Origin of the sequence: Pectobacterium aroidearum (genome assembly GCF_041228105.1) — a bacterium.
GTDB lineage: Bacteria > Pseudomonadota > Gammaproteobacteria > Enterobacterales > Enterobacteriaceae > Pectobacterium > Pectobacterium aroidearum.
Genome location: NZ_CP166097.1, coordinates 4,553,869 through 4,611,539, shown reverse-complemented (window position 1 = coordinate 4,611,539; position 57,671 = coordinate 4,553,869). Strand labels below are relative to the sequence as shown.

The following is a 57,671-nucleotide window of genomic DNA, read 5'->3' as shown; positions in this document are numbered from 1 at the left end:
TTATCGGATTTGAATCCACGGCGATCTACGGTGAAGAGTGCCGTAACCCGGAAAAAACGATTCCTCGTGCGACGCTGGCTGCGGTTATCTTGATTATGCTGTTCTTTGCTTTCACCAGTTGGATGATGGTGCAAGCCTATGGGGTGGGTCAGGTACAGCAGCAGGCGATCAACGATCCTGGACGCTTTATCTTAAACGTATCGACCGCACTGGTTGGGAAATGGTCCGAACAGATGATATCGCTGTTGTTGATCACCAGTTTGTTTGCTGCGGCTCAGGCGTTTCACAATAACATCTCTCGCTATCTGTTTAGCATCGGGCGTGACGGCGTGTTGTCTACCAAATTGGCTCAGGTGAGTGAAAATAAAGGGACGCCTTACGTGGCGAGTATCGTTCAAACGATCGTTGTGTTGACCGTGCTGTGCGCGATGGTGGTAGCGGATCTCGATCCGATGATGCAGATCTTTGCGTTGGGATCGGCGATCGCGACGATGGCGATTCTGCTGCTTCAGGTCGGTGTATCGCTGGCGGTTATTCGTTTCTTCCAGCGTGAAACCCAGCATCCAGTTTCAGCATGGAGCCGCCTGTGGGCACCGATTATCTCGACGGTAGCGATGCTCTCGGCATTAATTATGGTCGTTAGAAACGTAGATGTTCTGAGCGGCTCATCATCCCAGATTGTTTCGCTGTTACCCTGGGGCGTGTTTGGCATCGCCATCATGGGCTACCTGTCCGCCAGCCGCGTACGCATCCCGTCGCCGCAGGAAAATATGCCGTAAGTTCACGATGACCAACCGGGCTTATGAGGGGATATGAGCCCGGTTTGTTGGTGAGTGCTTTTTTAAATTATTGACAGAAGTTAAAGCGGATATAAAAACTCCATAGATAATAAAATAACATGATGATGTAAGTGATTATCCTATCCATGCTTTTTTTTACAAAAAAGAAAGGGATAGATAACGGGATAATAATAAACGCAAAGAATCCATCGGAATCACCTTCAGGTATCTTACAGAGGTTTCTTATTTCTACCCCATCAACCATCCCTTCATAATCTCTTATTGATGTGATCAGAATGATCAGTGCGCAGAGAATTGAATAAATATAAAAACAGAGGCTAAAGAGTAATGTATTTACGTTTCTCATCGTGTTTTATCTGTGCGGGCAGAGGCTAACTCGCGTATAGAAACGGTATGAATGATATATAAGGATAGCAAGATAGGTGACGATTCTGGGAGGCGTCCTTTTCACCAGAAGAAAAGGGATAGATAAAGGAACAATGATAAAAATGAGAAAACCATCGGCATCTGCTCTTGGCACTTCACAGAAGCTGTCAAGCGAACCGTCATCCAGCATCCATTCATATTCGATGGTAGAAAAAGCGTTGATTAAAAAAAGGCATAAGGCAGAATAAGCATAAAAATAGACGTTATAGATATAGTTTTTTTGAAACATGCTTTAAAATTCCTTTTTTAATCTTGATAGCAAATAAATAAAACTCACTGTTTAGTAAATGAGACATGAATTGTTTTCTTTACATAATCGGACACATGCTGATCCTCGTATAAAAGCTGTCTGAATGATATATGAGAATGATGAGATAGGTAATAATCTTGGGGATGCTTCGTTTAACCAAAAGGAAAGGAATGGATAAGGGAACGATAATGAAAATAAGGAAACCATCAGCTTCGCCTCTCGGTGTTTCGCAGAACCGTGCAATTGAGCCATCATATCCGATTGTGGAAAATGTATTGATCAAAAAAAAGCATAAAGCGGAATAAGCATAAAAATAAACATGATAGATGGATTCTTTTGCTCGTGACATTGATATTGCTCCTGGCTTCATGTTTATCCTACGGTCTTTGGATAACAGTTGTACTGTTATAGAGTAGTTTTGTGACTTTTTCACGATGATTTAGCATCGAGCTACCGTACGATATCCAGTCCCTTTCTGTCTTAGCCGTTTTGTCTGCATTTATCGATCGAATAAAATCACTGTGGCTGCGTTCAATACCTCTGTTGTAGCGTGAACCGGCAAGAATGAACTGCTCGTCGGTTAGGTTCAAAGTGTCAGTACCGGGGTAATCATAAGTTATTAACTCGTAAAGGTGGCGTGCGACCATCGTAAGATTGAAATTATCTTTATTTAGACAAATGGAGATGTATGTTGCTTCAGCATTTTTTAATTCACTGGGATTCTTGTTAAAAATCTCGGCAACCACCCTAATTTGCATAGCAACAATGCCTATTGATGTCTTTTCTGGAGGTGTTGTAGGTGTCTCTTGGTTTGCCCAGTCACTATAGATATGCTTAGACTGTCTATAGAATAAAACTGGATATTTAAGATAATCAATCATTCCTCCTGCTTCGGAATAAGCAATCAAAGCAAGGAGAGTTGCTGGTATTTTATGTTTACTGGCAATTTCTTTTATTTTTTCTTTGTGGAAAACAATATAACTATCCTTATATTTATTTAAATAATCATTACCGCCAAAAGTTTTCCACCAAATAAAATCAATAGGCGACCAGCGTGGGTAGTTCTTTCCCCAGTCGGAAAATCTGAGGTCACATTCAGCAGCGATTGCATTGAATTTTCTCATGGCTTATCAGTACATATTTTCAGTTAATATGCTATATCCCGATGTACCTGCGATATTGTGCTGGCAGGTAATACTCTCATAACGCAGGCTGAGGGTTTCAAATGGCTGCATATCGTTATGGGTCAATGAATTGGGGTTTTGATTTGAGAGGTTAACAATAGACGCATCTCTCAATGTTATTGTCATATAGTTCTCTTGGGTTCCGCTGGCAGACGTGCGGTAATACCTTAACTCGCACTCCAATAGCTCATTATTGGCGATGCTGGTGAGTAGAAGAGGTGTCGATTTATCAACGACTTTAGTCACGGAAAAGGGGTGATGGTTAACGTGTCGATCTCTTGATAGGTCGTAGTTTGTCGCATAAACAAAAATTTCATCTTCGTGACCAGAGATATGTTTATTTCCTACCGAGTCGATACTTAAACATCCTTCAGAGATCAATCCCTGAATTTTTCCCGTTATCTTCATAAAAATAGAATTAGCCATTCGTATAACTCCCTGTTAAAAACTCCTTGTTGAGAGCGTTATAGCGTAAATCTTTATTGAATAAAAGAAGAAATAGAATGTTCAATAAGAAACATGACCCCTGACAGAAAGTGATTTTTGTAATATTTATTATAATTATTTTTTTATATGGGGAATGCTAAATTCATTGTATTTAATTATTATGCTAATTATATTATTGGAATGAAATGATTAACCTGGAAATATGGGTTAAATAAAACTGCACGATTAAATAAGTTACGCGTTTAATTAAAGAAAATGTGTTATTGATAACTCGCCGCTTACGCGGCGAGAGATATTATCCATTTCAGTTTTCTTATTGCTCCTGGCTAAGCCAGTCTGGCAGATCGTGTAATCCCATGGCCTGACGGACCAGCGTCGGTTTAATGCCGGGGAGTTTATCCGCCAGTACCAGACCGACATCACGCAGCAGTTTTTTCGCCGGATTGTCGCCGTCAAACAGTTCACGGAATCCCTGCATGCTGGCGAGCATTACGGCGGCACTGTGTTTGCGGCGGCGCTCATAGCGTCGTAGGTAAAGGTGTTGGCCGATATCTTTGCCCTGCGTCTGTAAGCGCTTCAGTTCCGCAATCAGTTCAGCGACATCCATGAAGCCCAGGTTGACGCCTTGTCCTGCCAGCGGATGAATAGTGTGCGCCGCGTCGCCGACCAGCACCAGCCGGTGTGCTGCGAAACTGCGAGCGTAGCGTCCGGTCAGCGGGAAAGTCTGACGCTCGCTTTCCAGCTCACACAGCCCCAGACGCATATCAAACGCCATGGCGACCTGACGATTGAATTCCTCTACAGGCAGCTTCTGCATTGCCTGAGCCTGCTCCGGTGAAAGCGACCAGACGATCGAACAGAGGTGTGGATCGTCCAGCGGCAGGAACGCCAGAATACCGTCGCCGTGAAATGCCTGACGCGCGACGGATTGGTGAGGTTGTTCGGTACGAATGTTGGCGACCAGCGCGTGATGGCCGTAGTCCCAAAAGGTCAGTGGAATATCCGCATGCTGACGCAGCCATGAATGTGCGCCGTCCGCACCAACCACCAGCCGGGCGGTCAGCATGCTGTCATCCTGTAACGTAATAAAGGCTTCGTTCTCTCCCCAGGCGACCTGTTTTAACGACGTGGGAGAGAGCAGGGTGATGTCGCTTAACTGAGAGGCGCGTTGCCACAGTACCTGCTGAATCACCGGGTTTTCAATGATGTGCCCAAGATGGGAAAAGCCGAATTCTTCGCCGCTAAAGCTGATTTTACCGAAGCTGTCTTTATCCCAGACCTGCATATCGTTGTAAGGGCTGACGCGTTGTGCCACGAGATTTTCCCAGACACCGATGTGGCGCAGGAGACATTCACTGGCGGCGTTGATGGCGGAGACGCGCAGGGCATGGTTTTTCCCGAGCGGCTGAGGTTCGGCCGCCTGTTTCTCCAGCACGGCGATACGCAGGCCGCTACCCTGTAAGCCGCAGGCCAGCGCCAGACCGACCATACCGCCACCGGCAATAACCACGTCGAATGATTGCATTTCCGTATTTTCCTGTTGGCGAGCTTAATTAACGTTCTACCCAGCCCAGCGTGCGACGAGCAAAGGCGTCGCGCATCAGCGGCAGGTTATTCATGGCGATGAGGCCCAGATTGCGGCTGACGGCCAGCGCGGCATAGCGGTTAGCGAACAGCCTGACCAGCCCGTCGGTGATCGCGACTGTGGTGTGTTGATCGGGTTCGCGGCGTTGTTGATAGCGGCTGAGCACACTGTACTGGCCGATATCCTGCTGGTTTTTTGCTGCCTCGACGAGGGTTTCCGCCAGCGACATCACATCGCGAATCCCCAGATTAAAGCCTTGTCCGGCAATCGGGTGCAGTGTTTGTGCCGCGTTACCCACCAGCGCGAGTCGGTGGCTGATATGCTGGCTGGCAGTGAGCAAGCGCAGCGGGTAGCTGTGGCGTTCGCCGATGTGAGTGAAGCGCCCCAGACGCCAGCCAAAAGCTTGCTGTAGCTGACGGCAAAACTCGGCCTCGCTCCATCCATCGACCTCATGTTGACGGTGTTTATCATGGCACCAGACGAGTGAGCAGCGGCCGTTACTCATCGGCAGAAGCGCCAGCGGGCCGTGTGGGGTAAACCGTTCAAACGCGCGGCCACGATGGGGTTCAGCCGTTGTTACATTGGCGATCACTGCGACCTGATCATAATCATGCTGCTGCCATTGAATCCCACAGGATTGCGACAGCACGGAGCGAGATCCGTCTGCGGCGACCAGCAATTGACCGGTTAGCTCTGTACCGTCGTCCAACGTGAGCGTCGCATTATCCTGCGTCCGCGTAACGGCAACGACTTTAGCTGGGCAGTGCAGGCGTACGCCCGGCGCTTGTTGCAGCAGGGAGAACAGACGCTGTCCGACATCGTGCAATTCAACCACATGGCCTAATGCCTTAACGTGATAGTCCGAGGCTTTCAGGTTCACCACGCTGGCGTGCCCGCGTTCGCTGACGTGAATGTCGGTTATCGCCGTGGCATTGCCCGATAGCGCTTGCCAGATCCCCAGCGCCGCGAGCTGCTGGCGTGTACCGTCAGACAGTGCGAGGGCGCGTGCGTCAAAACCCGGATGTTCCTTGTCGAGCGGCGAATGCGCCTCGATAAGGTCAACCGGAATTGTGCCCTGTGAAAGCCGCGAGATCGCCAGCGCCAGCGTCGCGCCCGCCATCCCGCCACCAACAATCATGACCGCCATGTTGTTGTCCTTTGCAATAATGTCGTTGCCCTTTGAAAATGCGGCTTAGTGTTGCTTGTCATGCCATTGCGCCATCAGCGCTTCAATGTCATCGGCATCTTTAACTACACCAGCCGTCAGGTTTTCGTTGCCGTTTTCGGTGATCACGATGTTATCTTCGATACGTACGCCAATTCCCCGGTACTGCTGCGGCACTTTGGCATCAGGCGCAATGTAGAGACCGGGCTCAATGGTCAGTACCATACCCGGCTCAAGCGGGCGACCCCGATCGGTTGTGCCGTAATCCCCCACGTCATGCACGTCCAGACCCAGCCAGTGGCTGAGGCCATGCATGAAGAACTGGCGATGTGCCTGTTCGGCAATCAGCTCTTCCACTTCGCCTTTCATCACGCCGAGTTTGATGAGGCCGCTGACCATCATGCGCACCACTTCTTCGTTCACTTCGCGGATGCTGCGACCTGGGCCAAACAGCTCCAGTGCGCGCAGCTGCGAACGCAGCACGATGTCGTAAATGGCACGCTGCGGTGCGGTAAATTTGCCGTTGACGGGGAAGGTACGGGTGATATCGCCAGCATAACTTTTGTATTCACAGCCCGCATCAATCAGCACCAAATCGCCGTCACGCATTTGCGTCTCGTTTTCGGTGTAATGCAGGATGCAGGCGTTCTCGCCGCTGCCGACTATCGTGTTGTAAGAAGGATAGCGGGCACCGTGGCGGGTAAATTCGTGGTGAATTTCGCCTTCAAGCTGATATTCATACATGCCGGGACGGCATTTTTGCATGGCGCGCGTGTGGGCCAGCGCCGTAATTTCACAGGCGCGGCGCATGACGCTGATTTCTTCAGGCGATTTAAACAGGCGCATTTCATGTACCCACGGACGCCAGTCGGTCAGCGTGGCGGGGGCAGCAAACCCCTGACGGGTACCATTGCGCAAGGTATCCAGCGCGGCGAAGACCAGCTTGTCGGCATAATCGTATTGCCCCTGCGCGTGATACACCACGTCCAGACCGTTCAATAATAGATGCAGCTGCGTGCTGATTTCGTCAAACGGCAGGGCGCGATCAACGCCGAGTTTGGCTGGCGCAGCTTCCTGACCGAGACGGCGACCAAACCAGATTTCGGCCGTCAGATCGCGTACGCGGTTGAAGATTACGCTGTGATGATGTTTGGCATCGCTTTTTACCAGCAGCAGAACAGCTTCTGGTTCATTGAAACCGGTGAAATACCAAAAATCGCTATTTTGACGATAAGGATAGTCGCTGTCGGCATTGCGCTGCGCTTCCGGCGCAGCAAAAATAATCGCCGCGCTGCCCGGTGCCATTTTTTCCAACAGCCCCTGACGACGACGAAGAAATTCTTGTGGATTCATCACCTGCTCCTGAAAGTAGTCCGTGCGGTTACCTTTCCCTTCCGCTCTTAATAAGGCATGTTCTGCATTAAGGTTGTCTGGCATAAGCCATCAATGCAGCGTCGGTTTTTGTTGTTCGGGTGCAGTCGCGACGCGTTGGCTGGTAAATTCGTTATGGCACAAAATGGCAGAAACGCGAACATACTCAATCACTTCTTCCAGCGATTGCTCCAGTTCTTCCTGATCTTCATCTTCGTCGTAGCCAAGCTGGGCGATGTTGCGTAAATCTTCGATGGCTTCTTTCAGTTCGCCTTTGGCCTTGTTCAACTGTGGCTGAACCACGCCCAGCCCAAGCAGGAAGTGGTTGACCCAGCCTGCCAGCGCGTCGGCGCGATCGAAGACGCTCACTTCATCTTGTGAGTCGTCAGGCAGGAAAAGCTGGAACAGAAAGCCATCATCTTCCAGAGCTTCACGTGTGGCCTGATACAGGTCCTGAAGCGGTTGCGACAGCGTTTGGGTAAACGCCATGCCTTCATTCGTCAGTTCAAAAACCAGCGTTCTCCAACTGTCGTCATGGTTTCCACCACACAGCATCCCACTGATCAAACCGTGCATTTCTGCCGCGGTCAGCGCGACTTGCTGTTGGTGAAGCAGTTGGTCAAGGCCTTCATAGGCGGGAAACGTATTCTCTATAGACATGCGGATTCGTCATCGTTGGCTGGATTGGTTCGTGCTATGCTACCACCAAGCTCCCTTTCGATACCAGAAAGGGCTTGTATCTTAGATCTCGGCTATATATAGTGGCGCCCGCTTTAACGAACCCGGTATAACGGGTAATGCTCATGCTATGCGGCTCGCGGGCGCAAGAACGACAAAAGGCAGGAAGGTGGTATGTCTGCACAACCAGTAGATATTCAAATTTTTGGCCGTTCGTTAAGAGTGAATTGTCCGCCAGAACAACAGGATGCGTTGAATCAGGCTGCAGAGGATCTTAACCAGCGGTTGCAAGATCTTAAGGTTCGCACTAGAGTCACGAACACTGAGCAACTGGTGTTTATTGCCGCGCTGAATGTGTGCCATGAACTGGCGCAGGAGCGGGGTAAAACTCGTGACTATGCGTCAAATATGGAACAGCGCATTCGTATGTTACAGCAGACCATCGAACAGGCCTTGCTGGAACAAGGGCGAATCACAGAACGCCAGGGTGCGCAATTTGAATAACGTCGTATTTTGACAAAAGTACGGTGTTTTTACGCGATAAGACGTGCTAAGGTTTATCGCGAGTAACGAATAAAATTTCTCTGAGATGTTTGTCAGCGGGCCAGTCCCCTGAGCCGATATTTCATACCAACAGAATGTAATGCTCTGCGGTTGGTGAGCACGCTCGGTTCGTCCGAGAAGCCTTAAGACTGCGACGTTATGTTCACCTTGAACCAAGGGTTCAAGGGTTACAGCCTGCGGCGGCATCTCGGAGATTCCCTTTCTTTTATTATTCTTGACCCGTGGCGAATGCAGCCCATGTCATCTTCTGATTCATCAATATCTCCCGATACATCACTCTCTTCTACGACAGCGTCACGTCAGCAGATTCGTCAGGCTGTGCGACAACATCGGCGTTTACTAACGCCAGAGCAGCAGGCGTTATTTGCACAACAAGCGTGTGAGCGCGTCATGGCACACCCGAAAATCATACGGGCAGAGAGCGTCGCGGTATTCCTGTCCTTTGATGGCGAGTTGGATACCTCCCCGTTGATTCAACAGCTGTGGCAACAGGGAAAGCGTGTTTATTTGCCGGTTCTGCATCCGTTTCGTGCCGGGCATCTACTGTTCCTGCGCTATGCGCCGGACACCGAGTTGGTACGCAATCGTCTGAAAATTATGGAACCGTGTCTGGACGTGCGTCAGGTGCTGCCGTTACCGCAACTGGATATCCTGCTGACACCGCTGGTGGCGTTTGATCATCAAGGACAGCGGCTTGGAATGGGCGGCGGTTTTTACGATCGTACGTTGCAGTACCGCAACCAGATGTCTCGCGGGCCTTACCCGATTGGCCTGGCCCACGATTGTCAGCAGGTTGACGCGCTGCCAGTGGAAAGCTGGGATATTCCGCTGCCGGAAATTATCACCCCCTCTCGCCACTGGCAGTGGAGCACGCGCTAGCTTTTGCTCTGTTCGGGCGAGCGATCGTGGCCCAGCATCTGCTGTACCAGTTCCACACAGTGCAGGAAGCGCGAATCGTAGTCTGACTCTTTGATGTAAACGTACTGGATATTATTGTCAGCCAGCATCGTTTTCAGCAGGTTCTGGAACTCCGAGCGGGCGGTAGTACTGCCTAAACTGCGTAACCCGTCGGCCACCCACGGCGTGTTATTTTCCAGCAAAATCACCAGATCGAAACGGTATTCGTCGATCAGCGCCTGAACGAACGGGTGTTCACGACCTTCATATTTTTTGCAGAATGCCTGCGTGGTGACGAAATCGGTGTCGATGAAGGCCACTTTATTGGCGTATTTGACTGCAAAATCAATGTACTGTGCCTGACCCAGCGCGATCTTGTCGTAGTCGGAATATTGCAGCGCCATCTCGTCGCCGCCCAGATGAGAGAACACATAATCGCGGCCATATTCCCAGGCACTGGTGGTATTGAAGATATTGGCCAATTTATTCACCAGCGTGGATTTACCGCTGGATTCGCCGCCAAGAATAGCCACGGTACGCACAAAGAACGGCTTCACCTCGGTCGGGATATAGTCCCAGTAACGGAAAGGATCGTGGCGAATCTGTGAACCGCTGATGTTCATGAAGGAGCGCTGCGGGTCGATCAGAACCGCCTCAATGCCCAGATGCTCACGGTATTGAGGGGCATCCTGTTCTTCGCTGGTGTAGACGAAATTGGGCGTAATGCTTTTTTCCTGCATGAACGCCTGAATCCCTTTACTCCACACATCCCAGCCGTGTGGGTAAGGCTCCATCCCTTGCTCATTAAAAGCATGAATGTGAATATTTTTCTGATACTTAAAGGTCTGCAATAGCCAGCGCAGGCGGTCGCTGACGGTGGGCTGCTGCGACATCGAGCTGTTTTCAAACAGCAGTCGGTCACGCGGTTCGTCGTAACCTAAAATCACATGCAGTTCATCGACCTGGCTGCAGGCGCGCTGAATCAGATAAATATGGCCGGTGTGTAGCGGATAGAACTTGCCGAAGACGACGCCAATACTCTTTTCGTAGCGTGGGAATTCCAGTTCAAGAAAGCGATGTAGCGCTTCCAGCTTCTGCGCGCTAGGGCTTTTGATTTTGGCATTAAGTAATTGACTGAGATAGCCTTTGGTCATATCGGTCGCGTCGGCAACCTGCTGTAGGGTGCAACCCTTCTGCCGAATGGCGGATTTCAGGTAATCAAATGATGACATGATGCAGCACTCTTGTTTAGCTTACTAAACAAAATACCACAAGATAAGGCAATATCTGCTTTTTTTCAGGATGCTCGCTGGTTTCACTCATCGGCTGAGCGGCCATTTGGCCTGCCGGCCTCCAAACTCTCTACCATCTCTGCCGTTAACCAGTTGCGAAACTGCGCGATAAGCTGGTGTTTCTTGCTGTTCGGATTCTCAACGAAATAGTAGCAACCTCCGTCAAGTGCAGTAGCAAACGGCGCGTAAAGCACACGGCTACGCAATGCATTCTGTAAGATCAGACTACTGGCTATCGCTGCACCTTGTCCGGCGATAGCCGCTTCAATGGCGTGCGTTTCATCGTTAAAGTGTGACCCGTGCGTAATGTCTAGCGCTGATGGTCCGTGTAGCTCTCTCCAGAGGCTCCAGTCAGGCGTTAATGATGGAATGCGTCTGCCATCAACGTGAATGAGTGGGATTATTAGCAAATCTTCTGGATGAGTTACCACAAATTTTGGGCTCACTACAAGGATAAATTTATCCTCCCAAAGATGAGGTGACGCAACTGTTCCATCAGGCACGTTACCATAGCGGATAGCGATATCAATCGCGGCCGTTTGCATGTCGACGATGCGATCGTCAGCATGCAAACGTAGATCGAGATTCGGATAAGCGTGGCGTAATTGTGCCAGACGAGGCATAAGCCAATGAGAAATAAACGCTGTCGTGGCGGTCAGGGTTAATATGTTGTCTACGGGGGGCTCCATAACCTTTTCCACCGTATCCTGAAGCAACATAAACGCCTGATGAGTCCCTGCATAGAGTAATTCGCCTTTATCCGTGAGCGCCACATGGCGAGGCGTCCGATCCAGCATGCGTTGGCCGAGGTGTTCTTCGAGCAGACGAATCTGGTGACTGATGGCTGTAGCAGAAACGCCGAGTGCGTCGGCGGCGCGTTTGAAGCTGCGCAGCTCCGCAACTTTGTCAAAGGCCCGAAGTGACCCAAGGGGAGGCAGTCTTTTTCTCATGCTGATTTTTATTCATCTTATACTGAAAAGGATGACGTTGAGTGTGTCATTCTAACGGGGATATTCTGTTTCCGTCAGTGAATGATGTGAAAATTAACTCATCAATTAGGAGCGGTTTATGTCTAAACAGAAAGTGAAAGAACTCAGACTGGTGGTCACGACAGAGGACTTCGATAACGCCCTGGCATTTTATCGCGATAAGCTGGGGTTGCGGCAGCAGGATGCAGTACCGCCGGACAGCGGTCGTGTCGCTATTCTGGAAGCGGGTAGGGCAACGCTGGAATTGGTCGAGCCAGAAACGGCAGCGTTTATCGACCGTGTTGAAGTGGGTGAACGGGTATCCGGCTGGATTCGTGTGGCGTTTGAAGTTGAGGACGTGGTGCAGACCACGGATACGCTGACCGCTTCGGGTGCTGCACTGCTGGGAGCGCCGAAACCGACGCCTTTCCGATCTATAAATAGCCGGTTAGATGCCCCGGCAGGCTTGCAGCTAACACTGTTTCAGCGACAGCAATAAAATAAAAACGGCCTGTTTGTCGGCATAAGGCTATCCACTTAAGCCCGTTTAGAGATCGTCTAAGATCGCCAGCGCGTCGGCCAGCTTTTTCACGCCGAATACCTGCATACTGGCAGGCGTTTTCTTCGGCATATTGGCATGAGGAACGATGGCGCGTTTGAAGCCGTGCTTGGCGGCTTCGGTAATCCGCTCTTGTCCGCTGGGAACCGGGCGGATTTCGCCCGCCAGACCGACCTCACCGAAGATGACGAGATCCTGTGGTAGCGGGCGGTCGCGGAAGCTGGAGACCAGTGACAACAGCAGCGCCAGATCAGCGCTGGTTTCGGTGACTTTGACGCCGCCGACGACATTCACGAACACATCCTGATCTGACATCTGCAAGCCGCCGTGGCGATGCAGCACCGCTAGCAGTATGGCTAACCGGTTTTGCTCCAGCCCGACCGCCACACGGCGTGGGTTCGACATCATCGATTGATCCACCAGCGCCTGAATCTCGACCAGCAGCGGGCGCGTGCCTTCCCACACCACCATAACGGAACTGCCGGACGTCACTTCGTCCCCGCGGCTAAGGAAAATCGCCGACGGATTGCTGACCTCGCGTAGTCCTTGCTCCGTCATCGCGAACACGCCCAGCTCGTTAACGGCACCGAAACGGTTTTTATGGCTGCGCAGGGTGCGGAATCGGGAGTCGGCATCGCCATCCAGCAACACGGAGCAGTCGATGCAGTGTTCTAATACTTTCGGTCCGGCGAGCGAGCCGTCTTTGGTGACGTGGCCGACCATGACGATGGCGACGCCGCGCGTTTTGGCGAAGCGCGTCAGGTAGGCTGCGGTTTCGCGCACCTGCGCTACGCTGCCGGGGGACGATTGAATATCGGCGAGATGCATGACCTGAATGGAGTCGATCACCATCAGCTTCGGCTGTTCCTGCTCGGCAATCAGGCAAATTTGTTCGATGCTGGTTTCCGACAGCATATTGAGATTCTGTGTCGGTAAATTGAGGCGGTGTGCCCGCATCGCCACCTGCTGCAAGGATTCTTCCCCGGTGACGTACAGGGTTTTCATATTCTCTGACAGCTTGCAGAGCGTTTGCAGCAGCAGGGTACTTTTACCCGCGCCGGGGTTACCGCCGATCAGAATCGCGCTGCCGGGAACGACGCCGCCGCCCAGAACGCGGTCAAACTCCTGAAAACCGGTAGAAAAACGGGGCAGGGCTTCAAGGCTGATTTCCGAAAGTTTTTGTACCCGGCTGATGCCAGCACTCTCACCCGCATAGCCGGTGAGGCGGTCGGAACGTGATACTGACGCCGATGCCAGACGCACTTCGGTAATGGTGTTCCAGGCATGGCAGGCGCTGCACTGCCCTTGCCAGCGCGGGTAATCAGCCCCGCATTCATTACATACAAACGCCCGTTTGACGGCTTTTGCCACGTATCACCTCCAACTGATTAACGCTTTTCGTGTCTCATACTACCACTGAGAATGCACAGCACGCCTGTCAGGTCGGCATGGCGAATGGTCACCGCAGATTGTTCATTGACCTTCGGTTTGGCGTGATAGGCAATGCCTAAGCTGGCAGCCTTGATCATCGGCAGATCGTTCGCGCCGTCGCCGATGGCAACGGTCTGATGCATCGGAATTTCCAGTTTTTCCGCCAGCTGTTGCAGCGTGGTCGCTTTATATTTCGCATCGACAATCTGACCTATAACTTCGCCGGTCAGTTTGCCGTCTTGCATGCCTAATTCGTTGGCAACGGCGGCGACCAGACCTAGCTCATCACGCAAATAATCGGCAAAGTAGGTAAACCCGCCTGATGCAATGGCTACGTGCCAGCCTGCTTCCTGAAGCTGGCTAACCATATTACGCAGGCCCGGCATCAGCGGCAGCGTTTTACGTACCGTTTTTAAAATAGTAGCGTCGGCACCTTTTAATGTTCCTACGCGCTGACGCAGGCTAGCCGCAAAATCCAACTCACCGCGCATCGCACGTTCAGTGACTTCTGCAACCAGTTCGCCCGTGCCCGCCAGCTTGGCGATCTCATCGATGCATTCGATCTGAATCGCGGTGGAATCCATGTCCATTACCAGTAATCCCGGTGAACGCAGCGTTGGCGCGTTACGCATGGGCGCGACATCAATGCCCAGTTCATGAGCCAGCTTGGTGGCGCGTGGCGTCAGCGTGCCTGCTAAACGCACGACCTGATAATCGCCCACGTTCCAGGCGCTCACGATAACCATCGCGCTGCCCAGTTTACGCTGGTAGCGAGAAATCAGGTTCTTATCGAGGACGTCGCTATAAATAAGCCAGCCGGTATCGCCAGCGCGGTAGTCAAGCGGCATCACTTCGTCACCGCTCAGTGATAATGGCAGTCCCGGCCAACAGTTGATCTCATCAGGGAGATCACGATAGGTCAGACTATTCGACATGGAGAACATCCTCTGCTGGCAGTAGTGCGATAAAGTCGTGCGATAAAGAGGGATGTGGCGTCGACCAAACATATCCCTCCAAAAACTGGGCAACAAGCTATCCTATCGTCGGCGCTTCTGGCAACATGAAAGTATCCAAATCGTGTAAGGATTATCATGGTTCGCGCCCGGGTGAAATTTCGTCTACACCGCACGGCAATTGTGCTGATTTGCCTCGCTCTGTTAGTGGTATTAATGCAAGGGGCGTCCTATTTCAGTTTGAGTCACCAGATGGCACGATCTGAACAGGTTGAAGATCTGGCGCGCACGCTGTCCAGACAGGTGGCTTACAGCCTTTCTCCGCTGATGGGCAGCGTGGATGATAATAGTCAAAAGATTAATACCATCCTCAAACAGCTTACCGATCACAGCCGTATTCTGGATGCCGGCGTGTACCAGCAGGACGGTTCGCTGGTGGCGCATGTCGGTGAGCAGGTGCAACTGCGAGATCGGCTGGCGCTGGATGGCAATCGGGTCGGTAGCTACTTTAACCATCAACTGGTGCAGCCGATTGAAGGGAAAGAAGGTCCTATCGGCTTCCTGCGTATCACCTTAGATACCCATGTGCTGGCGACCGAAGCCAGACAGGTAGACAACACCACCAATATTCTGCGCCTGATGATTTTGCTGTCGTTGGCTATCGGCATCATTCTGACCCGAACGCTGTTGCAGAATCGTCGTACCCGTTGGCAACAATCGCCTTATCTTCTCACTGCGAGTACACCCGTGAAAGAAGAAGAGGATGAGGCGGGGAGCGACACGCGGACGAGCGATAGCGCGACAGTGAAAAAGGACGAAGAAGAAAAAAACCTCTGATGTGCCTGACGGCCACCCCGAACAAACGCCGTGTTTGTACGGAGGGCGGCGTGGCTATTTCAACGCGAGTTGAAAGCCTAACCAGTGATTATAGAATTCACTGACGATGGAATTGTATTCGCTCTTGGTATAGCGATCGAAGTCAGAGGCAGCAATATAGTCGCGAAAGCTACCGAACCAGGCAGAAACATCGGTTGAGGCTGCACGCGAGAAGATTTGCTGGCGCTGAAGTTGGGTTGTTGACGTGCCTTCCGCGTTTTTTTGTAGTTCCAGAAACGTAGCATTCGCCTTATCGGTATCTCCCGCGTCGACGCTGCGCTGATATTCATCTTGCAGAATATTTTTTTCCAGATTACTCAGGGCATTAGATTTATATTCTATAAAGTCCTGAATATCCAGATCTGCTCTCTTCTGGTAATCGCTGTCAACGTAGCGATTTTTCAATGTTTCTAACTTATTGGCGGTTATCGCGATCTCCATACTATCGGTGGTGTAGCTCCACAGACTGACTTCGGGTGGCGAAGATAACGCCTTTTTAACGAGCCCGAGAAACGCTTCTTTACTGATGCCACTGTCGGCTTTGAGATGACCAGACCAATTTTCTATAGCCATTTCGTTCGTGCCAATTTCATCAATATAGACCGTCATAAACTCATTGCTGACATACGGCTTACTGGTATCTGTCTGCCTTAGTAAGTCACGGTCTGCATAGATGTCTCTCGGTATTTTCGATGGTTCGTCTTTTTTGGGGTCTGATGGTGGAGCCTTGGCTACTGTCTCTTTCCAACGCGCCAGCGCTTCCGCAGAAATTTTTATATTGTTGGGGAAGGTGACCGTCTTTCCGGTAATCGGATCGGTGATTTGTATGCTATCACTGCTTGTTGTTGTCGTTGACTGTGCTGTAGTCGAAGATGTCGCGGTGCTTTGGGCCTGAGAATTGCTATAACCCGTATTATTTACAGACAAGCTCATACTCTCTCCTTAAGTGCGATCAAGTGGTTAAATATTGACCCAAATATTATCGGCAGCGGTAATCCGATTCTTTACAAATGTTTCAATATGTTATTGTTACTATTCGGAACTGGATAAATGGAAGGGAGTGCAGGCCATCGTGCTCCGCCTGCTGTTTATGTCATCACCGATTGTGTCTGCACGTTAAATCAGGGAAAATGCCCGGCTATAGTTTAGTTTATTTCCGCTTTGCCTGACGATCTGACATCGGAGTGTTGTTGACTTGATGCTGACGCCGGGTGGCTAACAAAAGAAACCTGAAAATCATGTCTCCAAGTGAATACGCCCGCGAAGTCTCTAAAAGAAGAACGTTCGCTATCATTTCTCACCCCGATGCCGGTAAAACCACGATTACCGAAAAGGTCCTGCTGTTCGGACAGGCGATTCAGACTGCCGGTACGGTAAAAGGGCGTGGTTCAAACCAGCATGCAAAATCCGACTGGATGGAGATGGAAAAGCAGCGTGGTATCTCCATCACCACGTCCGTGATGCAGTTCCCCTATCGTGAATGTCTGGTTAACCTGCTGGATACCCCGGGGCACGAAGACTTCTCCGAAGATACCTACCGTACGTTGACGGCGGTGGACTGCTGCCTGATGGTGATCGACGCTGCAAAAGGGGTCGAAGATCGTACGCGTAAGCTGATGGAAGTCACGCGTCTGCGTGACACGCCGATTCTGACGTTTATGAACAAACTTGACCGTGACATCCGCGATCCGATGGAAGTGCTGGATGAAGTCGAGAGCGAGCTGAAGATTGCCTGTGCGCCGATTACCTGGCCGATTGGCTGCGGTAAATTGTTCAAAGGCGTGTACCACCTTTATAAAGATGAAACCTATCTGTATCAGACCGGTAAAGGCCATACGATTCAGGAAGTACGCATCGTTAAAGGGCTGGACAACCCGGATCTGGATACCGCTGTTGGCGAAGAGCTGGCTGCACAGCTGCGTGAAGAGCTGGAGCTGGTGAAAGGGGCATCGCACGAATTTGAGCTGGACGCGTTTCTGGCAGGCGAACTGACACCGGTCTTCTTTGGTACGGCGCTGGGTAACTTTGGCGTTGACCATATGCTGGACGGGTTAGTTGCCTGGGCGCCTGCGCCGATGCCGCGTAAAACAGATACCCGCGAAGTGACGGCAGCGGAAGAGAAATTCACCGGCTTTGTATTCAAGATTCAGGCCAACATGGACCCGAAACACCGTGACCGCGTGGCGTTTATGCGCGTGGTATCCGGGAGATATGAAAAGAGCATGAAGCTGCGTCAGGTTCGTTCGGGCAAAGACGTGGTGATTTCAGATGCGTTGACCTTCATGGCGGGTGACCGTTCCCATATTGAAGAAGCCTACCCGGGCGATATCATCGGGTTACACAACCACGGCACTATCCAGATTGGCGATACGTTTACGCAAGGTGAAGACATGAAATTCACCGGTATCCCTAACTTTGCGCCGGAATTGTTCCGTCGCATCCGCCTGCGCGATCCGCTCAAGCAGAAACAGCTGCTGAAGGGGTTGGTACAGCTGTCTGAGGAAGGCGCGGTACAGGTATTCCGTCCATTGACCAACAACGATCTTATCGTGGGGGCGGTCGGCGTACTACAGTTTGATGTGGTGGTTGCCCGTTTGAAAACCGAATATAACGTTGAGGCGATTTACGAGTCGGTAAACGTTTCTACCGCGCGTTGGGTTGAGTGCAGCGATGTGAAGAAATTCGAAGAGTTTAAGCGTAAGAACGAGCTGCATCTGGCGCTGGATGGCGGGGATAACCTGGCTTATGTGGCACCAACGATGGTGAACCTGAACCTGACGCGGGAACGCTATCCAGAAGTGACGTTCCACCAAACGCGTGAGCATTAATGTTGTTCGATACGCCACGGTTTCACGAAAATAAACGTGGCTGTGGTGTTTACATCGTGACCACATTGTTAAAATAATCATCACCCGGTTATGTTTGGTTTTAGGCCAATAATGCCGGGTGTTTTTATTTTTAAAACATCTAAAAATCAATATCTTATATTTTTATTTTTCCCTGCGCGATCTCCTGCCTCGGTGCAACAGACAAATCTGAATTGCTGTACATATTCCTTTGTTCCCCTGTGATTTTCCATTCTGTGGGCTATAGTTAACAACGTGTTAACTGAGTTAGCTTGTTCAACTGTTAACACAATGCAAGTTGGTTCATTGTTTTGATTTGTTTCGCTTTTGCAATTCAATGCTCTGATTTTTTTATGCAAGAAGAGGGAATTATCGGAGCATTGGTCACGTCATTATCACCTTGATTTGCTGATGACGGTGCAGGCGTTAATGTGACTCGAATAGATTGTTTCGGGTTTAGAGAAAAGCATAAGAAGGAAGACATCGATGAAAAAGACCACATTGACAAAATCGCTGATCGTAGTTGCTCTGAGTTCGATTCTGGCTGGCGGTGCCATGGCGGAAGAAACATTAGGGCAGAAAGTAGAACGTATCGCGGATACAACTGGTGCAAAAATCGATAGCTCCGCCAATAAAGCCTCTGGCTACATGAGTGACAGCGCTATCACAGCAAAAGTGAAGAGTGCGTTGCTGGAAGATAAATCCATTACCAGCAGCGACATTTCCGTTGAAACGTCAAAGGGTGTCGTCACACTCAGCGGCTTTGTCGGTAGTCAGGCACTGAGCACCCGGGCGGTGGAAATTGCCACTCAGGTTGAGGGCGTCCAATCCGTCAGCGACAAACTGCAGGTTAAAGATAATCAATCACAGTCGGTTGGCGCTTATGCCGATGATGCGGTGGTGACCAGCACGATTAAGGCGAAACTGCTGGCGGATGACATTGTTCCGTCTCGCAAAGTGAAAGTCGAAACGCAGGAAGGTGTTGTGCTGTTGAGCGGTGAAGTCGACAACAAAGCGCAGTCCGATCGTGCAGAAAGTATTGCGAAGGCCGTTGACGGCGTGAAAAGCGTTAAAAACGACCTGACCGTTAAATAATCGTCATTTCAAACGGGGTTATCCGTCATAGCGGATAACCCTACCTAATCCGCATAATAAAACACCATCTGTGGATACGCAGTCAGGACGCAAGAAGTGCGTCAGGATGACCACCATGATTTTTAATTTTGTCTGGTAAGGAGAGCGTATGTTTCGTTGGGGCATTATATTTTTAGTTATCGCACTTATCGCGGCAGCTCTGGGTTTCGGCGGGCTGGCCGGTACGGCAGCTGGCGCGGCGAAAATCGTCTTTGTGGTCGGTATTATTCTGTTTCTGCTTAGCTTGTTCACTGGTCGAAAACGGCCATAGCACACGCATTCTTTATAGAATAAATGTCATACAGAGCACACAGCCGCGCCACGCGGCTGTCACATTTTACCGGCACACTGTTCGCGTATTTGCTGCATTTCGACAGTTTATCAGGAGGTTTATGATGAATAGCGATATCGTTGTTGGCAAATGGAAACAGTGGAAAGGGAATTTTCTGGCGCTGTGGGCCGATTGGTTTGACAGCGATTGCGCCTGGCTGGAAGGGAGTAACGATTACTTGTCCGGCGTATTGCAAGAGGGTTACGGAAAGGCGCACGAAGAGGTATCCTCAGAGAAAACCACGCTACACTGAGGCGTTACCGCAACGACAAGTCCTATTCTGCCATGATGCTTTGGCAGGATATTACTTGGCCGTCGATTAGGTTGCTTCATCTTGGTGGACTTAATCTTGACGGAGAGAAGCGACGTGCCTTCTGAACGATACCGTTTTATCGACACCCACTGTCATTTCGATTTTCCCCTCTTTTACGATGATGCACTGGAAAGCTTACGTCTGGCGCAAGACGCAGGGGTTGAGCGCATCATTATTCCCGCCGTGGCTTCCCAGCATTTCGAACGCGTGTTGATGCTCGCTCGTACTTACCCATCGCTTTATGCTGCGCTAGGCCTCCATCCGCTTTATATCGCCGAGCATCAGGAAGATGACCTGATTCGTCTGGAAGACGAACTGCGGCAACAGCCTGCCAGACTGGTCGCGGTCGGTGAGATTGGGTTGGATCTCTACATGCCGGAACCACAGTTCGAGCGACAGCTTACCTTCCTTGAAGCTCAGCTTCGGCTGGCGAAAAAATACGATCTCCCGACGATCCTGCACTCGCGGCGCAGCCACGACAGGCTGGCGCAATTGCTCCGTCGTATCGACGTGCCGCGTACCGGTGTGGTTCACGGGTTTGCGGGCAGTCTGGCGCAGGCGCAGGCCTTTATCCGACTGGGTTATTACATCGGCGTCGGGGGAACCATTACCTATGACAGGGCGAATAAAACGCGTCAGGCGATTGCGCAGCTGCCGTTAGATCGCCTGCTGCTGGAAACGGATGCACCCGATATGCCGATGAGTGGTTATCAAGGGCAGCCAAACCGACCCGAGCGCATTTCGTGTGCGTTTCACACGCTGTGTGAGCTACGTTCAGAATCGCCTGAGGAGATTGCCGAGGCGCTCTGGCAAAATTCGTTCAGGCTATTTGGACGGCTCACTCCGACATAACACCGCTACCGTTATGCCGACACTATTCCTCTAACGCGGAAGCTTCTGTTTGCTTCCGTTTTTCTCTTATTTCTGTGCAACAACAGACAGAACAGTCATCTTGATTTCATATACCAACCATTAAATTGTGATACAGATCACTTTTTGGTGTTTTGGACTGTTCGATGTTGTATGTATTTGTGACATAAATTAGCGACCTTTTCGGGCCACTCTTTATAATCGGCTCGCCAGCACGTGCTTACTGCTCTGGCGAAATGATTTTTATTATGCTTTCACTTTTTTCACGCGTTATAGGGAACTGCACATGCAACTCGTTATGAGTCTCATCGGCATGCTTGTTCTGATTTTTTTCGCGGTTATTTTGTCCAGTAATCGTAAAGCGATCAGATTGCGCACCGTAGTTGGTGCTTTCGTTATTCAGATTGGTATCGGTGCGTTGGTGCTGTATGTGCCAGTAGGACGCAAAATTCTGGAGGGATTGACGGGCGGTGTAGCAAACGTTATCGCCTACGGAAACCAAGGGGTTTCATTCATTTTTGGCGGTCTGGTTTCCGACAAAATGTTCGAAATCTTCGGCGGTGGCGGGTTTGTTTTCGCATTCCGTGTATTACCGATCATCGTCTTTTTCTCTTCCCTTGTAGCGGTACTGTACTACATGGGGGTGATGCAGTGGGTCATCCGTTTATTAGGCGGTGGGTTGCAGAAACTGTTGGGAACGTCCCGTACTGAGTCGCTCTCTGCCACGGCTAATATTTTTGTCGGCCAAACAGAAGCACCCTTGGTGGTTCGTCCGTATATCGCCAACATGACGCGTTCAGAGCTGTTTGCGGTGATGTGCGGCGGATTAGCCTCCATTGCGGGGTCTGTGATGGCAGGCTATGCCCAGATGGGCGTGCCGCTGGACTATCTGATTGCGGCTTCCTTCATGGCTGCGCCGGGTGGATTGCTATTTGCCAAACTGATGGTGCCGGAAACGGAAAAAACGCACGATCATGACGAGATGGTTGGGTTTGTTGATGAAGACGATCGCCCGGCTAACGTCATTGATGCAGCGGCAAGCGGTGCGGCGTCCGGTATGCAACTGGCGCTGAATGTGGGCGCGATGTTGCTGGCTTTTGTCGCTTTGATTGCTCTTCTTAATGGCATTCTGGGTGGTATCGGTGGCTGGTTTGATTACCCGCAACTGTCAATGGAATTGATGCTGGGGTGGATATTCTCACCTGTTGCCTTCTTAATCGGCGTACCGTGGCATGAAGCAACGGTAGCGGGGTCGTTTATTGGGCAAAAGCTGATCGTTAACGAGTTCGTCGCTTACATGAATTTCAGCGAGTACCTGAAAGCGGATGATGTGGTTGCTGCTGCGGGCTTGCAGGTTCTGTCGGATCATACCAAAGCTGTGATTTCGTTCGCGCTGTGCGGCTTTGCTAACCTTTCGTCTATTGCTATCCTTATTGGAGGTTTGGGCAGTATGGCACCGAGTCGGCGTCAGGATATTGCCCGTTTGGGTTTGAAGGCGGTCGCGGCAGGTACGCTTTCTAACCTGATGAGCGCCTGCATCGCAGGGTTCTTTTTGTCTCTGTAGTCCTTGTTGACTATGCAGTACCGGACCTTGTAAATGTAACCAGGCATTCTTGCAGTTGCGAGGTGATGGGCGGCGAAAGTCGCCCATTGTTCGTTTAAAACCCTACATTATTTAGGGCTTAAGCGTGATCTACGCAGCGTGTAGCGAATGCGGGTGCGACATGCTTGCCTGAGTGGAGTGACATGCTTTCTGCTTTTATTGATGATGTTGAATGGATTACTTTTCCACGGGCAACGGACGGTGCCACCTACCCAGGTATTACTGCTCGCTGCCATTTTCATGTATCTGCTTATGACGACGCGCTGTTTGCTGCGTTGAACATCCCTTTCCCTGATGCGTTAGCGCGTGCAGTGCCGAAACGGCGTGCCGAATTTCTGGCTGGGCGCTATCTTGCCAGACACGTGTTGAATAAATTGGATCATCCTGATTTCGTGCTGTGCAGTGCGGAAGATCGTTCGCCACAGTGGCCGGAAAATGTCGCTGGTTCGCTCAGCCATAACAAAGACAGCGTGCTCTGTGCTGCGCATTTGCGTATCGAGGCGCTATCGTGTGTGGGTGTTGATATTGAAGGATTCATATCCGATGAGCGTGCGCAATCGCTGTGGCCTGGCATCATTGGCGACGAGGAATTCCAGTGGTTTCAGGAGCGTGAGGAGTCGTTCTGCTGCTTGCTGACGGTAAGTTTCTCAGCGAAAGAGAGTCTGTTTAAGGCGCTTTATCCGCAGGTTCGGCACTACTTTGATTTTCTGGATGCCAGACTGGTGGCGCTGGATATCACCAAACGCGAGTTTGAGCTGGAACTGCTGACCGATCTGACGCCGACGTTTTACGCTGGACGCCGTTTTAAAGGGGCGTATCTGCTAAGAGAGTACGACGTCACTACCTTTATCTGCTGCTAAAAAAGCCCGCGTGAGCGGGCTTGGATCTATTCATCAGAACGTATTGGCATCAGAACTTATAGCTCACGCCGCCGTACACCGTACGTCCAGACACGAAGTAGTCGATATCGGTCGCAACATAATCCCGTTTTTCGTTGGTCAGGTTAGTGACACCCAGTTTCAGATCCACGTTTTTAACCGGTGTATAGGTCGCGCCAATATCCACGGTATTAAAACCGCGTGTTCTATACGTTTCTTTATCACGCAAATATTGGTTGCTGGTGTACTGGTAGGACACGTAGGTAGATAGATTATCCAGCGCCTGCCAGTTCAACTGCGTGTTAACCGTATTTTTCGGTGTTTGCTTCAGGCGCATTCTGGTCGCACGGTCTTCTGCATCAACCACGGTCCAGTTGGTGGTCCAGTTCAGATCATCTGTCAGGTCGACCCAAAATGAGGTTTCAATCCCCTGCACACGCGCTTTACTCACGTTTTCATAGGTTCGTGTTAGCGAATTGGTTTGAATCATATCTTTAATATCATTGTTAAACAGGGTGATACCAGTGCCGAAATGCTCGGCCTCATAGGCGGTACCCAGTTCATAGCTGATAGAGGTTTCAGCCTTCAGGTCAGGGTTACCGACGATGTAGCATTGACCACGGCATGCTGCTTTCGTATAGCCTTTGGTAAATTGAGCGAGGGTTGGCGCTTTAAAAGCCTTATTCACGCCGCCTTTGATCACCCAGTTGTCGGTCAGACTATAGGTAGCGTAAGCGCGTGGGCTGAACTCGGTGCCATAGACCTCATGGTGGTCGACGCGGCCACCAAACGTGAGGGCTAAATCCGCAATCTTGAATTCATCCTGTAGGAAAAGAGCACTTTGATTGACGTCTACTTTTCCGCCTTTCAGGTTCATGCTGTGTTCCAGTGATGTGATGCGGTATTCGCCGCCACCGGTTAGCAGATGATCGCCCAAATAACCGGAGATTTGTCCATCAACTGTCTGATTATTTTGAGTAATATCGGCAATGCCTTTATTAAGCTCAGAATTATCCATTAAATCGATATTTTCGTAGTAGTAGCGTAACCGCGTATCGAAATTATCCCAGCTACCGTTATGTGTGAGTCCCAGACCGAGGCGATCCAGTTTTTGTGTATTGTGAGCTGTTGCGCCAGAGTTATTCCAATCGACGAAACGGTCATCTTTGGTATAAGTCGCATCAAAATCCAGACTCTGTTGAGAATCGATCAACCATGTCAGGTTACCCAGCACGCTGTAGTTATCACGTTTTTCCAGCGCATCTGAGTTGCGATTCTTGGATTGCTCGGTACGCCACGCATCGCGCTTGCCACCGTCCACAATCAAACTGCCCAGCAGCGTATTCTCTATCAATGGCCCGCTGACGTAACCATTCAGACGGTTATGGTCGCCGCCGGAACCTTCGGTTGGAGCCTGAAAGTTATAGCCAACTTCTCCAGCAACGTTCTCCCCCGGTTGGCGAAGAATCACGTTGACTACACCGCCCAGCGCATCGGCACCGTACAGAGAAGACATCGGGCCACGAATCACTTCGATACGTTCAATCGCCGACATAGGAATGGAGCTAAGATCGAAATCATTCCCCATATCGGTCGCAAGTGATTCTTGGGTGTTGATACGGCGACCATTTACCAGCAGTAGCGTGTAGTCCGCCCGCATACCACGGATTTTAATTTCGTTACGGCCATAGGTAGTCGACGGGTTGATGTTAATCCCCGGCAGCTTTTTCACCGCATCGGAAACGTTATTCACCGACATCTTTTCCAGTTCGGCGCGGGTGATGACAGAGACGCTGGCGGGGGCGCTTAGCGTAGTGTGTTTCGTCTGCGTTGCCGTCACGACGATTTTTTCATCTGCCGCGTTTTCTGCCTGCGCAAGTGCAGGCAGTGCCAGTAATCCGGTCACCAGCAGGGCACGATATACCTTGCTGTGTGGGAAATGATGATGTGAAAAACGATTTTCCGATTTTAGCTGCATGTCAAAGGCCTCATCAAAGAGTGGAAAAAACATCCCCGTAAATAAATTGCGTGCTGTGTTACGTGTATTGCCGCCCCCATTGAGTAAATCGAGCGGTTTATTGCCCCGTCGCTTGCACAGGTTGGCGTGCTGCCATCTTCCGGCTGCGTTCAGCCAGCAGTGGAATCAGGCGCAGGGTCAGCAGCATGGCGGCCAGCGCAAAGATGGTGCTGGCGACGGCAAGCTGTGAGAACCCGTCAATTCTTCCCTCAACCGAGGTGCTCAGATAAGCGGCAGAGGCCACGCTGGCGAGCCCTGATGCCACGTTGGCTGCGGTTCCCTGATAGGACATAAACGCAGCGCGCTGATGCGGCAGCGGAATACCTGCGGTAATCGCCAGTGTGCTGCTGGAGCGCGCTGCGCTGAGCGCCATGAACAGGGTGAACACCAGATACAGGGAAAGCGAAAAGGGCAAAACGAAACCGCAGAGAATGACAACGGCTAGCAGCAGCGTTGTCACCACGATCGTCCGGCTGGCATAGCCTCGATCCAGTAGGTTGCCGCACAGCTGCATGGTCACCATGCTTCCCAGCCCGCCGCAAAGATAAAGCAGGGAAATATCATCCCGTGGGAAAGCCAGATTGAACTGAAAGTAGTTGGAAAAATGGGGAATCAGCAGGAAATGGCCGAACATCTGTAGCGAAACCACTGTCAGCCCCAACAGGAAAAGAGGGGAGGCCAGCAGGTCGTGTAATACGGAAGTGGGGGATGTGCTGGGAGAAGCGTTTTGCTGGGCCCGGTGCGTCGGCGGCATGGAAGGAAAGAGCCACAGCACTAACAGCGCCAGCAGCAGGCCGCCGAGGCCGAAAATATAAAACGGCGCTTGCCAGTTAATACGGTGAGCTAACTCCAGCGACAGCGGCATGATGATGATGGCCGCGAGCGAAAAACTCATACCGACGTAGGCCAACTGCTTTCCGCGCTCGTTGGCCGGCACAATATCGACAACCGCCGCCATCAACACGCCAGAGGCCGGCCCGGCCACGCAGCCCGCCAGAATAAACAGCACTAAAAGATGGGTTTGGCTGGTGGCAAACATGCAGGCCGCCGTCAGGCCGAAGCGCAGCGTCAGCAGAACGAGCAGAGCATGTTTGCGGTTAAATCTGTCCAGATAGGGAGCGGCGAGGAAGCCGACGATAGCCGAGGCAAACGTTGCGCCACCGCTAATGTAGCCGATGTTCTTGGCATCCATGGAAAGCGCGCTGATGAAATCGGGGCCTAACGGCATCACCATCATCAGGCTGCCGAGAGAAAGCATGTTGATGAGCAGCGCCAAATGCACAACAGGTCGGGTGTGCTGGCTGTACATGCTTTCATCCATGACGGGCTCACATTTAGACACAGTTAGTAAAATATTCGCGCAGTCTAGCGCAGCTTAATTTTCATGACAATGAATGATAAGTATTTTCATTATCATCTGTGATGTGGGTTTTATAATCAATACATTCCCGTTGCTAACCATTAACCGTTATGAAAGATGCACAAAAAAATTGATTAACATCAATATAACCCCTAATTAGTGGGCGTGAATAAGCATTTTGTGGAAGGATTGACCGAACACGTTACTTCAGTGTAATTTAACTGCGCTTGATATAAATGATAATGATTTTAATAATCATTGGTATTTAATTTGCGAGCGCAGGAGCTGCCTTGTGGATACACTGATTACAGAAGCTGAAACATTTAGCGGGCTAACTTATTCGGAACAGACCGCTTTTTTATATGCATCGGAACACCGTAGCCTTTCTACTTCCGGCTTATTTGAACGTATTTCGTCCCCTGTTTGTGCTCCAGATTCGCACGATGACAGGCTTAGCTCTGCAATCGCGCAGGCGTTCCAGCGAGCGCGTCAGGCGGGGCAGTCGCTGCCTATTGTGGTTGGGGCGATTCCTTTTGATACCACGCAACCCTCTTGTCTCTATATCCCTGATAGCTATACCGTTACGACGAAATCTGAACTCGTCAGCCGGGCTCGTAAGCACACGGCGGCGGCACCTGCTGCGTTAACGTTAAACAGCATCCCTGATGAATGTCAGTTCAAGTCCATCGTGGCAGAGGCCGTTGAGCGCTTCCGCCGCGGTGAACTGAGCAAAGCGGTACTGTCGCGCATTTTGGATATTGAGCTGGCGGGGCCCGTTAAGGCGCAAACGATCCTTAACAACCTGATGGTGCAGAATGCGGGTGGCTATCATTTTTCGCTGCCGCTGCCGGATGGTTCCATCTTACTGGGTGCCAGCCCGGAACTGCTGCTGCGTAAGCAGGGCAACGTCATTGTCTCCAATCCACTGGCGGGATCGGCGCGGCGGATGAACGATGAACATCTGGATTACCTGAACAGCCAGCGCTTGCTGAATTCCAGCAAAGACAAGCACGAGCATAAGCTGGTGGTGGACGATATCCGCCAACGCCTGATGCCGCTGTGCTCGTCGTTAACGATTCCATCAGCTCCTTCGCTTATGAGCACTGCCTCCATGTGGCACTTGTCTACCGCCATCAGCGGCGAACTGGCTCACCCAGAGATGACGGCGCTTCAGGTTGCCTGTCAGCTACATCCTACCCCCGCGCTGTGCGGTTTCCCCACGCAGGAAGCGCGCCAACTGATCGCTGAACTGGAACCGCACGATCGTGGCGTATTCAGCGGCATTGTCGGCTGGTGTGACGCCAACGGCGATGGCGAATGGGCGATAGCGATTCGCTGCGGGACCATCAAAAACAATAACGTCCGCCTGTTTGCCGGTGCGGGCATTGTTGAGGCATCCGTCCCCGAGGATGAATGGGCTGAAACCGCCGCCAAATTAAACACGATGCTGAATGCGTTTGGCCTTAACTCAGGTGTGGACGGACTATGAGCATTGAATTTACGCCCTGGCCAGAGGAACTGGCGCAGCGTTACCGCGACAAGGGATACTGGGTCGGTCTGCCGTTAACGGATGCCTGGGAACGCCATCTGACGACACAACCGGATGCGGTTGCGGTGGTGTGCGGCGAACGTCAGTGGAGCTATCGCGAGCTGGATCGGCAATCTTCCGCGCTGGCATCGCGCCTGACGGAAAGCGGCCTGCGCTGTGGCGACACCGCGCTGGTGCAGTTGCCGAACGTGGACGAGTTTTACCTGACCTTTTTTGCGTTGCTGAAAATGGGCGTCGCGCCGGTTAACGCGTTGTTTAGCCACAACAAGCTGGAACTGCTGTCATACGCCACACAGATCGAACCGCGATTATTGATCGCCTCGGCCGAACACCCGCTGTTTGGCGACGGCGCGTTTCTGGATCGGCTACAGACGCAGGTTCCCCGTCTGCAAACGGTAGTAATGCTTGGTGACAGCTCGCTGGGACACAGCCTGTCAGACTGGCTGCAACCGCGCGCTTCAACCAGCCAGTATCAGCCTTCCGCATCGGGGCAGGTTGCCTTCTTCCAGCTTTCTGGCGGCAGTACCGGTACGCCAAAGCTGATTCCCCGTACTCATGACGATTACTACTACAGCGTGCGCCGCAGCGTGGAAATCTGCGAGCTGACGCCGCAAACCCGCTACCTGTGTGCGTTGCCCGCCCCGCATAACTTCCCGCTAAGCTCGCCCGGTTCGCTCGGCATTTTTTACGCTGGTGGACGCGTCGTGCTGGCGCCCGATCCGGGGGCGATGACCTGCTTCCCGCTGATCGAACGTCATCAGATCGATATTACCTCGCTGGTGCCGCCCGCAGCCGCGCTGTGGATCCAGGCAGCCGAACAGTTTGGTGGGGCGCTACGTAGCCTGAAGATCTTGCAGGTGGGCGGTGCGAAGCTGAGTGATACCGTCGCCCGTCGTATTCCGGCGGTGTTGGGTTGCCAGCTACAGCAGGTGCTCGGGATGGCCGAAGGGCTGGTGAACTACACCCGACTGGACGACAGTGATGAACATATCTTCACTACGCAGGGCTGCCCGATGAGCCCAGACGATGAAGTGAAGGTGTTGGACATCGACGGCAATCCGGTACCGAGAGGCGAGGCAGGGCTGCTGGCGACGCGCGGCCCGTATACCTTCCGCGGCTATTACCGCAGCCCGGAACACAACGCCCGCGCCTTCGACAGCGAAGGTTTTTACCACTCGGGTGATGTGGTGCAGATGACCGAGGATGGCTATTTGCGCGTGGTCGGGCGGGAGAAAGATCAGATTAACCGTGGCGGTGAAAAGATTGCCGCAGAAGAGATCGAAAACCTGTTGCTCAAGCATGACGGCATTCTTCATGCCGCGCTGGTGTCGATGCCTGACCCGGTTATGGGCGAAAAGAGCTGCGCTTTTCTGGTGGTCAGCGATCCCGCTCTGAAAGCCATTACGTTAAGAAAATATCTTCGCAATCAGGGTATTGCTGAATTCAAACTGCCGGATCGCTTCGAGATGATCGACACCTTGCCCGTTACGCCGGTCGGCAAGATTGATAAGAAATCACTCCGTCAGCGTATCCAGACCCAACTGAGTACTCAAAACCCCACTGAGCTTCAAAATAAATAAGGATTTTGTGATGGCAATCCCTTCTATTGCTTCTTATCCCCTGCCGCGCGCACAGGATTTCCCGGACAACAAAGTTTCCTGGGCGTTTGAGCCTGAGCGTGCGGTGCTGCTGATTCACGACATGCAGGACTATTTCGTGAATTTCTATGGTGCAGACAGCCCGCTGGCGCAGCAGTTGATTGAGAACATTGCGGCGTTGCGAACCTACTGCAAAGCACAGGGGATTCCGGTGGTGTATACCGCGCAGCCGAATGCACAAAGCGCGGCCGACCGGGCGCTGCTGAACGACATGTGGGGAGCAGGGTTGAATAATCACCCTGACAAGCAGCGTGTCGTGAGTGCGCTGGCGCCGGATGAGCACGACACCGTGCTGGTGAAGTGGCGCTACAGCGCATTCCACCGTTCGCCGCTGGAACCGATGATGAAAGAAATGGTTAAAGATCAGCTGATTATCTGCGGTGTTTACGGGCATATCGGCTGCATGATTACCGCGACGGATGCTTTCATGCGCGACATCAAGCCGTTCATGGTCGGCGATGCGGTGGCGGATTTCTCACTTCAGGAACACCAGATGGCGCTGAAATATGTGGCGACGCGCGCCGGACGAGTGGTTAGCACGGCAGAACTCACAGGAGCAAAAATGGCACAGACACTGACGAAGCAAGGACTGAGAGCACACCTGCTGACCTTGATCGACGAAGAAGAAGATCAGTTCGATGAAGATGAAAACCTGATCGACTACGGTCTGGACTCGGTGCGCATGATGGCGCTGCTGACCGAATGGCGCAATCAGGGCATCACGCTAAGTTTTGTCGATCTGGCGCGTAACCCCAGTCTGAATGCGTGGTGGGCACTGATCGAAAAACAGCAGGGAGCTGCATCATGAAGCCATTGAGCGTTGCGCAGCGTGGGCTGTGGTTAGGCCATGCCCTGAACGATGATAAGGCGACGTTCAACACGGCGGAGTGCATCGCGTTTGATGGCAAAGTCGACATTGAAGCCATGCTGAGCGCGATCCGTCAGGCTGTCATGGAGTGTGAATGCCTGTACTGCCAGTTTGTTGAGGTGGCGGCTGAACAGGCCGACCAGCCAGAGATTGGCTTTGTGGCTTCACAACTGCCGGTACCGATCGGCGTGCTGCCGATTGTAGAGCTGTTGCCCGCACCGAGAACGGATGAAGCGCAGACGATACGCCAGTGGGCGCGTGAGGAAATCTCCCAGCCGCTGGATTTGCTGAACGGATTACCCTGCCGCTTTGCACTGCTATGTGGTGAAAAACGTGATTTTCTCTATAGTTGCGTGCATCACATTGCGCTGGACGGCTTTGGCACCACCATGCTGTTTCAGCGTATCGCCCAGATTTACACCGCGCTGACGGCGGGGCAGCCCGTGCCGATGGCCGAGTTTGGTCCATTTAGCGATGTGTTGGAAGAGGAACAGCAGCGTGATGCCAGCGGGCAGACGGCGCAGGCACGGGATTTCTGGTTGGAGACGCTGAATGCGATGCCGGAACCCGCCAGCTTCAGCGAGAAGAAAGCACCTATCGCGGCGCGTTTTTTGCGTCAAAGCTGTGATATGCCTGAAGATCTCTGGCAACCGCTAACGGCGCTGTGTGAAGGCAATAAAATCAGCTGGCCGGATCTATTTTTGGCGATGCTGGCGACGCACCTCAAACTGGTGTCCGGCAGTGACCGACTGACGTTCGGCATGATGGTGATGAACCGTATCGGTTCCGCCTCGCTGACGGTGCCGAGCATGCAGATGAATATTGTGCCGCTCTGTATTCAGGTGGATGAGCAGGCGGATTTTGTGGCGCTGGCGCAGCAGGTTGCTCGCACCAAGCGCACGCTGCGTCGGCATCAGCATTATCGCTATGAGCACTTACGTCGCGATCTGAACCGTGTGGGCGGCGAACAGCGGCTTTTCGGTCCGCTGATCAATATCATGCCGTTTGATCATCCGCTCAGCTACGGATCGCTGTCGTCCAGCACGCTGAATCTCAGCGCCGGACCGGTAGAAGATCTGACCATTGAGATCCATTTCAAACCAGACGGCACACCGGTGCTGGACTTTGATGCCAACCCGGCCTGTTACAGTGCGGAAGCACTGGCCAATCTGCAAGAAACCCTGTTTACACTGCTTCAGCGCTGGCTGGCGCAGCCGCGACAAACCAGCGGTGAGCTTCTGGGGCGCTGGCTGCGTGAAGAACGTGAGCTTGCCTTGATCACCAGCCGCGAGCCTGAACCGTTCGTTGAATCGGTTCTGACGGCAATCGCCAAGCAGGCGCGTAAAAACCCGAATCATACAGCACTGACACAGCGCGATCGGCAGTACAGCTACCAGCAGTTGTTGGATCTGAGCGATCAGGCCGCCGCTGCGCTTCACGAACGTGGTGTGCAGCCCGGTGAGCGCATCGGCATTATGCTGAACCGCAGCCCTGAAACCATCATTTGCCTGCTGGCTGTGATGCAGTGTGGCGCGGTGTATGTACCGCTCGATCCTGAACAGCCGCATGAACGTCAGCAGCACATTATCCAGATTGCCGGGCTGCGTACGATTGTGACGCAGGCGGATTACCAGCATCGGCTGGCGTCGGTCTTTTCCGGCGAGATCGTTCTGGCAGGGCATCTTCTGTCATCCAACGCGCAGCATGCCGCCCTGCCACCTGCGGAAGCGAGAGATAGTCAGATTGCCTATGTCATGTTCACCTCGGGATCGACCGGATTGCCGAAGGGTGTGGAGATCGGCGTCAGCGCGCTGGATCACTTCATCGCGGCGGCACGCCAGCGCTATGGCCTACGTGCGGCGGATCGCGTGCTGCAATTTGCCCCGTTTAACTTTGATGCCAGCATCGAAGAGATCTTTGCCACGCTGATCAGCGGTGCGACGCTGGTACTGCGCACCGATGAGATGCTGGAATCGATACCGACCTTTGTCGAACAGGTCGAAGAACTGGCAATTACGTTGCTCGATCTGCCGACTGCATTCTGGAATGAATGGGTGGTCGGGCTGAAAACTGGCGCACTGACCATGCCTTCCGCACTGCGCGCCATCATCATCGGGGGTGAAGCGGTGTATCCCGAACAGCTGGTGCAGTGGCAACGCCATGCACCGAATACGCTGCGCTTAATCAACACCTATGGCCCAACGGAAACCACGGTGGTGGCGACCAGTTGCGATCTGCAAACGCAGTCTGCCGATGTGGCACAGCTTCCTATCGGTCTGCCATTGGCAGGCGTCAACGCGCTGATTTTGGCGGCGGGCGACCGCCCTGCGGCAGAAGGGGAACTGGTACTGTTGGGGCCAACGCTAGCGGCGGGTTATATCGGCACGGAGCACACGGCATTTACGCAGTTGGCGGTGGGCGACCGTGAGCTTCCGGCTTACCGCACGGGCGACAGAGTACGACTGGAAAAAGGACAACTGCTGTATCTCGGGCGCATGGATAACGAGTTTAAAATCAGCGGCTACCGGATTCAGCCAGGGGAAGTCGAAGCCCATCTGCTGGCACAGCCGGATGTTGATGAAGCCTGTGTTCAGGGCATTGTTTACCCCAACGGCGTGCGGCGTCTGGTGGCGTTTGTTGCCACGAAAGCCGGTGAGATCGATGCGCGTGCGCTGAAACAGCGCCTGGGCAGCGTATTGCCGCCGGCGATGATCCCTACCGATTATCGCGCCTTCCGCCAGTTGCCGAAAACCGGCTCCAACAAGGTCGATCGCAAACGTCTGTTGGCGGAATACCACGACGAAGCACCTGCGCAGGCGTTGGCCAGCGAAACCGAAAACCGGGTTAGCGCAATTTGGCAGCAGATCCTCGGCGTCTCGGGGATCCAATCGCGAGATAACTTCTTCGAGCTGGGCGGACAGTCATTGCAGACCATCCAGATCGTTAACCGTCTGGCCGCAGAATTTTCCGTCAGCATCAAGGTGTCTGATGTGTTCGATCATCCCCAACTCAGCGACTTCTGCCGCTATCTGGACGACAGGCTGTCACAGGATGAAAACAGCGTGGAAATGGTGTGGTAGGGAAAATGATGAACAAGGCACAACCTCCTCAGTTTGATTTCAGCGGCCAGACCGTCTGGGTAACCGGTGCGGCGAGCGGCATTGGCGAAAGCATTGCCCGCCAGTTTGTCGGGTTGGGTGCGAACGTGATCGGATTTGATCGCGCATTCCGACATCAGGATCGCCCGTTTACCTGTGTGACGCTGGATATCAGCGAGCCGGACAGCGTGGCGGCGGTCTGTCGCCAGCTGCTGGCAGAAACGGGACTCGACGTGCTGGTCAATGCCGCCGGGATTTTGCGTCTGGGCGACATCGACGCGCTGAGCGTGGACGACTGGCACCAGTGCATCAACGTCAACGCCTCGGGCGCGTTTTATCTGCTGAACGCACTGGTTCCACATTTCAAGCAGCAGCGCCGCGGCGCGATTGTTTGCGTCGGCTCCAATGCCGCGCATGTTCCCCGTATGCAGATGGCGGCGTACTGCGCCTCGAAAGCGGCGCTCACCAGCCTGTCTCACTGTGCCGGTTTGGAGCTGGCACCTTACGGCGTGCGCTGCAATTTGGTGTCGCCGGGATCGACGGATACGCCGATGCAGCGCGGCATGTGGCACAGCGCCGATGCCGAGCAGCGCACTATCGCGGGCTTTCCTGACCAGTACAAACTGGGTATTCCACTGGGCAAGATTGCTCAGCCGGAAGAGATCGCCAATACCGTGGTTTTTCTGGCTTCCGATCTGGCCAGCCATATCACCATGCAGGACGTGGTGGTGGATGGCGGGGCAACGCTGACGGCCTGATTTGCTGAGAGAGTGACAAGTCATGAAAGATATCGTAACGCTGTTAAAGCAGTTAGAGCGGCAGGGTGTCCGTCTGGCGTTAAATGCGCAGGGACAGTTGATTTCGCAGTCCAGCAAAGATGCGATCACGGCAGACATTGGGCGCACGATTAAGGAAAACAAAGATGCCATCGTGCGCTGCCTGACGGCGCAGCAGGCGTTTGAACGCCCCATTACGCCGCAGAATGCGACGTCTGGCCCGCTGTCGTCATCGCAAAGCGGGCTGTGGTTTATCGAACAGTACGAAGAACAATCACACCTCTATAACATGCCGGTCTACTTTCGCCTGACCGGCACGCTGGATGTGGCTGCGTTGGAGTTTGCCTTTGACGCGCTGGCGCAGCGCCACGCCAGCCTGCGCACCCGTTTTGTGGTCAATGAACAGGGTAAGGGCGAACAGCGTATCGATGCCTATCAACCGTTTGTAATACAGCATGATGATTTCTCATCGTTGCCGGAAGCTGAACGGGAAGCGCGCTTGCAGCAGAAGGTGAAAGCGGAAATCAGCCGTCCGTTCGATCTCACGGCGGGCGATCTCACCCGCGTGCGGTTGGTGAAAATGAGCGAACGGGTGCACATTCTGATGATCACCCAGCACCATATTATTTCCGATGGCTGGTCGGTGAAGAATATGTTTGCGGACTTCAAACCAGCCTTTTTGGCCTGTCAAAACCGCCAGCCTTACCCCGTCGAGCCTACTCAGCTTAACTATATCGACTACGCACACTGGTTCAATTCAGACTCATTTCTGGATTACCACAACGAGTTCAAACCGTTCTGGGTTGAGCGGCTGACGGGGATTCCTGAAGTACACAGCTTGCCGTTGGATAAACCGCGCCCCGCACACCAGAACAGCGGCGGCGAGGTCATTTTCTCCGCGATCAACAACGAACTGTGGGATAAATTCAAGCGTCTGTGCCAGCGCTACAATACGTCTAACTTTATCGGCCTGCATGCCGTGTTTTCCCTGATGCTGGCGCGCATCAGCGGCGAGAAAGACATTGTCATTGGTTCACCGCTGGCCTACCGCGAACGGCCGGATATCGAAGATGTCGTCGGCTTCTTCGTTAACACCATCGTGTTGCGTACCCAGTTACAGGATAGCCAGCGTTTTGTTGATTATCTGCAATACTGTCGCGAACAGGATCTATCGGCCTTCGATCATCAACTCTATCGTTTTGAAGCGCTGAGCGAGGCGATCGGTTCCGATCGCACCACGGCGATCAACCCGATCTTCCAGGTGATGCTGGTGTATCAGGCTAAAGTGGATTTCAACGATCTGATCCCTGGCTGTGATGCAGAGGAAGAGACCTCGCCCGTGCTGCCAGCTAAAACGGATATTTCAGTCAAGGTGACGGAGCTGATGGGTGAGGTGCGGCTGGACTGGCTCTTTGCCACCGCGCTGTTTGAGCGCCAGACGATCCAGTATTACGCCGACCGCTTTATCCGGCTGATCGAAGCCGTGGTTGAGGCGCCGGAAACCGATGTCTGGCATCTGCCGCTAATGGAAACGGATCGCTTTGCTGCCGTGCTGGCGGAAAGTCAGCAACTGCCGCGTAGCTACCCGCAGCCGCTGTTAACCGTAACCGACGTGATTGAAGCCGTGGCACAACGCGATCCTCAGCAGTTGGCGATTGCTTTTGACGGTGAACAGCGCACCGATACGCTGACGTATGGCGAACTGAACAGGCAGGCCAATCAGTTGGCACACTGGCTGCACTGTCAGGGACTGGGCGAACAGTCGCTGGTTGGCGTGCTGGCGAAACGCGATCGCTATTTTGTTATTGCCTTGCTGGCCGTCTGGAAAGCGGGCGCCGCCTATGTGCCGCTGGATCCTGACTATCCGCCAGAGCGGCTGCGCCACATCATTACCGATGCCAATCTTGCTGTTATTCTCGGTGGCGATGGGGAACAGTTGGCACAGTGGTCAGCCGAACAACGTATCGATCTGGCCGATCCGGCCGTTGTTGCACAATGGCACGATCTACCGGGTGATGAGCCTCCTGCTATTCCACGCCATGCACAGCAACTGGCACAGGTGATCTACACCTCGGGATCGACCGGTCTGCCGAAGGGCGTGATGATCGAACACGGCTCGCTGATCAACCTGTTGGGCGATCATCGCGATCGCATCGATTTCACGCCGCAAAGCACCATGTTCAACTGCATGTCGCTCTCCTTTGATGCCGGTAATATGACGACGCTGCTGCCGCTAAGCTGTGGTGGCACACTGGCGTTTGGCGAACCCAACGATCGGGCGATTGTGCAGGCCGAACAGGCGGGCGCGACGCACCTGATCCTGCCGACGGCGCTGATGTCGATTCTCGATCCCAAACAGGTTAACGGCATTCAGGCTATTGGCATGGGCGGTGAAGCCTGCCCGAACGCCGTGGTGGAAAATTGGGCCGATAAGGTCGCGCTGTATAACATGTACGGGCCGACGGAGTGTACCGTCACTGCGTTGAGTACGCGCCTGCGTAAAGGTCAGCCTGTCACCATCGGTAAACCTATTGCTCATATTCAGGCGCTGATTCTGGACGCTGCCGGACAGCTGTGCCCGGCGGGCGTGCCGGGCGAACTGTGCCTTGCTGGGCTTGGACTGGCGCGCGGCTACCTCAACCAGCCGCAGATGACTGCCAGCCGCTTTGAACACATCACGCTGAATGACGTGAACCATACCGGACAGGGCGCGGCGACGCTGCGTATTTATCGCACGGGTGACAAGGCCAGATTGCTGAACAACGGTGACTATGAATACTGTGGCCGTATTGATGAGCAGATCAAGCTGCGTGGCTATCGCATCGAACCGGGTGAAATCGAGGCGCAGTTGGCGGCGGTCTGCCCGTCTCTGAAGCAGGTTAAAGTTATCGTGGCGCAGGTGGGAAGCCGTCCGGCGCTGGTCGCTTATGCCACGGTGAAAGCGGGCGGCGGCACACCGGAACCTGCCGCTGTGCTGATTGATGTGGCGAAGCATCTGCCGGAATACATGGTGCCGTTCCGACTGATTCTGCTGGAAGACATGCCGCTGACACCGAACGGCAAGCTCAATACAAAACAGCTGCCGCCGGTGCTGGAAGCGAGCGACGGCGATGGCGAAGCTGACAACCCGCTGGAAGCAGACGTGCTGACGATTTGGCGCAGCGTGCTGAATACACCGCTGGGCGTTGAGGATGACTTTTTCCGCTTAGGCGGCGATTCGATCCTCAGTATTCAACTGACGACGCGCCTGCGCAGCGCAGGCTATGCCTGCACGGTGAAGGATGTTTTCGAAGCGAAAAGCGTGCGGCGTCTGTGCCGCGTGTTGGCGCAGAACAACCGTGACACCGGCATTGTGGCAGAGCAGGGGACGCTGGAAGGCGAATTCGCGCTGCTGCCGATTCAGCGCTGGTTTATGGAACAACCCTTGGCACGCCCTGAACACTGGAACCAGGCGGCGATGATCCAATTGCCGGAAGTGGATGCTGGCCGCCTTACCACGATGTTACAGGCGCTGATGGCGCAACATGACGCGTTGCGTCTGGCCTGTAATGCCGAAGGGCAACGCTATCTGACGGATGTACCTTGCCCAGCGGTGTCGACGCTGGATTATCGTCAGCTTGGTGATGACGGCCTGCAGCAGGCGTTTACCGCGTTGCAGAGTGAATTCGATCCCGCGCAGGGAAGAACGATGGCCTGCGCGCTGGTGCGTCATCATCCGCAGGCGGACACGGCGGTGTTCCTCGCTTTCCACCATTTGGTGATAGATGCCGTTTCCTGGCGCATTCTGGTTGACGATCTGGAGCGGCTGTACCTCGGTGAACCGCTGCCGCTGAAAACGTCGAGCTATCGCCAATGGGGCACGGCGCTGCACCACTACGCGACGCAGCATGCGGAACAGCTGACGTACTGGCAGGCGCAGGAAGACGGCGTGGATCAGACGGCGCTACTGGCAGCGAAGGATCCACAGGGTCAGGCCAGTGCCGCCATGCTGACGCTGGATGCAGAAACCACGGGCCAACTGGTGAGCGAGGCCAATCGGGCTTTCAATACTGACGTCAGCGATTTGCTGCTGGCGGCGCTGACCCGCACGCTAAACGATCTCGGTTGGGGCGACAAAGCGCGCATCATGCTGGAAGGGCACGGCCGTGAAGCGATTGATCCGACGCTGGATGTCAGCCGCACGGTGGGATGGTTTACCAGTACCTATCCGGTGTGTCTGCAAGATCGATCCGACTGGGCTTCTCTGATTCAATCCAGCAAGGAACAGTTGCGTCAGGTGCCGGATAAAGGCGTTGGGTTTAACCCGCTGCGTTACCATCACCCGCAGGGCAATTCGCTGACGCTCTCGCCGATTGTGTTTAACTATCTTGGGCTGTCGGTTCATACCGCTGGTACATGGCGTCCGGTGGACGTCGCGCCGGGAGTCTGTGTCGCGCCGGAGAATAAACCGGCAGAGATTATCAGTCTCCACGGCGGTATTGCGGGCGGACAACTGACGCTGCGTCAGGTCGGTTGCTTAAACCAGCGTGACAGTGAACGTCTGATGGTACGGCTGACTGAGAATCTGCGTGCGCTGACGGCAGCCTGTCTGGCTCAGCTACATCACGGCACTGTCTTTACCCCCAGCGACTTCCCGGCGGTGACGCTCAGCCAGACGCAGCTCGATAGCCTGTCGCAGCGTTATGACATCGACACGCTGTTGCCGCTGTCATCGCTCCAGCAGTCGATGCTGTATCACCGCCTGCGCTGTCCGCAGGACGATGCCTATCATCTGCAAACGCCGGTTCGCTATGCACAGGCGCTGGACGTGGAAGGCTATCGTCAGGCATGGCAGCGTCAGATTCAGCGGTTCCCGGCGCTGCGTGCCGCGCTGGAAAGCGAACAGACCAGCGTACAGGTGATTGTGAAGCAGGCAGACCTGCCTTTCTACTATCGGGATGTCACGCAGGAGGCCGATCCACAGGCGGTCATTGAACGCTATCGCCAGCAGGATTTACGCACCGGATTTGATTTGTCACAGCCGCCGCTGTTGCGCATTGCCTGTTTCCGTTTGGGCGAGCAGGACTATCGCGTGCTTCTAAGCTGCCATCACAGCGTGATTGACGGCTGGAGCGGACCACAGCTGCTGGGCGCGGTGCACCGTGATTATTTGCTGCTAATGCGCGGTGACACACCCACGATTCAGGTCGATAGCGCCTATGTGGATTATGCGCTGCACGCCGTGGCGCAGCAGCCCGCCGTTGAGGCTTTCTGGCAGCAGCGTCAGCCACTGCTAGTGCAGACAAACGATGTGGCCGTGCTGTTTGCGGCGGCAGGCAAACGCGCCGATCTCAGCCAGCATCTGACACAGATTGAACCGCAGGTTACCAGCGTGAGCCTGAACGAACAGGATCAGGCGACGTTAACCGCCTTTGCCCGCGAAGTGGGTGTCACTCACAGCATTATCGCGCAATATGCCTGGCACCGGCTGCTTGCGCGGTCGACTGGCGATGCGGTCAGTATTGTCGGGAACGTGCTGTCGGGCAGGGAAAGCCCGGTGGACGATGTAGCGAGCAGCGTGGGTCTGTACATCAACAGTCTGCCGCTGGCGCTAAGCTGGCAGCAGCCGATGTCGCTGCAACAGCATTTGGTGCAGTTGCAGAATGAGCTGATGGCGATGAATCAGCATGCTACGCAGTCGCTGATTGCCCTGACGGCCGGACGCCCGCGTCTGTTCAACAGCCTGTTTATTTATGAAAACTATCCCGGTGCGAAAGCAGAACCGGGCCAACGCGCTGACGATCCGCATCGGTTATCTCCAGAGTTTTCAGCCGCCTATGAAAAAGTTGAGATGCCGCTGAATCTGGTGGTGCGTGAGCAGGCGGGTTGCATGCTGCTGCGCTTCGAGTTTGATGCCGATGTGTTGGACAGTACGCAGGCGCGTCGGGTGCTGATGCGCTGGCATGACGAGGTGGTCGCGCTGATCAATAGCGCACCGCAGCAGCCAGCCGAGATTATCGGGCATGAGAAAGCAACAGGCTCAGTAGTTGCGCAGAAAACGGTGGCAGATAGCGGTATTAGCCAGCCGGATACGCCGTCAGCCCAGTCGCTGTTGCGCGTGTGGGCGCAGACGCTACATCTCGCTGAATCCGGTCTCTGGTCACAGACGCTGTGTGAATGCGGTATTGATTCGCTCCAGCGTATTACGTTGGCGCAGGCACTGAGCCGTGCGTTAGCGCAGCCGGTGAGTGTGGCGCTTTTACAGCGCTATCCATCCCCGCAGGCGCTGAACGGGTATCTGGCACAGTCGAGAGTGACCGCCAATGAGGAAACGCTGTCATGACAGGGAGCAATGAAGCCGTGGTGAACCCACTGGCAGAGATTCAGCAACCCACCGCCTTTGGACAGCGGGTGGGAGCCGCATACGGTGAACAGCGCCACAGCAGTGAGCTGCCCCGAGAGTATCCCACGCCGCTGGTGAGCGCGGCGTGGAGCTGGCTACTATACAAATACAGCGGTGAAGAGCAGGTGTGTGCCGCGTTCGTCGCGTCCGATCTCCCTGACCACGTAAGACCGCTGATCGCACATTTTCACCAGCGCGATCGTCTGGTCAGCGACTGGATCGCGGCGGTGGGATCGGCGTGCGATCCGCGGCCTGTATCAGAAGTTTCGGCGGCAGCCCCCCAGCATGCGCTGTTTAGCAGCCTGCTGATCGTTGGGGATATGGCATCGTTATCGGTGGTAGTACAAAAAGCGGCGCAAACCGTGGCGCTGATCGTACAGGTGCAGAGCGATCGGTTAATTCTGACGGCGCCTGACGGACAGTTCGATAATCGGCAATTACAGAGTATTTCCCGCCATCTCACGCAGTTGCTCGATGGACTGCTGGCACAGCGCTGGGAGCGGCTGACACAGATTCGCCTCAGTCCGCTGGTGGTACCGCTACCGCATAGGGTGACGACGCCCGCCCTGCACGATGAACTGCTGGCGCGTCTTGCTCAGGATGCGCGTCAGGATCGCGTAGCAATTCGCTTTCAGGAGCGTGAAATCAGCTATCGGGAACTGCTACAGCGTGTGGCGCTGATTCAGCAGATGTTGGCTGCGCAAGGCATTACTGCCGGTCAGCGGGTAGGGCTGCACCTGAGCCGTCAGCCTGACTCCGTGGCGGCACTGCTGGCCTGCGTGTTTTCTCAGGTGGCGTTTGTGCCGCTGGAGCCGGACTTTCCGGGGGAACGTCTACAGGCGATTCAGCAGGAAGCGATGCTAGCGGTGGTCTTGCAGGACAGCTATACCGGCGGTTCGCTGGCGTTTGACTGCCCGATCCTGAACCTCAGCGATTTACCGTATTCAGCCAGTGATTCCACCGCGAGCGTACAGTTGGCACAGGCTGGTGGACCGGAAACGGCGGCCTATATGATGTTTACCTCCGGTTCGACGGGGAAACCAAAAGGTGTCGTGATTGGTCAGCGAGCGCTGCAAACCTTTATTCATGCCAGCGTGGAACGGTTGGTTTTAACGGATAAAGCCGACTGGCTGCTCATTACCACACTGGCGTTTGATATCTCCATGCTGGAGGTGTTTGGGCCGCTGTGGGCTGGCGGCGTGCTGCACCTGACCACGCATGAGGAATACAAAGATCCACAGGCGGTCGCGGCGTATTTGCAGGCTCGGCCGGAAATCAACGTATTGCAGGCTACGCCCGCGTTTTGGCGCATGATGTTCAAGGCGGGCTGGCAGGGTAAACCCGATCTGGTGGCGCTGTGCGGCGGTGAGGCGCTGGATCTGCGATTGGCGCAGCGTCTGGTCAGCCGCTGCAGGACGCTGTGGAATTGCTATGGGCCAACCGAGGCGACGATTTGGTCGCAGATGGCGCAGATCGATGGTGCAACTCTGGAGAACCAGCACACGGTCGCGCTGGGGAACACGCTGGCGGGCTATCAGCATCTGGTGATCGATGACGATCGTCATCCGCTGGCGGAAGGGATGGTCGGCGAACTGTGCATTCTCGGTGAGGCGCTGAGCAGCGGATACTGGCAGCGTGACGATCTGACGCAGGATCGTTTTATTCAGCAGGTGGAATCCGGACAGCGGATGTATCGTACTGGTGATAAAGTCCGGCTGCTGGCGGACGATCGCTATCAGTATCTTGGCCGCTTTGACGATCAGGTGAAGTTACGGGGATTTCGCATCGAGTTAGGGGAGATCGAAGCGCAGATGAAACGGATCGAACAGGTGCAGGATGCGGCCGTCAAACTTCAGGGAGAAGGGGATGAGGCGGTGCTGGTCGGCTACGTGGAATATAAACCCGGCTCAGAGATGACCAAACTGGCGCTGCGCAAACAGTTGCATCAGTTCTTACCGGCTTACATGGTGCCGGGGCGCATTGTGGTGCTCGACAAGCTGCCCAAAACTGGCAGCGGCAAAGTCGATCGTAAACGTCTGACGGATGTCTGACAGTGATAAAGGGCAGCGATGCTGCCCTTTATCTATCGTGTAAAAATGACATTCAGGTATCGCAATGTGCGATGCCACACGCTGATCAGAATGATTGTAAGGTACTGATTTTACCCTGCTGCCAGTTGATATCAGATTGACGCAGCGACTGGCTGATATCTGCAAGGCTATTGGATGGCAGTGATTTCGGCAGCAAATCCAATCCGATTGTCGAGAATATCTGGCCGTAGGAATTACGCAGTTCTGCATAGGCCAGATCCTGGCGCAAACTGGCATTGAGGGCGTTCAGCTCGCCTTGAATCAACTGTAGTTCGCCAATGCTGTTAGCCTTATAGCGGTTTCTCAGCTGTTCGACGATTTTAGCGTCAAGATTGCGTAATTCTGAACTGGTTTTATATTGTCGCTGCGCTTCATTGAAGTTGGCTCGGGCGATGTACAACTGTGCCATAATCGCCAATGACATTGCCTGACGCTGCATTTCCGACACGGATTCGTTAGCCTGAGCGGCTTTACGCGCGGCTGGGCCGGACAACAGATTGAACAGGTTCCAGGTCGCTTTCACGCCGACGTCAGCCCAGCTGTTGTTGACCAGGAAGGAGTTGCTGTCATAGTGGCCGCCTGCGCTGATTTCCACGCCGGGCAGCATACGCAGCAGCGCTTTGCGGGTTTCAGCGGCATGAATTCGCACCTGATAATCCTGCTCGCGCAGTTCTGGGCGACTGACCAGCGCCGCTTCTTCCAGCACCTTCACATCGACATTCAACTGCGGTACGGTTTCGTCACCACTTTGTGGCAAAGCGAGCTTGTAGGCCGTATCCAATGGCAGGTTCATCAAAGTCGCCAGCTCAGTCTTGGCGAGCGACAGTGCACGACGCTGTTCTTCCAATTGGCGTGTGGCGTCGATCAGCGCGCGTTGATAGCTCAGCGCTTCGATGGGATCGCCAATCTGCTGTGACGACATGTGCTCACTCGCGTCACGTGCTGTGTTGACGCGGGCGATCAGGCCATCAATCTGCCCCAACAAGCGTTCGGCAGCCACGGCGCGCCAGTAGGCGGAGCGCACGTCTTGCAGGATGGTGTGCACGACTTTGCGTTTACGCTCTTCGGCAATCCAGCGCTGATCCGATTTTTGCTGGGCGGTCACGTAGCTGACGCCAAAGTCGAGCACGTTCCATACCATGGTCAGATCGGCCACATCGCGGTCACGATCCTGCGAGGTGGACGGTTCCAGAGAGGTTCGCCCCGTTTCCACGCTGCGGCTGCTGGAAGCGCTCATATTATTACGCCCCACATAGCCTGCCGATGCCGCGATCTTGGGCAGCATATCGTAACGTGCCAGTTCCAGTTGCTGCTGACTCAGCGCATATTCCATCACTTTTAAGCGTGATTCGAGGTTGTATTTCAGCGCGCGTGCCATCGCATCATACAGCGTAATCGGTGCCGTGACGGGCTCCTGCTGGCTGAACATGGCGACTCGGTCCTGCTGGCTGCGTTGCCCGCTTTCGACCTTGCTGATCGGCTGGGTGGTCACGGCACAGCCGCTGGCGGCTAGCACGATGGCGCTAAGGCTAAATAGTTTCCGACCCTTTAACACGATTCCGCTCCTCGTCATTGTCATTATTACCAATTTTGTTTTTGTGATGGTTCTGGCTGTGATTGCGATCGCCTTGCATATCGCTGATTGCTGCACTGTTGTGCAGGATTATCCTTGCTGCTGACCACTTTCCTGCAACGCTTGCTCAATAGCGGCCAGGCGTTGTAGTTCCGAGTCACCTATCTGTTGTAATTGCCGGTGGAGCGAGGGCGTAAATGCCACAGAGCGCCCAGTGCTGTCATCCGTGCTATTCATTGCGTTACTCGCCCTATCGAGTGGAATGTCTTTCCAACTGCCGCCGGAGAAGACCTCCATTGGTGTTAGCGAAGGCAGATAGATCCCCGAGAACGTACTGGCCAGCGATGAGGTACCGCCGAGTGCAGAATCTTTGCTAAAGCTCGGGAAGGAACCTAACGTGCTGTCGAAATTAACGCCAATGCCGCTGGCTACGCCATGTCCGAAAGCCCCTGCCACCTGACTGACTGGGAGGGTGCTTGTCTCTGTGTTCTGACGTCCGGTGGCGAAGATGGCAGACATTACTGATCTCGGGGCACCATCGTTACCTAGGGTAAGACTGCCGAGTGACGGATTGGCAATCAGGCCACCTAACGTCTGCTCTGCTGCCGCGATATCCTGTGTAGATTGCTGGCGCGTATCGCTGAATGATGGTGTCCGGCCAAGACCGTCGTTGGCTTTAAATTGGGGATCGCCGCCCACAATGCTGCGTGTCACCGTCAAGCCAAAGCTGGCGCTAATTGAGGTATTGCTGCCGTCGGTGGCCGTTAACCGGATCACCAGCGTGCCCACATCGCCATTACCCGGCGTACCGGAGAAGGTGCCTATAGCAGGATCGAAGCGCAGCCAGCCTGGCAGCGGTGAGCCGTCGGCGAGAGTCGCGCTGAGCGTCAACGTATCGCCATCGGGATCGACAAATGTGCCCGCAGGCACGGTAAAGTTGAAGCCGCCATCCTGCGCCACACTTTGCGCTGGGATAGGGGTAGCAACCACCGGCGCATCGTTAACGTTGGTTACCGTCAGACCAAAGCTGGTGCTAATTGAGGTATTGCTGCCGTCGGTAGCGGTTACCCGAATCACCACCGTGCCCACATCACCATTGCCCGGCGTACCGGAGAAGGTGCCGATAGCAGGATCGAAACGCAGCCAGCCCGGCAGCGGCGAGCCGTCGGCGAGAGTCGCGCTGAGCGTCAGGGTATCGCCATCCGGATCGCTGAAGGTGCCCGCAGGCACGGTAAAGTTGAAGCCGCCATCCTGCGCCACACTTTGCGGCGGGATTGGCGTGGCAACCACCGGCGCATCGTTAACGTTGGTCACCGTCAGGCCAAAGCTGGTGCTGACGGAGGTATTGCTGCCGTCGGTGGCTGTTACCCGGATGATCACCGTGCCGACATCGCCATTGTCCGGCGTACCGGAGAAGGTGCCGATAACAGGATCGAAACGCAGCCAGCCCGGCAGCGGCGAGCCGTCGGCGAGGGTGGCGCTGAGCGTCAGGGTATCGCCATCGGGATCGCTGAAGGTGCCCGCAGGCACGGTAAAGTTGAAGCCGCCATCCTGCGCCACACTTTGCGGCGGGATTGGCGTGGCAACCACCGGCGCATCGTTAACGTTGGTCACCGTCAGGCCAAAGCTGGTGCTGACGGAGGTATTGCTGCCGTCGGTAGCGGTTACCCGGATGACCACCGTGCCGACATCGCCATTGCCCGGCGTACCGGAGAAGGTACCGATAGCAGGATCGAAGTGCAGCCAGCCCGGTAGCGGCGAGCCGTCGGCGAGGGTGGCGCTGAGCGTCAGGGTATCGCCATCCGGATCGCTGAAGGTGCCCGCAGGCACGGTAAAGTTGAAACCGCCATCCTGCGCCACGCTTTGCGGCGGGATTGGTGTAGCAACCACAGGCGCATCGTTAACATTGGTCACCGTCAGGCCAAAGCTGGTGCTAATTGAGGTATTGCTGCCGTCGGTAGCCGTTACCCGGATCACCAGCGTACCCACATCGCCATTACCCGGCGTACCGGAGAAGGTGCCAATAGCAGGATCGAAGTGCAGCCAGCTTGGCAGCGGGGAGCCGTCGGCGAGGGTGGCGCTGAGCGTCAGCGCATCACCATCCGGATCGCTGAAGGTGCCCGCAGGCACGGTAAAGTTGAAGCCGCCGTCCTGCGCCACGCTTTGCGGCGGGATTGGCGTGGATACCACGGGGGCCTGGTTCGATGGCGTGACTGTCAGGCTGAAAGTGGTACTGATCGAGGCATCGCCATCGTTGGCGGTGACCTTAATGCTCAGATTGCCGATATCACCATTGCCTGGCGTACCGGAGAAAGTGCCAGTGGCCGGATTAAAGGTGATCCAGCTCGGTAGCGGTGAGCCGTTGGCCAGCGTGGCGCTCAACGTCAGGGTATCGCCATCCGGGTCCGTGAAGGTGCCTGCCGGTACGGTGAAATTCAGGCTGCCATCCTGTACCACGCTTTGTGCCGGTATCGGCGTCGCGACCACCGGAGCATCGTTGACGTTGGTGACGGTCAGACTGAAATCAGTATGCACCGAGGCGTTGCTGCCGTCGGTGGCAGTGACGCGGATTGACAGGCTGCCGACATCCGCATTGCCCGGCGTGCCGGAGAAGGTGCCAGTGGCCGGATTGAAGGTGAGCCAGCCCGGCAGCGGAGAGCCGTTGGCGAGGGTGGCGCTCAAGGTCAGGGTATCGCCGTCCGGGTCCGTGAAAGTGCCTGCCGGTACGGTGAAATTCAGGCTGCCATCCTGTGCCACGCTCTGGGCGGGTATCGGTGTGGCAACCACCGGAGCGTCGTTGATGTTGGTGATCGTCAGGCTGAAATCAGTATGTACCGAGGCGTTGCTGCCGTCGGTAGCGGTGACGCGGATAGACAGGCTACCGATATCGGCGTTGCCCGGCGTACCAGAGAAGGTGCCCGTGGCTGAATTGAACGTGATCCAACCTGGCAGCGGTGAGCCGTTGGCCAACGTGGCGCTCAACGTCAGGGTATCGCCGACATCAGGATCGGTGAAGGTACCAGCGGGTACGGTGAAATTCAGGCCGTTACCCTGTGCCACGCTCTGTGCGGGTATCGGCGTGGCGACCACAGGCGTGTCGTTGACGTTGGTGATGGTCAGGCTGAAATCAGTATGCACCGAGGCGTTGCTGCCATCGGTGGCGGTGACGCGGATGGACAGGCTGCCGACATCGGCGTTACCGGGCGTGCCGGAGAAAGTGCCGGTGGCTGAATTGAACGTGATCCAACCTGGCAGCGGCGAACCATCGGCCAGCGTAGCGCTGAGGGTCAGCGTATCACCGACATCAGGATCGGTGAAGGTGCCAGCGGGTACGGTGAAACTCAGGCTACCATTCTGTGCCACGCTCTGTGCGGGTATTGGCGTGGCGACCACGGGGGCGTCGTTGACGTTGGTGATGGTCAGGTTAAAGGTGGTGCTGACCGAAGCACTACCATCGTGGGCGGTGACTTTGATGCTCAGGGTACCGACATCGGCGTTGCCCGGTGTACCAGAGAAGGTGCCGGTGGACGGATTAAAGGTGAGCCAGCCTGGCAGCGCTGAACCGTTGGCCAATGTGGCACTTAGTGTCAGCGTATCGCCATCCGGATCGGTAAAGGTGCCTGCCGGAACGGTGAAGTTCAGGCTACCATCCTGCGCCACACTTTGCGCCGGAATAGTGGCGGAGACCATCGGTGCATCGTTAACATTGGTGATAGTCAGACTAAAGGTGGTGCTGACGGAGGCATTGCCATCGTTGGCGATGACCTTAATGCTTAGGGTGCCGACATCCGCATTACCCGGCGTGCCGGAGAAGGTGCCGGTGGCCGAATTAAAGGTGAGCCAACCTGGCAGCGGTGAACCGTTGGCCAGCGTGGCGCTCAGAGAGAGAGTATCGCCATCCGGATCCGTGAAGGTGCCTGCGGGTACGGTAAAGCTCAGACTGCCATCCTGCGCCACGCTCTGTGCCGGTATTGGCGTTGCGACGATTGGCGCGTCGTTGACGTTGGTGACGGTCAGGCTAAAGGTGGTGCTGACCGAGGCATTGGTGGTATCGGTGGCGGTAACTTTGATGCTCAGGATTCCGACATCGGCGTTGCCCGGCGTGCCAGTGAAGGTGCCTGTGGCCGGATTAAAGGTGAGCCAGCTCGGCAGCGGTGAACCGTTGGCCAATGTGGCGCTCAGTGTCAGCGTATCGCCATCCGGATCCGTGAAGGTACCTGCTGGTACGGTGAAGCTCAGGCTTCCATCCTGCGCCACGCTCTGTGCGGGTATTGGCGTTGCGACCACGGGAGGATTGCCAACAACGACCGTCAACGTTGAGGTCGCACTGCTGCTGGCATCGTCATTGGCGGTAACCGAAATGGTGCGATTGCCTGCGGTGGGCGTGGTGGCGACATTAACATAAACGATGGCGCGTAACGCTGTCTGGAAGGCGTCCAGCGTGGCACCACCGGTGAGGGTAACCGTTTGGCTGCCATCACCTGACACGTTGATGCCCGCGGCATGGGCGGCCAATAATGCCTGTTGCGATAACGTCAAATATTCGCTGCTGCCATTGACGTTGCCCGCCAGAGAGAGCGTCAGCGTCCACAGGCGTGTGTCGCCGTCGGTTTGCGAGAGTGTTGCCAGCATATCGGTTATAGGCACGCCCGTGCTCAAGCCGCTGGAGACGGTGGCGCTATAGTCATTGCCTGAGCTTGCGCCGTTCAGGTCCACCTGTGGACTTACACCCGAGGCAAACTGCGATTCGTAAGCACCGATATCGACAGCCCCTTGCCGCACACGATCCAAACCACGTGCATCTGCGTCACCGGTGACAGAGAAGCGATCGCCCTGATTAATCGCATTGGTGGCAGTCGCAGCCAGACGCGGATCTGCCGTCGAAATCAGGTTGACAGTACCGCCGATCAGATTGTTGTTGCCGAGCAGGGTATAAGTCCCACCAGTACCACCAGAATAGAAGGTGGTGACATCGACCGTGTTACCGGAAATAATCGAGTTGCGTATGTTGGCGACCCAGTTTGTCGAGCCACCGGTGAACCCAAACACCATGCCCGCATCCTGACCGGTGATGGTGGTGTTCATCAAGCTGATGTGCGTGCTGGTGGCGTTGCTCAAGCTCGCCGTTACGTAAATGCCGGCCACGCCAATATTCCCGCTGGCTGGGTTGAAACTGCCGTTGTTGTAAATGGCGGAATTAGTGATCGACAGCGAGACGGTGTGCTGAGTACCGGCTACGAACAGTCGGACAACGCCTTCTTCATTCAAGCCGCCAAACAGCACGTTATTATGAATATTGACCTGATCCAAATCGACGATATACCTGCCTGGGGCAATATTGAACAGGTCAATCATACCGGTACCCCAGGTGTCGTCGGTATTGCCGGAGATATCGACGTTATACAGCCTGAAATTGATGTCCGTCGCACCGTAATGGATCCCCAATACGCCACCGGTAACCTGATTAGTGCTGGTGGTGAAATTCGTCAATGTCAGGTTCTGAATGGCGAGGGTGATTGACGACGTGTTGATTTGAAAGCCGGAATAACCGCCGCCGTTCAGGGTAAAACTTTGCCCGTCGATCAACATGGAACTGGTCGGGACCAGCAGGCCTTCAGCCAGCGTGACGTTGGTCTGGAACACAATGCGGTCGATACCGGGGGTCAGGTTGGCCCAATGCAATGCTTCGCGCAGACTGAGCCCGCCGCCATCATTGAGATCGTCTTGTAAGCTATTGCCGAAAGACGCATCGTCGCCGGTATCGTCTCCAGAGGTAACATACAGCGCGCTGTTGCTGGCTAATACATTCACTGATGACGTTAGGCTTAACGCTGTGGTGTTGTTGTTGGTACCGCTATCTCTGACGGCGGTTAAGGACACATCTCGTGTGGCCGCCGTGACGCTGCTGTTGCTATTGCCGTAGCGTAAGCCATCTACCAGACCGGCAAATTGCGTGTTGCTGGCGCTCATCCCGCTCAGTTGTAGCGTCACGGTGTTGCCGACGCGCGTTACCGTATAACTGCCGATGCCGGTCAGCGTGCCGCTGCCATTGCTCGCCAGACTGATGGTGTTGCCTGCCACGCTGATAAATTCACCGCTGTCGCTGACGTTGGACACGGTCAGGGTCAGTGAGTTAAAGGTTTGCCCGCTGTCTCGCGTGTCTGCACTGACACCGCTAAACAGATCGACGGCTCCCGCCATCCCGCCAATAAATACCGGATTGCTGCCTGTGGCGGACAGCGTTGGCGCAGTGCTGCTCGCGGCGGTGGTGACATCGAGTTTGACCACGCTGATGGTGGCATTCCCGGCGCTGTCTCTGGCCACCACATACACGTCATAGGCGGTTGCTGCTGCCAGGCCGGTCAGCGTCAGGGCCTGACTGTAGGGCGCGCTGCTGGATACCTGACTGCCGGAAGCCAATGCCGCGCTACCTGCGGCGTTCTGCCCGCTAATGACCTGAGTGACGCTCGGTGCGCTGGCGCCATCCGACACCACCACGTAATAAACGGTACCGGCTTCGCTCAGATCAGTGTTAAGGGTAAAACCGCTGGTGGTCGGTGCGGTGATCGTTGGAGTTGCGTCAAAGGTGGGGGCGATATCGTCGGCCACCGTTAAGGTGATGACCTTCTCATAGGTGGCTTGCCCGTCGGAGACCTGGAGACGCACGGAATAGGTTCCGGCTGCCATGGTGGCGGCATTAACCGCTCTCAGCGTGCTGCCGCTGAGGATAAATAGCGCATTATCAGTACTGCCAGCGCCACTCACCAGACTGTAGGTAAAGGTGGTGGAGTCTACGTCGGTTGCCGACAGTGTCCCAACGATGCCGTTGCTGCCCAGAGACTGGCCGAATGTCGTGTTGGAGAGAGCCAGATCCGTTGGCGCATCATTGACGGCAACCACGGTGACGGTGCTGGCGATATTGCCGGGGCTGTAGCTGTTGTTGCTGGCACCAGAATCGGTGACCTGAGTCAGGGTCACGACCCGTGCGGTGGTATGGGGATTTTCACTGCTGTTGCCGTAGGTCATGCCAGATAGCAAGGTGCCCATATCGGCATTGCTCAGCGTTGCTCCGCTTAGGCTGATGGTGGCTGTGCCTGCGCTGAGGGAAACACTGGCCGACCCGTAACCGCTGCCGAGTGTGACGCTATTGCCATTGATCAAGGACACCTTGACACCGTTAATATTCAGGTATTCGGTACTGTCTGCTACGTTGGTTACGGTAAAGGTGGCGCTGGTAAAGGTTTGTCCACTGTCGTTGGTGTTAGCGATTACGTTGGTAAATAAGCCGACGTCGGTGCCGTTTTCTGTATAGGTAGGGTTTGTCGCTGAGCCTGCTATGCTGGGAACGTTATCGGTGGAAGCGACGACAGGTGCGGTGACGATATTATCCCATTGGACAGTACCATTACCGAGTGTCGCTGTTGTTAATCTCACCTCGTCAATATTTTGAAAGGCATTGGAGAGTGTCGCCGTCTGGAATGCGGTCGTGAGGGTGATGGTTTGCGTTGCACCCGCCACCGCGCTACCGTCTTTATACCCAGTGATTGTGAACGTTGATGCGTAATTGCCCAGCCCTCTAAGATCAATATTCGATAGGTTGAATTCGCTGCCATCCGTCGATTTAATTGCAAAATAGTTAAGATTTCCCCCAGGAGCAACAATCGTATTCAGGACCTGGTTACCGCTTATAGCAACAGTTTGAAGTGTTACTCTGTCAGTACTGGAAGCAACGTAGGTAAAGCCGTTGTTGATATCATCATAAGATTGGACACCAGACTGGCTGCTAACAAATGTATTCGTGCCTGAAAATTGCGAGAATGTGTTAGTGCCGAGAGTTGGGGAGGCGAGTAAATTATTGTAATTTGAGGTTATTTCACCCAATGCAGCATTGTTCGTTTCTATGCTGCCAACCGTTGTTTCCAGTTGCCAGTTGCCACCTTTGGCTATGGCGCCAGTTAAATCATCCGAGGCTGCAATATCTGCCTGAGTGAGCTGTGATAGTAAAGAGACAAAGCTTTTTCCTGTGTCCTGTGCAATATCACAGCCATAGAGCAGCAGATCGCCATCCTGTGTTAACGCTGTGCCGAGTTTAGCAAGGTCGGCCGAACGTGCCTCCGCCGTAGCACTATCAAGCGTCAGATTACCAAGGCGAACTTGCCCTTCGTTGCCATGGCTCAATATATGGATCGCATCGTAACCAGTATGAGTTTCAGCCCATACCGCCATTTGAGTCAGTCCGTCTTTACTGCTATCCAATAAAAACACATCAACCCCAGCGGGGACACTGTTGACCAGTGTTTGGTAATCCGTCAGCGCCGTATCAATAAATACCGCTTCTTTACGTATTGTTTCGCCTGCAACAGCCTGTACAACGACGTCAGTCGTGATGTCATGCGTGGCACTATTCTGATCGGATGATGTGTTGTTCTCCGATGCGGCTTCAGCAGAATGATTGGCAGTCTGTGCAGAATTAGGATTAGAAGAAGCCGTGGCATCACTCGAATTGCTGGTTTCGGCCTGAGTGGCCGTTGCGGCTATTGCGCCGTCAAATAAGACGCGGGATTCAAGGACAAAACCAAGAGGAGCGGAATAAGCCTGCTCAATGTGGTCAGTTGGATGGTCACTTTTCTTACTGAATAATTGGCGCCACAGCATAAGACATACTCCAGAGTGGTGTTAGTACGTATGATTTTTCTAAAGCTAATATCGGGAAGTCATGACTCAATACGGACTATCGGTACGCTTGCCATCGTGAGTACCAACAGACCACTCCTATGCCCATCATTAGATTACATATTACGTTTTTAATTTCAATATCTTACAGATATCACGCTCCCCTGAAAATGAGGGGAGCGCGTGGTTATATTAGTTTGGGTTTGTAGGATAAATGCCTATAGCAGCGATGCACGCAGTGAGACCCACACTGGGGTTACGAACACTAAAAGGTGTGCCGCCAATATTAGGGGAAATGGTTATACCTGTTAGGCTCGTCACACTAAACGGGGCGGAAAACGGCTTCAGCGTTGTTGTAGGCGCGGCATTACTATAAATTTTAGCTGGTGAGTCAACCCCACCAACGGAACTTAAATCAAACGAAGGAGACGTTGTCGCCAATGATGTCGTGTTGTCTGGTACGTTAGTTGCTGCCGCACCGTTTACCACAGGAATAGCGATAGAAGCTGTACCGCTAACGCCTCCAGAAGAGGCAACGGTGGCTGGATGTATGTGTGGGGCAACGTTGCTTGTCGTCAATGCGACATTCTCTACCCCAAATACTTGTCCACGAGTGACATTCGCTAATCCTGTCCCTTGCCCAGCCCCTACCGGTACGCGCCCACGCATGTCGGGGAGCACAAAGTTACCCTGCTGTGGGGAGCCTCCCCAAATATTTCCGATCAAGGCATAAAGCGCCTGATATTGATTGATAGTCACCGTTTGTCCATTTGCAGGCAGATAGCCCTGTGGGCAATAGCTGGTGACCATATAACAAATAGAGCCAATATAAGGCTCAGTACTGCATGCAGATGCGGTAGCTGGTTGCGATAGGCCTACAGCTAACACAGTTGCGATCGCAGATTTGGCAAACAGACGCTGAATGCATTTCATAAACATCTCTCCTTGGAATAGGGACAGTTCCACGCTGGGTGAAATATATCTGATGATTTTGATGCTTGGTCTTGTGATGCCTAACTTCACTTGCTAAGTAACATGTAATTTTATGTAAACAATAAAAACAAAATTACATATAAAAAGTGAAACTAGCAATAGGCTTTTACGTAAGCCGATAAGAAAAAGATTTGATTTTTTAATTTATTGATTTTATTTGATAATTATTGAGTTTGATTTGGGTTGTCAAAGGAAGGATGTGCTGAAATTGTTGCGATATGTGTATGTTGGAAGCGTAATAAAAAAACCAGAGAGAAATTTATTTGTTAATAAAATGTAGTGTATGTTCGACGCAATACGCACGTTAAAACGTTAAGTAATCTTATTAACTGATGAAATCAGAAAAGGTGTAACGCTTTTCTACAGAATCTGGATCATCTCCTGCTCCAGATACCAGCTAAGGTAGGCGTATATGTTGAGGATAACCAGCCCACTAAAAACCACTTTCCCGGATGCCCAATGCCGCTACCCGACGCCACACCGTGCCAAGAATAGATTCCTTTTCTCCTTCCAGAATGACGCTGCCCCGTAGAGGCTGTTGCAGCGGCAGGAATGGCTCTTCCTGTACCATGAAATGAACGCGGTACTGCGCCTGCACTGGTTGAGGATTGTGGTCGCGGTCGCGTCGCACGGCAATCGGGCCGTGGCGATCGGATGCGAGCATTTCTTGTTGCAGGTAAGCGCTGCCTGTGGGGGCGATGTCATGAAGCGTGACGTCAAGACGTGGGAAAGCGGGATCGTCGGCAAGGAAGACGCCCTGCATGCCCTCTTGAGTACGCATGAGTGATTCTTCGGGTATATAGCCAACCACCCGTCCCTGCGTGGGTTCCACCACACGTAGTAATGGCGTATCCGCCGTTAGCCAGCGTCCTGCTGTCATATCACGCGCCAGATCGCGAACCACACCTGCCTGCGGTGCTCGGATCGTTAAGCGTTGACGCTGTGCTGCCAACCCTCGATAGCGTGCCAGCGCCTCAGCTAACTGCCGATCCATGACCTGAATTTCACTCGCGGTTTCCTGTCGTGCCGCTCCACGCTGTCGCTGCTGTTGTAACTGGGTGATACGCTGACGCTCAATATCGAGACGATAATCCAAGTCGACTGACGTCAGTTCCAGCAGAATGTCTCCGGCATCCACCCGCTGACCATCTGTAACGTGTAGCTGGTTAACCTGCGCCGGTACCGGGCTGTAGAGGGTACTGACCTTCTCGGCTTCCAAGACGGCAGGAATGTGGATACTGCCACCCCATGGATAGAGCAAGATAAACAAGAGGGCCGAGCACAGCAGGGCGCTGCGCAAAAAAGCGATAGGATGTATTGATTTGCGCATTGACCACCAGGCATAGGCTTCTTTGGCTATCGGTAGCGCGATAAACCAGACGATCTCAACCAGCATTAAACCAATGCCGATCACCTTGATAAAAAAGTGGTAAACCACCAGCGCAATGCCAAAGAACAGGAAAAAGCGCCATATCCAGGAGGCATAGCCCCACACCAGCAGTTTGCGTTGCAGAGATGGGGAGAGGTTTTCCGGTGCTGGGTGACCATGGCCGAACAGACTTTCCCGCAACCGCCAGCGGCAGAGCGCATAGGCGCGTTCTTGCAGGTTTTCTACGCGCCAGAAATCGCTCAGTAAAAAGTAGCCATCGAAGCGCATCAAAGGGTTAAGGTTTACGACCAACGTGGTCAGCCACGTCGCGCTGGAAAGCATAAAGGCGGCCGTTCGTGCCGCGCCATCTGGCAGTAATGCCCAGGCCAAGAGCGCAATAACCGCCAACATCAGTTCGGCCAGAATACCGCCCGCGCCGATCAGCAAGCGTGCCTGACGATCCTTCAGTTTCCAAGCATCGGTAGTATCAGTATAAAACAAGGGAAATAACACGATAAAGGCAACGCCCATGCTTTGCACACGGCAACCCGCCCGTTTCGCCATGAAGGCATGGCCTAGCTCATGGATAAATTTGGCGAACACCAGAGAAATACCGAACACGGCCATGCCGGACAGGCTGAAGAGGTGTGGAAACGAATGGGTGTAACGTACCCAGTCTCGGCTGACCAAAAATAAACCCAGCAGCAGGATGCATGGAAATACCCACATCAGAAAGGGCGCGCCATAGTGCTGTAGCCACGGCCAACAGCGGTTAAGTACCGGATCGGGTCGCCACAAAGGAATACGGAAAAACAGATACTGGTGCAGCACGCTTTTCCATAAGCTGGTGCGCATCGCCTGAGCTTTGCCCAGATAGCGCTGACGTTGCTCCACATCACTTGCCGCGATTAAATCGTGCTGGCGCAGGAACTGCAGTAGTTGCTCCAACTCTTTCACTCTCAGCGGCAGGCCGGGCTCACTGTTGGCGGCGGCCAATATTTGCTGCGGATGGCGCAATGGCCAATGACGCAACAGGCGGATAGCCGAGGGAGTCAGGGTAAAATAACGTCCGGTTACAGGATCGGACAGCACCCACTGCGGGGCTCCGTTGATGCCGGGAGCCGATTCTACCAATTGAAGATCGGCGCGCAGGGGGGGCAGTTGCGGATTCATAGCCCAATTGCCTGACGGATCACTGCCAGCGGTCGACGGAACAAGTAAACAGCAAGGGGAACATAGTCGCCGGAAATTTTTGCCGTGCCGCGCAGGCCGATACGTGGCGGTGTGTCAGTGAACCGCGCATCAAGACGGTAGGCCAGATTGCCGGCTGGTGTCTGTTCCGACTCATAGGCGATACGTTCTAACAATGCAGCGTGCGGCGTCAGTGGATCGCTATCCAGAAACAGGGTAATGGGTGCCTCTTGCGGCAACCGGATGGCGTCGCCTACGTCCAACTCAATGCGTAACGCGGTGAGGGCGGGGTCTGCCAACTCCATCAAACGTTCGCCAGTGCGTACCGGTTTACCCATCCAGCGTGTTGCGTCGGCAAATACCGCAATGCCATCCCGTTCGGCGCGGATTTCTGCGCGGCTCAGCAAGGCATTGGCGTAATCGCGTTCCGCGCGTTTTTGTGCCACCTGAGCGGCGAGAAAGTCGAGCCGGGCTTTGGAGTCCGCATCCTGAAACGCACGTTGGGAACTTGCACGATGCTCCGCTTCGGCAACGTTCAATGCACGTTCGGCCACATCTGCCTGGGCTTTCAGGGTGGTACTGTCAAAGCGAACCAGCACCTCCCCTTTACGTACACTCTGGTTCGGTAACACGGTAAAGGATTGGATCACGCC

General features: G+C 54.0%; 40 protein-coding genes and 1 other RNA gene (2 of these 41 only partly in view). 20 read left to right on the top strand and 21 right to left on the bottom strand.

Going from position 1 to position 57,671, the window contains the following annotated elements:
- A protein-coding gene (locus AB8809_RS20780; RefSeq protein ID WP_349856493.1) for an APC family permease crosses the window boundary here: on the top strand, window positions 1–779 show its 3' portion. It extends 625 nt beyond the left edge of the window; the window shows 779 of its 1,404 coding nt (coding positions 626–1,404); the start codon falls outside the window, past its left edge; it ends in the stop codon at window positions 777–779.
- A gap of 67 nt (window positions 780–846) precedes the next feature.
- On the opposite strand, the gene AB8809_RS20775 is transcribed toward AB8809_RS20780, so the two are convergent.
- From AB8809_RS20775 to AB8809_RS20735, 9 genes are all read right to left on the bottom strand, one after another.
- The gene (locus AB8809_RS20775) at window positions 847–1,146 is read right to left on the bottom strand and encodes a DUF2645 family protein (RefSeq protein ID WP_349856492.1); all 300 of its coding nucleotides are present in this window, start codon (window positions 1,144–1,146) and stop codon (window positions 847–849) included.
- Between the two features lie 6 nt (window positions 1,147–1,152).
- Window positions 1,153–1,455 (bottom strand): DUF2645 family protein, encoded by a 303-nt coding sequence (locus AB8809_RS20770; protein ID WP_012773149.1) that lies wholly within the window; start codon window positions 1,453–1,455, stop codon window positions 1,153–1,155.
- A 79-nt stretch (window positions 1,456–1,534) separates the two neighbouring features.
- A complete protein-coding gene (locus AB8809_RS20765) occupies window positions 1,535–1,825 on the bottom strand; it encodes a DUF2645 family protein (RefSeq protein ID WP_012773150.1) in 291 nt (96 codons plus the stop codon).
- A gap of 28 nt (window positions 1,826–1,853) precedes the next feature.
- The gene (locus AB8809_RS20760) at window positions 1,854–2,600 is read right to left on the bottom strand and encodes a hypothetical protein (RefSeq protein ID WP_349856491.1); all 747 of its coding nucleotides are present in this window, start codon (window positions 2,598–2,600) and stop codon (window positions 1,854–1,856) included.
- A gap of 6 nt (window positions 2,601–2,606) precedes the next feature.
- Window positions 2,607–3,086: an Hcp family type VI secretion system effector gene (locus AB8809_RS20755; protein ID WP_012773152.1), complete on the bottom strand. Its 480-nt coding sequence runs from the start codon at window positions 3,084–3,086 to the stop codon at window positions 2,607–2,609.
- Between the two features lie 334 nt (window positions 3,087–3,420).
- A complete protein-coding gene (gene ubiI, locus AB8809_RS20750; protein WP_012773153.1) occupies window positions 3,421–4,632 on the bottom strand; it encodes an FAD-dependent 2-octaprenylphenol hydroxylase in 1,212 nt (403 codons plus the stop codon).
- A gap of 28 nt (window positions 4,633–4,660) precedes the next feature.
- Entirely contained in the window at window positions 4,661–5,839 is a 1,179-nt protein-coding gene (ubiH, locus tag AB8809_RS20745) for a 2-octaprenyl-6-methoxyphenyl hydroxylase (RefSeq protein WP_256599345.1), read from the bottom strand.
- A 45-nt stretch (window positions 5,840–5,884) separates the two neighbouring features.
- Window positions 5,885–7,210 (bottom strand): Xaa-Pro aminopeptidase, encoded by a 1,326-nt coding sequence (pepP, locus tag AB8809_RS20740; RefSeq protein WP_180778946.1) that lies wholly within the window; start codon window positions 7,208–7,210, stop codon window positions 5,885–5,887.
- Between the two features lie 90 nt (window positions 7,211–7,300).
- Window positions 7,301–7,888 carry a YecA family protein gene (locus AB8809_RS20735; protein ID WP_012773156.1) on the bottom strand — a complete coding sequence of 196 codons (588 nt, stop codon included), beginning with the start codon at window positions 7,886–7,888 and terminating at the stop codon, window positions 7,301–7,303.
- Window positions 7,889–8,080: 192 nt separating this feature from the next.
- Here AB8809_RS20735 and zapA point away from each other — a divergent pair, with 192 nt between their 5' ends.
- The 3 genes from zapA to AB8809_RS20720 all read left to right on the top strand — a co-directional run bounded on the left by zapA (window position 8,081) and on the right by AB8809_RS20720 (window position 9,349).
- Complete coding sequence (gene zapA / locus AB8809_RS20730; protein ID WP_012773157.1) at window positions 8,081–8,410, top strand: cell division protein ZapA; 330 nt, start codon at window positions 8,081–8,083, stop codon at window positions 8,408–8,410.
- Between the two features lie 74 nt (window positions 8,411–8,484).
- A non-coding RNA gene (gene ssrS, locus AB8809_RS20725) (6S RNA) lies at window positions 8,485–8,668 on the top strand.
- Window positions 8,669–8,707: 39 nt separating this feature from the next.
- Entirely contained in the window at window positions 8,708–9,349 is a 642-nt protein-coding gene (locus AB8809_RS20720) for a 5-formyltetrahydrofolate cyclo-ligase (RefSeq protein ID WP_181845069.1), read from the top strand.
- Here the strand turns inward: AB8809_RS20720 and nadR are convergent.
- Both nadR and AB8809_RS20710 read right to left on the bottom strand, forming a co-directional pair.
- Complete coding sequence (gene nadR / locus AB8809_RS20715; RefSeq protein WP_012773159.1) at window positions 9,346–10,599, bottom strand: multifunctional transcriptional regulator/nicotinamide-nucleotide adenylyltransferase/ribosylnicotinamide kinase NadR; 1,254 nt, start codon at window positions 10,597–10,599, stop codon at window positions 9,346–9,348. The genes AB8809_RS20720 and nadR overlap by 4 nt on opposite strands.
- Before the next feature lie 83 nt (window positions 10,600–10,682).
- Window positions 10,683–11,609: a LysR substrate-binding domain-containing protein gene (locus AB8809_RS20710; RefSeq protein ID WP_349856490.1), complete on the bottom strand. Its 927-nt coding sequence runs from the start codon at window positions 11,607–11,609 to the stop codon at window positions 10,683–10,685.
- A 118-nt stretch (window positions 11,610–11,727) separates the two neighbouring features.
- Between AB8809_RS20710 and AB8809_RS20705 the strand changes: the two genes are divergently transcribed.
- Complete coding sequence (locus tag AB8809_RS20705) at window positions 11,728–12,126, top strand: VOC family protein (protein WP_349856489.1); 399 nt, start codon at window positions 11,728–11,730, stop codon at window positions 12,124–12,126.
- Between the two features lie 48 nt (window positions 12,127–12,174).
- Here AB8809_RS20705 and radA read toward each other — a convergent pair whose 3' ends face one another.
- Window positions 12,175–13,557 carry a DNA repair protein RadA gene (radA, locus tag AB8809_RS20700; RefSeq protein WP_349856488.1) on the bottom strand — a complete coding sequence of 461 codons (1,383 nt, stop codon included), beginning with the start codon at window positions 13,555–13,557 and terminating at the stop codon, window positions 12,175–12,177.
- A 17-nt stretch (window positions 13,558–13,574) separates the two neighbouring features.
- Window positions 13,575–14,552 carry a phosphoserine phosphatase gene (serB, locus tag AB8809_RS20695; RefSeq protein WP_012773161.1) on the bottom strand — a complete coding sequence of 326 codons (978 nt, stop codon included), beginning with the start codon at window positions 14,550–14,552 and terminating at the stop codon, window positions 13,575–13,577.
- 156 nt (window positions 14,553–14,708) lie between these two features.
- On the opposite strand from serB, the gene AB8809_RS20690 reads away from it, so the two are divergent.
- Window positions 14,709–15,407 (top strand): YtjB family periplasmic protein, encoded by a 699-nt coding sequence (locus AB8809_RS20690; RefSeq protein WP_012773162.1) that lies wholly within the window; start codon window positions 14,709–14,711, stop codon window positions 15,405–15,407.
- A 54-nt stretch (window positions 15,408–15,461) separates the two neighbouring features.
- On the opposite strand, the gene AB8809_RS20685 is transcribed toward AB8809_RS20690, so the two are convergent.
- A complete protein-coding gene (locus tag AB8809_RS20685; RefSeq protein ID WP_012773163.1) occupies window positions 15,462–16,379 on the bottom strand; it encodes a hypothetical protein in 918 nt (305 codons plus the stop codon).
- 305 nt (window positions 16,380–16,684) lie between these two features.
- Here AB8809_RS20685 and prfC point away from each other — a divergent pair, with 305 nt between their 5' ends.
- From prfC to AB8809_RS20650, 7 genes are all read left to right on the top strand, one after another.
- Window positions 16,685–18,274: a peptide chain release factor 3 gene (prfC, locus tag AB8809_RS20680; RefSeq protein ID WP_349856487.1), complete on the top strand. Its 1,590-nt coding sequence runs from the start codon at window positions 16,685–16,687 to the stop codon at window positions 18,272–18,274.
- Window positions 18,275–18,778: 504 nt separating this feature from the next.
- Window positions 18,779–19,387, top strand: a complete 609-nt coding sequence (osmY, locus tag AB8809_RS20675; protein ID WP_012773165.1) for a molecular chaperone OsmY — start codon at window positions 18,779–18,781, stop codon at window positions 19,385–19,387.
- Between the two features lie 148 nt (window positions 19,388–19,535).
- Window positions 19,536–19,697: a DUF1328 domain-containing protein gene (locus tag AB8809_RS20670; protein ID WP_012773166.1), complete on the top strand. Its 162-nt coding sequence runs from the start codon at window positions 19,536–19,538 to the stop codon at window positions 19,695–19,697.
- 124 nt (window positions 19,698–19,821) lie between these two features.
- Complete coding sequence (locus tag AB8809_RS20665; RefSeq protein WP_010284712.1) at window positions 19,822–20,010, top strand: stress response protein; 189 nt, start codon at window positions 19,822–19,824, stop codon at window positions 20,008–20,010.
- A gap of 114 nt (window positions 20,011–20,124) precedes the next feature.
- Window positions 20,125–20,922 (top strand): TatD family hydrolase, encoded by a 798-nt coding sequence (locus AB8809_RS20660; protein WP_349856486.1) that lies wholly within the window; start codon window positions 20,125–20,127, stop codon window positions 20,920–20,922.
- 304 nt (window positions 20,923–21,226) lie between these two features.
- A complete protein-coding gene (locus AB8809_RS20655) occupies window positions 21,227–22,504 on the top strand; it encodes a NupC/NupG family nucleoside CNT transporter (RefSeq protein WP_012773168.1) in 1,278 nt (425 codons plus the stop codon).
- 182 nt (window positions 22,505–22,686) lie between these two features.
- A complete protein-coding gene (locus tag AB8809_RS20650; RefSeq protein ID WP_012773169.1) occupies window positions 22,687–23,403 on the top strand; it encodes a 4'-phosphopantetheinyl transferase in 717 nt (238 codons plus the stop codon).
- 49 nt (window positions 23,404–23,452) lie between these two features.
- On the opposite strand, the gene AB8809_RS20645 is transcribed toward AB8809_RS20650, so the two are convergent.
- Both AB8809_RS20645 and AB8809_RS20640 read right to left on the bottom strand, forming a co-directional pair.
- The gene (locus AB8809_RS20645) at window positions 23,453–25,399 is read right to left on the bottom strand and encodes a TonB-dependent receptor domain-containing protein (RefSeq protein WP_349856485.1); all 1,947 of its coding nucleotides are present in this window, start codon (window positions 25,397–25,399) and stop codon (window positions 23,453–23,455) included.
- Window positions 25,400–25,496: 97 nt separating this feature from the next.
- Window positions 25,497–26,759, bottom strand: coding sequence for an MFS transporter (locus tag AB8809_RS20640; protein ID WP_349856484.1), 1,263 nt, complete (start codon window positions 26,757–26,759; stop codon window positions 25,497–25,499).
- Between the two features lie 331 nt (window positions 26,760–27,090).
- On the opposite strand from AB8809_RS20640, the gene AB8809_RS20635 reads away from it, so the two are divergent.
- The 7 genes from AB8809_RS20635 to AB8809_RS20605 are packed head-to-tail and all read left to right on the top strand — an operon-like array spanning window position 27,091 to window position 43,180.
- A complete protein-coding gene (locus tag AB8809_RS20635; RefSeq protein WP_349856483.1) occupies window positions 27,091–28,287 on the top strand; it encodes an isochorismate synthase MenF in 1,197 nt (398 codons plus the stop codon).
- Window positions 28,284–29,927, top strand: a complete 1,644-nt coding sequence (locus AB8809_RS20630; RefSeq protein WP_349856482.1) for a (2,3-dihydroxybenzoyl)adenylate synthase — start codon at window positions 28,284–28,286, stop codon at window positions 29,925–29,927. Before AB8809_RS20635 ends, AB8809_RS20630 begins: the two co-directional genes overlap by 4 nt.
- A 10-nt stretch (window positions 29,928–29,937) precedes the next feature.
- Window positions 29,938–30,813 carry an isochorismatase family protein gene (locus AB8809_RS20625; RefSeq protein WP_349856481.1) on the top strand — a complete coding sequence of 292 codons (876 nt, stop codon included), beginning with the start codon at window positions 29,938–29,940 and terminating at the stop codon, window positions 30,811–30,813.
- Complete coding sequence (locus tag AB8809_RS20620) at window positions 30,810–33,953, top strand: amino acid adenylation domain-containing protein (RefSeq protein WP_349856480.1); 3,144 nt, start codon at window positions 30,810–30,812, stop codon at window positions 33,951–33,953. Before AB8809_RS20625 ends, AB8809_RS20620 begins: the two co-directional genes overlap by 4 nt.
- Before the next feature lie 5 nt (window positions 33,954–33,958).
- Window positions 33,959–34,729 carry a 2,3-dihydro-2,3-dihydroxybenzoate dehydrogenase gene (gene dhbA, locus AB8809_RS20615; protein WP_349856479.1) on the top strand — a complete coding sequence of 257 codons (771 nt, stop codon included), beginning with the start codon at window positions 33,959–33,961 and terminating at the stop codon, window positions 34,727–34,729.
- A gap of 22 nt (window positions 34,730–34,751) precedes the next feature.
- Window positions 34,752–41,069 (top strand): amino acid adenylation domain-containing protein, encoded by a 6,318-nt coding sequence (locus AB8809_RS20610; RefSeq protein WP_349856478.1) that lies wholly within the window; start codon window positions 34,752–34,754, stop codon window positions 41,067–41,069.
- Window positions 41,066–43,180, top strand: coding sequence for an amino acid adenylation domain-containing protein (locus AB8809_RS20605; protein ID WP_349856477.1), 2,115 nt, complete (start codon window positions 41,066–41,068; stop codon window positions 43,178–43,180). The genes AB8809_RS20610 and AB8809_RS20605 overlap by 4 nt, the downstream gene beginning before the upstream one ends.
- Before the next feature lie 85 nt (window positions 43,181–43,265).
- Here AB8809_RS20605 and AB8809_RS20600 read toward each other — a convergent pair whose 3' ends face one another.
- The 5 genes from AB8809_RS20600 to AB8809_RS20580 form a co-directional block, all read right to left on the bottom strand.
- Entirely contained in the window at window positions 43,266–44,774 is a 1,509-nt protein-coding gene (locus AB8809_RS20600) for a TolC family protein (RefSeq protein ID WP_349856476.1), read from the bottom strand.
- Window positions 44,775–44,882: 108 nt separating this feature from the next.
- Entirely contained in the window at window positions 44,883–53,447 is an 8,565-nt protein-coding gene (locus AB8809_RS20595) for a putative Ig domain-containing protein (protein ID WP_369986695.1), read from the bottom strand.
- 210 nt (window positions 53,448–53,657) lie between these two features.
- Window positions 53,658–54,398, bottom strand: coding sequence for a tail fiber protein (locus tag AB8809_RS20590; RefSeq protein WP_349855650.1), 741 nt, complete (start codon window positions 54,396–54,398; stop codon window positions 53,658–53,660).
- Between the two features lie 493 nt (window positions 54,399–54,891).
- Entirely contained in the window at window positions 54,892–57,000 is a 2,109-nt protein-coding gene (locus tag AB8809_RS20585; RefSeq protein ID WP_349855649.1) for an HlyD family efflux transporter periplasmic adaptor subunit, read from the bottom strand.
- A protein-coding gene (locus tag AB8809_RS20580; RefSeq protein ID WP_349855648.1) for an HlyD family efflux transporter periplasmic adaptor subunit crosses the window boundary here: on the bottom strand, window positions 56,997–57,671 show its 3' portion. 654 nt of this gene lie beyond the right edge of the window; only the last 675 of its 1,329 coding nucleotides appear in the window; the start codon falls outside the window, past its right edge; it ends in the stop codon at window positions 56,997–56,999. The genes AB8809_RS20585 and AB8809_RS20580 overlap by 4 nt, the downstream gene beginning before the upstream one ends.

Coding starts and splice junctions, on each gene's coding strand:
- AB8809_RS20655 (WP_012773168.1), top strand. CDS start 21,227: ATGCAACTCGTTATGAGTCTCATCGGCATGCTTGTTCTGATTTTTTTC.
- ubiI (WP_012773153.1), bottom strand. CDS start 4,632: ATGCAATCATTCGACGTGGTTATTGCCGGTGGCGGTATGGTCGGTCTG.
- AB8809_RS20735 (WP_012773156.1), bottom strand. CDS start 7,888: ATGTCTATAGAGAATACGTTTCCCGCCTATGAAGGCCTTGACCAACTG.
- nadR (WP_012773159.1), bottom strand. CDS start 10,599: ATGTCATCATTTGATTACCTGAAATCCGCCATTCGGCAGAAGGGTTGC.
- AB8809_RS20770 (WP_012773149.1), bottom strand. CDS start 1,455: ATGTTTCAAAAAAACTATATCTATAACGTCTATTTTTATGCTTATTCT.
- AB8809_RS20710 (WP_349856490.1), bottom strand. CDS start 11,609: ATGAGAAAAAGACTGCCTCCCCTTGGGTCACTTCGGGCCTTTGACAAA.
- prfC (WP_349856487.1), top strand. CDS start 16,685: ATGTCTCCAAGTGAATACGCCCGCGAAGTCTCTAAAAGAAGAACGTTC.
- AB8809_RS20605 (WP_349856477.1), top strand. CDS start 41,066: ATGACAGGGAGCAATGAAGCCGTGGTGAACCCACTGGCAGAGATTCAG.
- dhbA (WP_349856479.1), top strand. CDS start 33,959: ATGATGAACAAGGCACAACCTCCTCAGTTTGATTTCAGCGGCCAGACC.
- AB8809_RS20650 (WP_012773169.1), top strand. CDS start 22,687: ATGCTTTCTGCTTTTATTGATGATGTTGAATGGATTACTTTTCCACGG.
- AB8809_RS20705 (WP_349856489.1), top strand. CDS start 11,728: ATGTCTAAACAGAAAGTGAAAGAACTCAGACTGGTGGTCACGACAGAG.
- AB8809_RS20765 (WP_012773150.1), bottom strand. CDS start 1,825: ATGTCACGAGCAAAAGAATCCATCTATCATGTTTATTTTTATGCTTAT.
- AB8809_RS20630 (WP_349856482.1), top strand. CDS start 28,284: ATGAGCATTGAATTTACGCCCTGGCCAGAGGAACTGGCGCAGCGTTAC.
- AB8809_RS20720 (WP_181845069.1), top strand. CDS start 8,708: ATGTCATCTTCTGATTCATCAATATCTCCCGATACATCACTCTCTTCT.
- zapA (WP_012773157.1), top strand. CDS start 8,081: ATGTCTGCACAACCAGTAGATATTCAAATTTTTGGCCGTTCGTTAAGA.
- AB8809_RS20585 (WP_349855649.1), bottom strand. CDS start 57,000: ATGAATCCGCAACTGCCCCCCCTGCGCGCCGATCTTCAATTGGTAGAA.
- AB8809_RS20625 (WP_349856481.1), top strand. CDS start 29,938: ATGGCAATCCCTTCTATTGCTTCTTATCCCCTGCCGCGCGCACAGGAT.
- AB8809_RS20610 (WP_349856478.1), top strand. CDS start 34,752: ATGAAAGATATCGTAACGCTGTTAAAGCAGTTAGAGCGGCAGGGTGTC.
- AB8809_RS20640 (WP_349856484.1), bottom strand. CDS start 26,759: ATGGATGAAAGCATGTACAGCCAGCACACCCGACCTGTTGTGCATTTG.
- AB8809_RS20620 (WP_349856480.1), top strand. CDS start 30,810: ATGAAGCCATTGAGCGTTGCGCAGCGTGGGCTGTGGTTAGGCCATGCC.
- AB8809_RS20685 (WP_012773163.1), bottom strand. CDS start 16,379: ATGAGCTTGTCTGTAAATAATACGGGTTATAGCAATTCTCAGGCCCAA.
- pepP (WP_180778946.1), bottom strand. CDS start 7,210: ATGAATCCACAAGAATTTCTTCGTCGTCGTCAGGGGCTGTTGGAAAAA.
- AB8809_RS20645 (WP_349856485.1), bottom strand. CDS start 25,399: ATGCAGCTAAAATCGGAAAATCGTTTTTCACATCATCATTTCCCACAC.
- AB8809_RS20690 (WP_012773162.1), top strand. CDS start 14,709: ATGGTTCGCGCCCGGGTGAAATTTCGTCTACACCGCACGGCAATTGTG.
- osmY (WP_012773165.1), top strand. CDS start 18,779: ATGAAAAAGACCACATTGACAAAATCGCTGATCGTAGTTGCTCTGAGT.
- AB8809_RS20670 (WP_012773166.1), top strand. CDS start 19,536: ATGTTTCGTTGGGGCATTATATTTTTAGTTATCGCACTTATCGCGGCA.
- AB8809_RS20595 (WP_369986695.1), bottom strand. CDS start 53,447: ATGCTGTGGCGCCAATTATTCAGTAAGAAAAGTGACCATCCAACTGAC.
- AB8809_RS20760 (WP_349856491.1), bottom strand. CDS start 2,600: ATGAGAAAATTCAATGCAATCGCTGCTGAATGTGACCTCAGATTTTCC.
- AB8809_RS20665 (WP_010284712.1), top strand. CDS start 19,822: ATGAATAGCGATATCGTTGTTGGCAAATGGAAACAGTGGAAAGGGAAT.
- AB8809_RS20775 (WP_349856492.1), bottom strand. CDS start 1,146: ATGAGAAACGTAAATACATTACTCTTTAGCCTCTGTTTTTATATTTAT.
- AB8809_RS20755 (WP_012773152.1), bottom strand. CDS start 3,086: ATGGCTAATTCTATTTTTATGAAGATAACGGGAAAAATTCAGGGATTG.
- serB (WP_012773161.1), bottom strand. CDS start 14,552: ATGTCGAATAGTCTGACCTATCGTGATCTCCCTGATGAGATCAACTGT.
- AB8809_RS20590 (WP_349855650.1), bottom strand. CDS start 54,398: ATGAAATGCATTCAGCGTCTGTTTGCCAAATCTGCGATCGCAACTGTG.
- ubiH (WP_256599345.1), bottom strand. CDS start 5,839: ATGGCGGTCATGATTGTTGGTGGCGGGATGGCGGGCGCGACGCTGGCG.